This window comes from Streptomyces sp. NPDC086766 (assembly GCF_044746005.1).
Lineage (GTDB): Bacteria > Actinomycetota > Actinomycetes > Streptomycetales > Streptomycetaceae > Streptomyces.
On sequence record NZ_JBIVBI010000008.1, the window covers coordinates 114,046 to 169,380 of the forward strand.

General features: G+C 74.1%; 50 protein-coding genes and 1 pseudogene (1 of these 51 only partly in view). 29 read left to right on the forward strand and 22 right to left on the reverse strand.

Annotated elements, in window-relative coordinates:
• Positions 1-119: 119 nt before the first annotated feature.
• The 3 genes from ACIPM1_RS17355 to ACIPM1_RS17365 all read right to left on the reverse strand — a co-directional run bounded on the left by ACIPM1_RS17355 (position 120) and on the right by ACIPM1_RS17365 (position 5,021).
• The gene (locus ACIPM1_RS17355; RefSeq protein ID WP_402435093.1) at positions 120-614 is read right to left on the reverse strand and encodes an ATP-binding protein; all 495 of its coding nucleotides are present in this window, start codon (positions 612-614) and stop codon (positions 120-122) included.
• 449 nt (positions 615-1,063) lie between these two features.
• Positions 1,064-2,806 carry a pyruvate dehydrogenase gene (locus ACIPM1_RS17360; protein ID WP_402435096.1) on the reverse strand — a complete coding sequence of 581 codons (1,743 nt, stop codon included), beginning with the start codon at positions 2,804-2,806 and terminating at the stop codon, positions 1,064-1,066.
• 64 nt (positions 2,807-2,870) lie between these two features.
• Positions 2,871-5,021 (reverse strand): protein phosphatase 2C domain-containing protein, encoded by a 2,151-nt coding sequence (locus ACIPM1_RS17365; protein ID WP_402435098.1) that lies wholly within the window; start codon positions 5,019-5,021, stop codon positions 2,871-2,873.
• 569 nt (positions 5,022-5,590) lie between these two features.
• On the opposite strand from ACIPM1_RS17365, the gene ACIPM1_RS17370 reads away from it, so the two are divergent.
• From ACIPM1_RS17370 to ACIPM1_RS17380, 3 genes are all read left to right on the forward strand, one after another.
• Entirely contained in the window at positions 5,591-6,580 is a 990-nt protein-coding gene (locus ACIPM1_RS17370; protein WP_402435101.1) for a helix-turn-helix domain-containing protein, read from the forward strand.
• 105 nt (positions 6,581-6,685) lie between these two features.
• Complete coding sequence (locus ACIPM1_RS17375; RefSeq protein WP_402435104.1) at positions 6,686-7,168, forward strand: DUF456 domain-containing protein; 483 nt, start codon at positions 6,686-6,688, stop codon at positions 7,166-7,168.
• A 107-nt stretch (positions 7,169-7,275) separates the two neighbouring features.
• Entirely contained in the window at positions 7,276-7,644 is a 369-nt protein-coding gene (locus tag ACIPM1_RS17380) for a PPOX class F420-dependent oxidoreductase (protein ID WP_356194382.1), read from the forward strand.
• Positions 7,645-7,722: 78 nt separating this feature from the next.
• Here the strand turns inward: ACIPM1_RS17380 and ACIPM1_RS17385 are convergent, their stop codons facing one another.
• The 3 genes from ACIPM1_RS17385 to rsgA form a co-directional block, all read right to left on the reverse strand.
• Positions 7,723-8,253 (reverse strand): methylated-DNA--[protein]-cysteine S-methyltransferase, encoded by a 531-nt coding sequence (locus tag ACIPM1_RS17385; RefSeq protein ID WP_402435489.1) that lies wholly within the window; start codon positions 8,251-8,253, stop codon positions 7,723-7,725.
• Positions 8,254-8,309: 56 nt separating this feature from the next.
• Positions 8,310-9,710: a bifunctional transcriptional activator/DNA repair enzyme AdaA gene (locus ACIPM1_RS17390; protein ID WP_402435107.1), complete on the reverse strand. Its 1,401-nt coding sequence runs from the start codon at positions 9,708-9,710 to the stop codon at positions 8,310-8,312.
• Positions 9,711-9,806: 96 nt separating this feature from the next.
• Positions 9,807-10,922, reverse strand: a complete 1,116-nt coding sequence (rsgA, locus tag ACIPM1_RS17395; RefSeq protein ID WP_402435110.1) for a ribosome small subunit-dependent GTPase A — start codon at positions 10,920-10,922, stop codon at positions 9,807-9,809.
• A gap of 453 nt (positions 10,923-11,375) precedes the next feature.
• Here rsgA and ACIPM1_RS17400 point away from each other — a divergent pair, with 453 nt between their 5' ends.
• Both ACIPM1_RS17400 and ACIPM1_RS17405 read left to right on the forward strand, forming a co-directional pair.
• Positions 11,376-11,579, forward strand: a complete 204-nt coding sequence (locus ACIPM1_RS17400; RefSeq protein ID WP_023544341.1) for a cold-shock protein — start codon at positions 11,376-11,378, stop codon at positions 11,577-11,579.
• Between the two features lie 87 nt (positions 11,580-11,666).
• Positions 11,667-13,445, forward strand: a complete 1,779-nt coding sequence (locus ACIPM1_RS17405; RefSeq protein WP_402435113.1) for a DEAD/DEAH box helicase — start codon at positions 11,667-11,669, stop codon at positions 13,443-13,445.
• A gap of 154 nt (positions 13,446-13,599) precedes the next feature.
• On the opposite strand, the gene ACIPM1_RS17410 is transcribed toward ACIPM1_RS17405, so the two are convergent.
• Together ACIPM1_RS17410 and ACIPM1_RS17415 are read right to left on the reverse strand one after the other, a co-directional pair.
• On the reverse strand, positions 13,600-15,063 hold the full coding sequence (locus ACIPM1_RS17410) for a cellulose binding domain-containing protein (RefSeq protein WP_402435116.1): 1,464 nt from the start codon (positions 15,061-15,063) through the stop codon (positions 13,600-13,602).
• A gap of 201 nt (positions 15,064-15,264) precedes the next feature.
• Complete coding sequence (locus ACIPM1_RS17415) at positions 15,265-16,584, reverse strand: radical SAM protein (protein WP_402435119.1); 1,320 nt, start codon at positions 16,582-16,584, stop codon at positions 15,265-15,267.
• A gap of 223 nt (positions 16,585-16,807) precedes the next feature.
• Between ACIPM1_RS17415 and ACIPM1_RS17420 the strand changes: the two are divergent.
• A pseudogene (locus ACIPM1_RS17420) lies at positions 16,808-18,050 on the forward strand (D-arabinono-1,4-lactone oxidase).
• 70 nt (positions 18,051-18,120) lie between these two features.
• On the opposite strand, the gene ACIPM1_RS17425 reads toward ACIPM1_RS17420, so the two are convergent.
• From ACIPM1_RS17425 to ACIPM1_RS17455, 7 genes are all read right to left on the reverse strand, one after another.
• The gene (locus ACIPM1_RS17425; protein ID WP_402435122.1) at positions 18,121-18,921 is read right to left on the reverse strand and encodes an enoyl-CoA hydratase/isomerase family protein; all 801 of its coding nucleotides are present in this window, start codon (positions 18,919-18,921) and stop codon (positions 18,121-18,123) included.
• The gene (locus ACIPM1_RS17430; RefSeq protein ID WP_402435125.1) at positions 18,918-20,183 is read right to left on the reverse strand and encodes a cytochrome P450; all 1,266 of its coding nucleotides are present in this window, start codon (positions 20,181-20,183) and stop codon (positions 18,918-18,920) included. Before ACIPM1_RS17430 ends, ACIPM1_RS17425 begins: the two co-directional genes overlap by 4 nt.
• A gap of 102 nt (positions 20,184-20,285) precedes the next feature.
• Positions 20,286-21,587, reverse strand: coding sequence for a cytochrome P450 (locus tag ACIPM1_RS17435; RefSeq protein ID WP_402435492.1), 1,302 nt, complete (start codon positions 21,585-21,587; stop codon positions 20,286-20,288).
• A gap of 98 nt (positions 21,588-21,685) precedes the next feature.
• The gene (locus tag ACIPM1_RS17440) at positions 21,686-22,288 is read right to left on the reverse strand and encodes an ATP/GTP-binding protein (RefSeq protein ID WP_356184525.1); all 603 of its coding nucleotides are present in this window, start codon (positions 22,286-22,288) and stop codon (positions 21,686-21,688) included.
• Positions 22,263-22,637, reverse strand: a complete 375-nt coding sequence (locus ACIPM1_RS17445) for a DUF742 domain-containing protein (protein WP_402435128.1) — start codon at positions 22,635-22,637, stop codon at positions 22,263-22,265. The genes ACIPM1_RS17440 and ACIPM1_RS17445 overlap by 26 nt, the downstream gene beginning before the upstream one ends.
• The gene (locus ACIPM1_RS17450) at positions 22,634-23,035 is read right to left on the reverse strand and encodes a roadblock/LC7 domain-containing protein (RefSeq protein WP_356184518.1); all 402 of its coding nucleotides are present in this window, start codon (positions 23,033-23,035) and stop codon (positions 22,634-22,636) included. The genes ACIPM1_RS17445 and ACIPM1_RS17450 overlap by 4 nt, the downstream gene beginning before the upstream one ends.
• Positions 23,032-24,237 (reverse strand): ATP-binding protein, encoded by a 1,206-nt coding sequence (locus ACIPM1_RS17455; protein WP_402435131.1) that lies wholly within the window; start codon positions 24,235-24,237, stop codon positions 23,032-23,034. Before ACIPM1_RS17455 ends, ACIPM1_RS17450 begins: the two co-directional genes overlap by 4 nt.
• A gap of 464 nt (positions 24,238-24,701) precedes the next feature.
• Here ACIPM1_RS17455 and ACIPM1_RS17460 point away from each other — a divergent pair, with 464 nt between their 5' ends.
• The 3 genes from ACIPM1_RS17460 (at position 24,702) to mmuM (ending at position 27,150) form a co-directional block, all read left to right on the forward strand.
• The gene (locus ACIPM1_RS17460; RefSeq protein ID WP_402435134.1) at positions 24,702-25,283 is read left to right on the forward strand and encodes a TetR-like C-terminal domain-containing protein; all 582 of its coding nucleotides are present in this window, start codon (positions 24,702-24,704) and stop codon (positions 25,281-25,283) included.
• Positions 25,280-26,062 (forward strand): alpha/beta fold hydrolase, encoded by a 783-nt coding sequence (locus tag ACIPM1_RS17465; protein WP_402435137.1) that lies wholly within the window; start codon positions 25,280-25,282, stop codon positions 26,060-26,062. Before ACIPM1_RS17460 ends, ACIPM1_RS17465 begins: the two co-directional genes overlap by 4 nt.
• A 161-nt stretch (positions 26,063-26,223) precedes the next feature.
• Positions 26,224-27,150: a homocysteine S-methyltransferase gene (gene mmuM, locus ACIPM1_RS17470; RefSeq protein WP_402435140.1), complete on the forward strand. Its 927-nt coding sequence runs from the start codon at positions 26,224-26,226 to the stop codon at positions 27,148-27,150.
• Positions 27,151-27,663: 513 nt separating this feature from the next.
• On the opposite strand, the gene ACIPM1_RS17475 is transcribed toward mmuM, so the two are convergent.
• Positions 27,664-29,244, reverse strand: a complete 1,581-nt coding sequence (locus ACIPM1_RS17475; protein WP_402435142.1) for a carboxylesterase/lipase family protein — start codon at positions 29,242-29,244, stop codon at positions 27,664-27,666.
• A 407-nt stretch (positions 29,245-29,651) separates the two neighbouring features.
• On the opposite strand from ACIPM1_RS17475, the gene ACIPM1_RS17480 reads away from it, so the two are divergent.
• The 3 genes from ACIPM1_RS17480 to ACIPM1_RS17490 all read left to right on the forward strand — a co-directional run bounded on the left by ACIPM1_RS17480 (position 29,652) and on the right by ACIPM1_RS17490 (position 31,852).
• Entirely contained in the window at positions 29,652-30,629 is a 978-nt protein-coding gene (locus tag ACIPM1_RS17480; protein ID WP_402435494.1) for a hydroxyacid dehydrogenase, read from the forward strand.
• A gap of 131 nt (positions 30,630-30,760) precedes the next feature.
• Positions 30,761-31,390, forward strand: coding sequence for a VOC family protein (locus tag ACIPM1_RS17485; protein WP_402435145.1), 630 nt, complete (start codon positions 30,761-30,763; stop codon positions 31,388-31,390).
• 57 nt (positions 31,391-31,447) lie between these two features.
• Complete coding sequence (locus ACIPM1_RS17490; RefSeq protein WP_402435148.1) at positions 31,448-31,852, forward strand: VOC family protein; 405 nt, start codon at positions 31,448-31,450, stop codon at positions 31,850-31,852.
• Here the strand turns inward: ACIPM1_RS17490 and ACIPM1_RS17495 are convergent.
• Both ACIPM1_RS17495 and ACIPM1_RS17500 read right to left on the reverse strand, forming a co-directional pair.
• Positions 31,832-32,548: a helix-turn-helix domain-containing protein gene (locus ACIPM1_RS17495; RefSeq protein ID WP_402435151.1), complete on the reverse strand. Its 717-nt coding sequence runs from the start codon at positions 32,546-32,548 to the stop codon at positions 31,832-31,834. The genes ACIPM1_RS17490 and ACIPM1_RS17495 overlap by 21 nt on opposite strands.
• A gap of 212 nt (positions 32,549-32,760) precedes the next feature.
• A complete protein-coding gene (locus ACIPM1_RS17500; protein WP_402435154.1) occupies positions 32,761-33,921 on the reverse strand; it encodes a YihY/virulence factor BrkB family protein in 1,161 nt (386 codons plus the stop codon).
• Between the two features lie 136 nt (positions 33,922-34,057).
• Here ACIPM1_RS17500 and ACIPM1_RS17505 point away from each other — a divergent pair, with 136 nt between their 5' ends.
• The 15 genes from ACIPM1_RS17505 to ACIPM1_RS17575 all read left to right on the forward strand — a co-directional run bounded on the left by ACIPM1_RS17505 (position 34,058) and on the right by ACIPM1_RS17575 (position 49,048).
• On the forward strand, positions 34,058-35,692 hold the full coding sequence (locus tag ACIPM1_RS17505; protein ID WP_402435157.1) for an acyl-CoA dehydrogenase family protein: 1,635 nt from the start codon (positions 34,058-34,060) through the stop codon (positions 35,690-35,692).
• Positions 35,693-36,033: 341 nt separating this feature from the next.
• The gene (locus ACIPM1_RS17510; protein WP_402435160.1) at positions 36,034-37,302 is read left to right on the forward strand and encodes a GAF domain-containing protein; all 1,269 of its coding nucleotides are present in this window, start codon (positions 36,034-36,036) and stop codon (positions 37,300-37,302) included.
• Positions 37,303-37,476: 174 nt separating this feature from the next.
• Positions 37,477-38,811, forward strand: a complete 1,335-nt coding sequence (locus ACIPM1_RS17515) for a hypothetical protein (protein WP_402435163.1) — start codon at positions 37,477-37,479, stop codon at positions 38,809-38,811.
• Between the two features lie 78 nt (positions 38,812-38,889).
• The gene (locus ACIPM1_RS17520; protein ID WP_402435166.1) at positions 38,890-39,462 is read left to right on the forward strand and encodes a GNAT family N-acetyltransferase; all 573 of its coding nucleotides are present in this window, start codon (positions 38,890-38,892) and stop codon (positions 39,460-39,462) included.
• A gap of 127 nt (positions 39,463-39,589) precedes the next feature.
• A complete protein-coding gene (locus tag ACIPM1_RS17525) occupies positions 39,590-39,673 on the forward strand; it encodes a putative leader peptide (RefSeq protein WP_365624005.1) in 84 nt (27 codons plus the stop codon).
• 156 nt (positions 39,674-39,829) lie between these two features.
• A complete protein-coding gene (locus ACIPM1_RS17530) occupies positions 39,830-41,527 on the forward strand; it encodes a nitrite/sulfite reductase (protein ID WP_402435169.1) in 1,698 nt (565 codons plus the stop codon).
• Positions 41,524-41,706 (forward strand): hypothetical protein, encoded by a 183-nt coding sequence (locus ACIPM1_RS17535; protein ID WP_356184477.1) that lies wholly within the window; start codon positions 41,524-41,526, stop codon positions 41,704-41,706. Before ACIPM1_RS17530 ends, ACIPM1_RS17535 begins: the two co-directional genes overlap by 4 nt.
• Positions 41,703-42,413 carry a phosphoadenylyl-sulfate reductase gene (locus tag ACIPM1_RS17540; protein ID WP_402435173.1) on the forward strand — a complete coding sequence of 237 codons (711 nt, stop codon included), beginning with the start codon at positions 41,703-41,705 and terminating at the stop codon, positions 42,411-42,413. The genes ACIPM1_RS17535 and ACIPM1_RS17540 overlap by 4 nt, the downstream gene beginning before the upstream one ends.
• Before the next feature lie 2 nt (positions 42,414-42,415).
• The gene (cysC, locus tag ACIPM1_RS17545) at positions 42,416-42,985 is read left to right on the forward strand and encodes an adenylyl-sulfate kinase (RefSeq protein WP_402435176.1); all 570 of its coding nucleotides are present in this window, start codon (positions 42,416-42,418) and stop codon (positions 42,983-42,985) included.
• Positions 42,982-43,917, forward strand: coding sequence for a sulfate adenylyltransferase subunit CysD (gene cysD / locus ACIPM1_RS17550; protein WP_402435179.1), 936 nt, complete (start codon positions 42,982-42,984; stop codon positions 43,915-43,917). Before cysC ends, cysD begins: the two co-directional genes overlap by 4 nt.
• A 2-nt stretch (positions 43,918-43,919) precedes the next feature.
• A complete protein-coding gene (locus tag ACIPM1_RS17555) occupies positions 43,920-45,275 on the forward strand; it encodes a sulfate adenylyltransferase subunit 1 (RefSeq protein WP_402435182.1) in 1,356 nt (451 codons plus the stop codon).
• 225 nt (positions 45,276-45,500) lie between these two features.
• Positions 45,501-46,607 (forward strand): aliphatic sulfonate ABC transporter substrate-binding protein, encoded by a 1,107-nt coding sequence (locus ACIPM1_RS17560; RefSeq protein WP_402435185.1) that lies wholly within the window; start codon positions 45,501-45,503, stop codon positions 46,605-46,607.
• Between the two features lie 34 nt (positions 46,608-46,641).
• The gene (locus ACIPM1_RS17565; protein ID WP_402435188.1) at positions 46,642-47,421 is read left to right on the forward strand and encodes an ABC transporter ATP-binding protein; all 780 of its coding nucleotides are present in this window, start codon (positions 46,642-46,644) and stop codon (positions 47,419-47,421) included.
• A complete protein-coding gene (locus tag ACIPM1_RS17570; protein WP_402435191.1) occupies positions 47,408-48,292 on the forward strand; it encodes an ABC transporter permease in 885 nt (294 codons plus the stop codon). Before ACIPM1_RS17565 ends, ACIPM1_RS17570 begins: the two co-directional genes overlap by 14 nt.
• A 6-nt stretch (positions 48,293-48,298) precedes the next feature.
• Complete coding sequence (locus ACIPM1_RS17575; RefSeq protein ID WP_356184453.1) at positions 48,299-49,048, forward strand: sirohydrochlorin chelatase; 750 nt, start codon at positions 48,299-48,301, stop codon at positions 49,046-49,048.
• Between the two features lie 224 nt (positions 49,049-49,272).
• Here ACIPM1_RS17575 and ACIPM1_RS17580 read toward each other — a convergent pair whose 3' ends face one another.
• Both ACIPM1_RS17580 and ACIPM1_RS17585 read right to left on the reverse strand, forming a co-directional pair.
• On the reverse strand, positions 49,273-49,890 hold the full coding sequence (locus ACIPM1_RS17580) for a DsbA family protein (RefSeq protein WP_402435194.1): 618 nt from the start codon (positions 49,888-49,890) through the stop codon (positions 49,273-49,275).
• A gap of 137 nt (positions 49,891-50,027) precedes the next feature.
• On the reverse strand, positions 50,028-50,576 hold the full coding sequence (locus ACIPM1_RS17585) for a DUF1697 domain-containing protein (RefSeq protein WP_402435197.1): 549 nt from the start codon (positions 50,574-50,576) through the stop codon (positions 50,028-50,030).
• Positions 50,577-50,960: 384 nt separating this feature from the next.
• Between ACIPM1_RS17585 and ACIPM1_RS17590 the strand changes: the two genes are divergently transcribed.
• Together ACIPM1_RS17590 and ACIPM1_RS17595 are read left to right on the forward strand one after the other, a co-directional pair.
• A complete protein-coding gene (locus ACIPM1_RS17590; protein ID WP_402435200.1) occupies positions 50,961-53,207 on the forward strand; it encodes an MMPL family transporter in 2,247 nt (748 codons plus the stop codon).
• A 331-nt stretch (positions 53,208-53,538) separates the two neighbouring features.
• Positions 53,539-54,402, forward strand: a complete 864-nt coding sequence (locus ACIPM1_RS17595) for a phosphotransferase enzyme family protein (RefSeq protein ID WP_402435203.1) — start codon at positions 53,539-53,541, stop codon at positions 54,400-54,402.
• A gap of 95 nt (positions 54,403-54,497) precedes the next feature.
• Here ACIPM1_RS17595 and ACIPM1_RS17600 read toward each other — a convergent pair whose 3' ends face one another.
• Both ACIPM1_RS17600 and ACIPM1_RS17605 read right to left on the reverse strand, forming a co-directional pair.
• Entirely contained in the window at positions 54,498-55,220 is a 723-nt protein-coding gene (locus ACIPM1_RS17600; RefSeq protein ID WP_402435206.1) for a 3'-5' exonuclease, read from the reverse strand.
• Between the two features lie 104 nt (positions 55,221-55,324).
• Positions 55,325-55,335, reverse strand: partial view of an SAV2148 family HEPN domain-containing protein gene (locus ACIPM1_RS17605; protein ID WP_402435209.1) — the end only. Its footprint extends 1,228 nt past the window's final position; the window shows 11 of its 1,239 coding nt (coding positions 1,229-1,239); its start codon lies off the right edge, out of view — the gene reads right to left on this strand; its stop codon occupies positions 55,325-55,327.

Genomic DNA, 55,335 nt, shown 5'->3' on the forward strand with positions numbered 1-55,335 from the left:
CGCGCGGGACGCGCCCCTTCGCTGTCCCCGCACACCGATCGCGGCCGTCCCCCGAGCACCTCACCGGTCGCCCGCCGGGAACCGGCCGAGGACCGGTCAAGGACCGGCCGAGGCTCGCATCAGGCCGCTTCCGCGCCCAGTTCGAACCATACGGACTTGCCGACCCGGTGCGTACAGACTCCCCAGGCGTCGGCGAGGGACTGCACCAGCACCAGGCCCCGGCCGTGCGTGTCCTCGTCGGCGCCCGGCAGACGGAGCCGCGGCCTGCGGGACACGAAGTCCCTGACCTCCACGCGCAGTCCGCGCGGTGACACGGTGGCCGTCAGGATCGCGTCGTCGTCGGTGTGGACGAGCGCGTTGGTGACGAGCTCGCTGGTGAGCAGTTCCGCGACCGCCGTGGTGCCCGGCTTCCCCCAGTGCCGCAGCAGTGCGCGCAGTTCCCGGCGCGCCTCGGGGACCGCCCCCAGGTCGGCCCGCCCCAGTCTCCGCCTCAGCTGGGGTGCCGCGGCCCGATCCGTGGCGCCGTCGTCCTGGTCCTCCGCCACTTCCTCCACCGTCTGAGCCGAGGAGGCCCCGATCGTCCCGGGACCGCCCCCTCGTGCCTGCCTCTTCATGACCCCCGCCCGCGCGCCGATGTCGGTTCCCCCAGCTCGAACACGTTCACGCCGGATGCATGCCCCGGGGCACACACGCCGAGTCATCCCGCCGCGTCGACGCCCAGGTGTTCGGCCACCACCGCGACACGCCGCGGGCCGCCGGGGCAAAGACGCCGACCGGCCGGCCGAGGCCCTGGATTCCCCGCCCCGGTCCCCACGGCTACAGCTCCCGGGGGTGGACGACCGGACGACATGGGCCCAACTACCGACCGGCGTCTGCCGATTCCGCCGTAGCCGACGGGGGCCGACCGCCCGGCGCGGACGCCCCGGCCGGCCGGTGACGCGAGTCCGGGCACGGCGCGGCCGCTCGCGCAACCCGGCTCGCCGACGGGGAAGTTGGCCGAAGTACGACGGTCGTGAGCCGGTGCGGAGGCGCCGGACCCGTCGGTCCGGCGGACGCGCGGGGATCACGGACGCGGCACATTGCGCAGGTTGGACCGGGCCATCTGCACCATCCGGCCGACGCCGCCCTCCAGCACGACCTTGGAGGCCGACAGCGCGAAGCCGGTCACCATCTCGCGGCGGATCTTCGGCGGGATGGACAGGGCGTTGGGGTCGGTGACGACGTCGACGAGTGCCGGGCCCTTGTGTCCGAAGGCGTCCTTCAGGGCTCCGGCGAGCTGCTTGGGCTTCTCCACCCGGATCCCGTGGGCGCCGCAGGCGCGGGCGACGGCGGCGAAGTCCGGGTTGCGGTTCGTCGTGCCGTAGGCGGGCAGGCCCGCGACCATCATCTCCAGTTCGACCATGCCGAGGGAGGAGTTGTCGAACACCACCACCTTCACCGGCAGTCCGTACTGCACCAGGGTCAGGAAGTCGCCCATCAGCATGGAGAAACCGCCGTCGCCGGACAGGGAGATCACCTGGCGGTCCCGGTCGGTGAACTGGGCACCGATCGCCATCGGCAGGGCGTTCGCCATCGAGCCGTGGGAGAACGAACCGATGATGCGGCGGCGGCCGTTGGGCGAGAGGTAGCGGGCCGCCCAGACGTTGCACATACCGGTGTCGACGGTGAACACCGCGTCGTCGTCGGCGACTTCGTCCAGCACGGAGGCCACGTACTCGGGGTGGACGGGGAGGTGCTTCTCCACCTTCCGTGTGTAGGCCTTCACCACGCCCTCGAGCGCGTCCGCGTGCTTCCTGAGCATCTTGTCGAGGAAGCGCCGGTTCTCCTTGGTCCGCACCCGCGGGATGAGACAGCGCAGGGTCTCCTTCGCGTCGCCCCACACGGCGAGGTCGAGCTTGGAGCGGCGGCCGAGGTTCTCCGGCCGGACGTCGATCTGGGCGATCTGCACGTCGTCCGGCAGGAAGGCGTTGTACGGGAAGTCGGTGCCGATCAGGATCAGCAGGTCGCACTCGTGGGTCGCCTCGTAGGCGGCGCCGTAGCCGAGCAGGCCGCTCATGCCGACGTCGTAGGGGTTGTCGTACTGGATCCACTCCTTGCCGCGCAGCGCGTGCCCGACCGGGGACTTGATCTTCCCGGCGAGCTCCATCACCTCGGCGTGCGCGCCCGCCGTGCCGCTGCCGCAGAACAGGGTGACCCGGTCGGCCTCGTCGATCATCTCGACCAGCTTGTCGATCTCCGCGTCACCGGGGCGGACGCTCGGCCGGGAGGTGACGATCGCGGTCTGGGCGGCCTTCTCCGGCGCGGGCTGGTCGGCGATGTCGCCGGGCAGGGACACCACGCTGACCCCGCGGCGCCCGACCGCGTGCTGGATGGCGGTCTGCAGCAGCCGCGGCATCTGCCGCGGGTTGGAGATCAGCTCGCTGTAGTTGCTGCACTCGCTGAACAGGCGGTCCGGGTGGGTCTCCTGGAAGTAGCCGAGGCCGATCTCGCTGGAGGGGATGTGCGAGGCGAGGGCGATCACCGGCGCCATCGAACGGTGGGCGTCGTAGAGCCCGTTGATGAGGTGCAGGTTGCCGGGGCCGCAGGAGCCGGCGCAGGCCGTCAGCTTCCCGGTGATCTGTGCCTCCGCGCCCGCCGCGAACGCGGCCGTCTCCTCGTGGCGGACATGGATCCAGTCGATGGCGGCGTTGCGGCGGACCGCGTCGACCACGGGGTTGAGGCTGTCGCCGACGACTCCGTAGAGGCGCTTCACGCCGGCGCGGACGAGGATGTCCACGAACTGCTCCGCGACGTTCTGCTTGGCCATGGTTCCCGGTTCCCCTTCGGTTTCTGCGGATCCCTCTGGGTCCATGAATCCACAGCCGCCGCGCTCACGCCTCCCACACGGCGGCGGCCGTACGGTCGTCCGCGTAGCCCTTGACCCGGACCTGGGCGTCCGCCAGGAAGGAGGCGAGGCCGGGCGGATGAGGGCCGGACCACCGGCGCTTCAGGTACGCGGACAGTTCCGGCTCGCCGCGCAGCGGCTCGGCCAGACCGCCGGTGCACATCAGGAACGTGTCACCCGGCCGGGCTACGGAGGCGCGGAAGCGGAAGGGGTCGCGGGGCGGCTGCGGGTCCGGTTCGTACGGGCTCGGCGGGGTGCTGACGCCGAAGTCCATGGTGAGCCGGTCGCCGTCCGGCGTCTCGGCCGGCCGCGCCCCGAAGCCGGCCACGGCGTCGCCGGCCGTCTCGGACACCCGCGGCTCGATGTCCTGCCACTCCCCGTCCCGCAGCCGGAACAGCCCGCCCGCGCCGACGCCGAAGAAGACGCGCGTACGGCAGTGCGGGTCGGCGGGCAGGAGCAGGCAGCGCAGCGTGGCCGTGTACTCCTCCGGATCGATGCCCTGTTCGACGGCGCCGGCCCGGAGTCTGCCGAGGCTGCGGTCGGTGAGGCGGTGCAGCCCGGACTTCAGGTCGCCGCGGCGGGCGGCCCGGATGTCCTCGGCGAGCCGGCCGTGGCTGCGGCCCACGGCCTGCGCGATCCACTGGCACGCCTCGGTGGCGGCGCGGTGCGCTCCCGGGGTCGCGCGGGCGCCCGTCGCCATCGCCACCAGCACCAGCGCCTGCTCGCCAGCGCCGAACCGCGCGGTGAGCAGGGCGTCCCGGCGCGGTTCGCCCCGGTAGCGCGCGGAGTCCCCCCGGACGGAGACCGCCCGCACGGTGCAGGCCCCGTAGCGCGCCCCGTCCAGCACGGTGTCCGGCACCAGATCGTCGAGCGCGTCGGGGTCGGCGAGCGGGAGCGCGGTCGGCTCGGCGTCGTAGGTGGGCGGGCGGGTGCCGACGTAGTCGACGGGGGTGGCGTAGTCGGCGGGGAGGACGAAGTCGGCGGGGTGCGCCTGCTCGACGGGGGCGGAGGGGGCGTCCGGTGAGGCGGGGTGGGAGATCGACGGGGCTTCGGGGCGGCTGGGCACGGCGGCGGGTGAGGCGTCCTCGCGGCTCCGTCCGGGGGCGGGCACGGCCTCGTCGGCCGCAGTGGCGGGCGGTACGTCGGGACGGGGCGGCGGCGGGCTCGGCGGGGCGGAGGCGCCGCGGTCGTCGGCGGACGCGCCGGGCCCGGCGCCGGGGCGCGGCGGCACGGGAGGCGGCGGGGGCGCGGAGGGTAGCGGGGGTGCCGGGGGCTGCGCGGGTGCGGGCGGCTGCGGGGGCGTGGAGGGCTGCGCGGGGGCGGCCTGGGACGAGGGAGCGGGCGCGGAGGGCGTTCGGGGGTCCGAGGGAGGAGAAGCGGCGCCCGCGGGGGACGGAGGAACCCCTGGGGGCGGAGGCGGTGCGGCAGGGGGTTGCGGGACCCCGGAGGAGCGCGTGGACGGTGGGGGCGGAGCGGCAGCGGGGGGCGTCGGCGCGGCGGGGTCCGAGGGCGTGTGCGCGCCTGTCCCGGACACCGTGGGGCTGCCGGGAGCTCGGTCGGTGGGGCCGGAGGGCGTATGCGCGCCTGTCCCGGACACCGTGGGGCTGCCGGGAGCTCGGTCGGTGGGGCCGGAGGAACCGGCGGGCGGACGCGTCTCGCCCGGTCGGCGGGAGGCGCGGTCGGCGGGGCGGGGCGGCTCGGCGGGCGGGCGTCCCACGTCGGGTCGCCCGGAGTCGCGGCCGACGGCCTCCGGCTGCTGTGGCGCGTCCGGGAAGGCGGCCGGTACGGGCGGCGCGGCCCGACGCACCTCCCCGGGGGCGCGCTGCCACCAGTCCGGGCCGGGGCCCGACGGTGCGTCCCCAGGGGCGTCCGGGCCGGAGGGACCGCGGTCCGTCGAGCTGTACGTCCCGGGGGCGCCGGCGGGCCGGGAGGCGGGCGGGGCCGCGTCCTCCGGGGCCGCTTCCCCGGTGTGCGCGGCGCGCGGCGGCACGTCCAGCGTGCCCGCCGCCGAGGCGTACCGGTCGTCCAGGGAGTCCCCCGCGGCCGTGGGCCCGGTGTCCTCCGCGCAGTCGTCCTCGTACAGCTGCTCCCACCAGTCGTCCCCCGGACCGGTGGGCCTTCCCCCCTGCTGGCTCATGCCCCAATTTTCCACCGCACGGGCCGCATGAAAACGGCGCATCCGGAAAATCCGGTGGGCGCCCGCCTTTCGAACGGCGTGTCGGGCCATGCGTCGAACTGCCGTACGAAACAGGGCCGCCGGGCGGTCCCACCCCCCACGGGAGGACCGCCCGGCGACGCCGGAGTGACCCGGTCCGGCTTTTTCGGGTGCCGTCGCACCCCCGGGCCCGGATCACGCTCTGGGTACCGTCCGCGCCGCTGGGCGGGCGGACGGCCGAAACACCGTCGTCCGGGTCACCCGCCGAGTGGGGCCCGCCCCACCGGGAACCCGCTCTGCGGGCCGGGTTCGCGGTCGGTCCGGATTCCGCGTGTGGCCGACATCCGCGCAGGCCACACGCTTTCGGCTGGACAGGTCGGGTGCCGTCGACGCTTCGGTGGCGCCACCTTGTCAGAGGGACGGGTGCTACGGCGATGATGGGCCGAGGCGGGTTTGCGCCGTGGCTGTTTTCCGCCACCACGGCCACCAGGCCCGCCACGCCGCCCCGGGGGGCCGAACCCCGGTGGCCGGAAGGGGAGGAACGAGAGCTGATGCTGGCTGCGATAGGCCTGGACGAGACGCACGAGTCGGCGTACCGGGCCCTGGTGTCCATGGGCGCCGCCGAGGTGCCCGATCTCGCGCGGCGCCTGATGCTCGGCGAGCACGACACCGAACGCGCGCTGCGCCGCCTGGAACGGCACGGACTCGCCGCCCAGTCCTCGGCCCGCCCCGGACGCTGGGTCGCGGCACCGCCCGGCGTGGCGCTGGGCGCGCTGCTCACCCAGCAGCGGCACGAGCTGGAGAAGGCCGAACTGGCGGCCGCGCTGCTGGCCGAGGAGTACCGGGCGGGCGCCGCGGAACCCGCCGTGCACGACCTGGTCGAGGTGGTCACCGGCGCCTCCGCCGTCGCGCAGCGCTTCCTCCAGCTCCAGCTGGGCGCCACCGAGGAGGTGTGCGCCCTGGTCACCGGCAATCCGGTCGTCGTCTCCGGATCGGAGAACGAGGCCGAGAAGCAGGCCGCGGCGCGCGGGGTCCGCTACCGGGTCGTGGTGGAACGGGCCGTACTGGACCGTCCGGGCGGCATCGCCGAGCTGACCGCGGCGCTCAGCCGCGACGAGCGGGTGCGGGTGAGGGACGAGGTGCCGACGAAGCTGGTGGTCGCCGACCGCACGCTGGCGATGGTGCCGCTCACCTCGCACGCCGCCGAGCCCGCGGCGCTCGTCGTGCACGCGAGTGGGCTGCTGGAGCTCCTGTACGGGCTGTTCGAGTCGGTGTGGCGCGGGGCGCTGCCGCTGAGCCTCGGGGCGTCCGGCGTCACCGAGCAGGGCCCGGACGGACCCGACGGCACCGATCTGGAGGTGCTCTCCCTGCTCCTGGCCGGCCTCACCGACGCGAGTGTCGCGAAGCAGCTCGACCTGGGCCTGCGGACCGTGCAGCGCCGGGTGAAGCGGCTGATGGAGCTGACGGGGGTGACCACCCGTCTGCAACTGGGCTGGCACGCGTACGAGCGCGGCTGGGTGGCCCGGGAACGCCAGGGCTGATCGCCACGGGCCCCCGCCGGCCCAGGATCGGCCGGGGGGCGGCGCAAACTCGGGCCGGGGCCGGGTTGGCCTGCGAGGATTCGGGTGCTCCGGCACTCTGGGCAGATGGGAGTGTGGGAGCTCCTGCTGGTCGGCCTGGTTCTCCTGGCCGGCCTGTGCGGAGTGCTGGTGCCCGGGGCGCCGGGGTCGTGGCTGGTGTGGGCCGCGGTCCTGTGGTGGGCGCTGACGGACCCTCAACCGGTGGCCTGGGGAGTCCTGGTGGGCGCCACCGGAGCGCTCCTCCTCTCCCAGGTGGTGCGCTGGGCCCTGCCGCCCCGCCGGCTGCGGGAGAGCGGCGCCACCCCGCGCATGGCCGTGTACGCCGGTGCCGGGGCCCTCGCCGGCTTCGTCCTCGTCCCCGTGCTCGGCGCGATCCCCGGATTCCTGGGCGGCGTCTACCTGCACGAGCGGCTGCGGCTGGGCCGGCACCGGGAGGCGATGGCGTCCCTGGGGACGGTGATGCGCTCGGGCGGGACCGGCGTACTGGTGGAGCTGTTCACCTGCCTGCTGATCGCGGCGGCCTGGCTGGGCGCCGTCGTCTGGGGCTGACCCCGGCTCGGGAACCACCCGCCCGGCCCAGCCCTCCCCCGCCGGCTCCGCGGCCCCGGGCCGACGTTCCGATGCGCCGAGGGACGTGGAAGTGCTTCGCTGGTGTCATGACCGACTTCACCGAGGCAGAGCGGGCGTACCTGAGGACGCAGCGGCTGGGGCGTCTGGCCACCGTGGACCCGCAGGGGCAGCCGCAGGCGAACCCCGTCGGCTTCTTCCCGCAGGACGACGGGACCATCCTGATCGGCGGCCACGCGATGGGCCGTACCAAGAAGTGGCGCAACCTGCGGCACAACCCGAAGGCCGCCCTGGTGGTGGACGACATCGCCGGCCTCGACCCGTGGCGGGTCCGCGGCGTCGACATCCGCGGCGATGCCGAACTCCTGGTCGGACCCCACGAGTTGGGCCCGCACTTCAGCGAGGAGGTGATCCGCCTGCATCCACGCCGGATCCACAGCTGGGGGCTGGAGGACTAATCCGGGAACGGGGGCGCCGAGGGTCCGGCGCGTCCAGGGCCGAGGCCGCACCGTCGTCGACGAGTCGGCCTCGGCCGGTCAGAGCGGTCGTGAGGGGCCGGCGGGCAGCGCCTCCTCCAGGGCGAGCAGCCGCACCTTCCGCTCCAGGCCGCCCGCGTAGCCGGTCAGGGTGCCGTCCGCGCCGATCACCCGGTGGCAGGGGCGCAGCACGAGGAGGGGGTTGGCGCCGATGGCTCCGCCCACGGCCCGCACGGCCGCGCGGGAGGCCCCGATGCGGGCGGCGATCTCGCCGTACGTCGTGGTGGCGCCGTAGGGGACGGTGTCGAGGGCGGCCCAGACCCGCTCCCGGAACGCGGTGCCGTGGGTGCGCAACGGCAGCCGGAACTCCTTGAGTTCACCGGCGAAGTAGGCCGCGAGCTGTTCCACGGCCGCGCGGAAGGGGCCGGGGTCGTGCCGCCAGGTGTCCGCGACCTCGCGGCCGCCCTTCTGGCCGGGCACGGACAGCGAGGTCAGGGCCCCGCTCGGGTCGGCGGTGAGGAGCAGCGGCCCGAGGGGGCTGTCGGTCCGCGTCCAGTAGGTGATGTCACTGCTCGTCAGGTTCGGGTTCATGTGGCTGCTCGTCGGGTTCGGGGTCATGTGGCTGCCCGTCGGGTTCGGGGGCGTGCTCATCGGATCTCCAACTCCCCTGCCTCACACAGGTGTCGTACGGCGTAGGAGCGCCAGGGGCGCCAGCTTTCGGGGGCGGTCACGCCGGGCGGGGCCACGTCGGGGTCGCCGAGGGCGCGGGTGCGGACGGCCGCGGCCGCGGCGGCGTCCAGGCCCGGCACGGCGAGCAGGGCCCGGTGCGCCTCGTCCCGATCGGCGCCCGCGTCCAGGCGTACGGTCCCGTCGGCGAGGGCGGCCGCCAGGGCACCCAGGGTGCCCTCCGGCTCGGCCTCGGCGAGGGCGCCCGGCTCGGGGAAGAGGTGGGTGAGGGTGCCGCTGGGAGCGTCCAGGGCTTTGCCGCAGCGCCGGACCAGCTCCGCGGCCTCGGCCGGACCCACCAGCGCCCGTACCGCGCTCTCCTCCGGATCGACGGCGCCGGGCGACCGCAGGCCCGGCCGGGCGGCGACCAGCGGGGCCAGCCGCGGGTCGGCGGCGAGCCGCTCGTCGACGGCGTACGGGTCGGCGTCGAGGTCGAACAGCCGGCGCAGCCGCTGTACGGCGGTCGTCAGGTCGCGCGGGTCGGTCAGGTGCAGCCTGGCCTCCAGCCAGCCGCCCGGACGGGCGCCGCCGGCGGCCCGCGGGGTGCCGGGCCGCTCGTCGACGGCGGCGATCCCGGTGCCGTACGGCAGGCGGAGGGTGCGCCGGTACGTCCGTGCGCCCGTGACGCCGCTCACCTCCTCGACCCCGGCCACGGCCTCCCGCTCCAGGAGGTCGAAGACGGGGCCGGACCGGTAGGGCCCGCGGTGGGCGAGGCGCAGCGGGATCCCGGTGGTGGGGGCGGCGGTGCGCCGGTCCCTGGTGCGGGGCGCGGCGGCGCGCAGCTCGCTGGGGGTGGCCGCGTAGACGGCCCGGACGGTGTCGTTGAACTGGCGCACGCTGGCGAACCCGGCGGCGAAGGCGATCCGGGTGACCGGCAGGTCGGTGGTCTGCAGCAGGACGCGCGCGGTGTGCGCCCGCTGGGCGCGGGCGAGCGCGACGGGACCGGCGCCGAGCTCGGCGGTGAGCTGTCGCTGGACCTGCCGGGCGCTGTAGCCCAGCCGTGCGGCGAGCCCGGCGACGCCCTCCCGGTCGATCACGCCGTCGCCGATCAGCCGCATCGCCCGGCCCACGGCGTCGGCCCGCACGTTCCACGCGGCGGAGCCGGGGACCGCGTCCGGGCGGCACCGCCGGCAGGCGCGGAAGCCCGCGGCCTGCGCGGCGGCCGCCGTGGCGAAGAAGCGCACGTTGGGCCGCCGCGGCGTGACGGCCGGGCAGCTGGGACGGCAGTAGATCCCGGTCGTCGCGACGGCGAAGAAGAACTCGCCGTCGAACCTGCCGTCCCGGCTGCGCACCGCCTCGTACCTGGTGTCCTCGTCTCTCACAGGGTCCAGTGTCCGCCCCCGGAGCGGGGTCGCGCTGGCGGATATCGGACATGGCGCTGACGAAGACGTACCAGGGTGGACGCGTACCAGGGCGGGTCAGGCGCGCCACCTCCCCCGCTTCGCGTCCATCGCCGCGCGGCCCTCGGCGCCCCGGCGCTTGAAGTCGCGCCGGATCTCGGCGCGCAGCCGGGCGTCGGTCTTGGCGACGATCCGCTGGTTCTCCCGCATGAGCTTGCGGTAGCTCGCCAGCCGCCGTTCCGGCAGGTCCCCGGCGTCGATGGCGGCCAGCACGGCGCAGCCGGGCTCCCCGGCGTGCGCGCAGTCGTGGAAGCGGCACCGCTCGGCCAGCTCCTCGATCTCGGAGAAGACCTGGCCCACTCCGCTCTCGGCGTCCCACAGGCCCACGCCCCGCAGTCCGGGGGTGTCGATCAGCACGCCGCCGCCCGGCAGGGCGAGCAGGTTGCGGGTGGTGGTCGTGTGCCGGCCCTTGCCGTCGACGTCCCGCGCGGCGTGGACGCGCATGACGTCCTCGCCGAGCAGCACGTTGGCGAGGGTCGACTTGCCCGTGCCGGACTGCCCGAGCAGCACCGACGTGCCACCGGAGACGACGGCGGCCACGGCGTCGAGCCCGGTCCCGGTCGTGGCGCTGACCGGCAGCACCGGCACGCCCGGCGCCGCGGTCTCCACGTCCTGGACGAGGTACGCCAGCCCCACCGCGTCGGGCACGAGATCGGCCTTGGTCAGCACGACCAGCGGCTGCGCCCCGGACTCCCAGGCCAGGGCGAGGAAGCGTTCGACGCGGCCGAGGTCGAGGTCGACGGCCAGCGACACGGCGACGAGCGCGTGGTCGACGTTGGCGGCGAGGATCTGCCCCTCGGACCGCTTGGAGGAGGTGGAGCGCACGAAGGCGGTACGGCGCGGCAGCACCGTCCGTACGTACCGCGGGTCGCCGCCCTCGGGGTCGAGGGCGACCCAGTCCCCCGTGCACACGACCTTCATCGGGTCGCGGGGGACGACGAACTCGGTGTCGGCGCGGACTTCACCGGCCGGGGTGACGACGTCGCAGAGGCCACGGTCGACCCGTACGACACGGCCGGGCAGCAGGCCCTGCTCGGCATGGGCGGCGAACTCCGCTTCCCAGCCCGCGTCCCAGCCGTAGACGGCGAGAGGGTGCGACGGAACAGAGGAAGCCGAAGGAGAGGAGAGATGCAACGGGAACCCTTCACAAGGGCGGCCCCGGCGCCGCGCGAGTCCGCGCGATGGGAAAGGTCAGCCGGAGGCCACGGAGGTGGAGTGAGTGAACTGCTGGTCGCGGGCAGCGCCCGTCACGGAGACAGTCATCGGTCACACCCCCTCTTCCTCGCACGGCCGGCAGCGGCAGCCGACGGCCGCCGCGAGAAGCGGTCCACAGCCTAGAGGGGCGCTCCCCCCGGGTGCCACCGCTTTTTTCGCGGGTTCCGGCTCTTTCGCGGGTCCCGCACGGTGAGGCCACCCGGCGGCGCCCCCAGGATCCGCCACGGGACGCCGAGCTGTGCTACGGTTTTCGAGTTGCAGTTGTGGTACCCATGAACTCATGTGCGCCTGACGGGAATGTTTCTCCTTCAGGCGCATTAGTTTTTCCCGGCATCTCCGGATGGGGCCTCTGCCTACAGAACGGAGAAGGTCATGGCACAGGGAACCGTGAAGTGGTTCAACGCCGAAAAGGGTTTCGGCTTCATCCAGCAGGACGGCGGCGGCCCCGACGTGTTCGCCCACTACTCGAACATCGCCACCCAGGGCTTCCGTGAGCTCCAGGAGGGCCAGCGGGTCTCCTTCGACGTCACGCAGGGCCAGAAGGGCCCGCAGGCGGAGAACATCGTCCCCGCCTGATCGCCGGACGCGTATCCGCTAGCCGGGGTCCGCACCGCCATGGTGCGGACCCCGGTTTGCGCTGTTTTCAGGAAGGCAGACAACCGCATGTCCCGCAGGCCCCAGAAGCCGAACCGGCGCGCCTCGTCACCCCCACCGTCCGTGTCGCCGCCCCGGGAGTTCCGGCTGCCGGAAAGCACGACACCCGCGCTTCCCGCCGTCGAGGACTTCGCCGGTCTGGACATGCCCGCGGGGCTGCTGAAGACCCTCACCGCGCAGGGCGTCACGGCCCCCTTCCCCATCCAGGCCGCCACGCTCCCCAACTCGCTCGCCGGCCGTGACCTGCTGGGACGGGGACGCACCGGCTCCGGCAAGACGCTGGCGTTCGGGCTCGCGCTCCTGGCCCGCACGGCCGGACTGCGCGCGGAGCCCAAGGCGCCCCTCGCCCTCGTGCTGGTGCCCACCCGTGAACTCGCCCAGCAGGTGACGGACGCGCTGACCCCGTACGCGACGGCGGTGAACCTGCGGCTGGCCACCGTGGTCGGCGGGCTGTCCATCACCAAGCAGGCCGGTGCGCTCCGGCGCGGCGCCGAGGTGCTGGTGGCGACGCCCGGCCGGCTCAACGACCTCGTGGAACGCGGGGACTGCGTGCTCGGCAGCGTACGCATCACGGTGCTGGACGAAGCCGACCAGATGACCGACATGGGCTTCCTGCCGCAGATCACCAAGCTGATCCAGCAGGTGCGTCCCGACGGGCAGCGGATGCTCTTCTCGGCCACCCTGGACCGCAACATCGACCGCTTGGTGCAGCGGTTCCTGACCGACCCCGTGGTGCACTCGGTGGACCCCGCGGCGGGGGCGGTGACCACCATGGAGCACCACGTGCTCCACATCCAGGACGAGACCGACAAGAAGGCCGTCACCACGCGCATCGCGGCCCGTGACGGCCGGGTCATCCTCTTCCTCGACACCAAGAGGTCCGCCGACCGGCTCACCAAGCGGCTCCTGGCCGTCGGCGTCCGCGCGGCGGCGCTGCACGGGGGCCGCTCCCAGCCGCAGCGCAACCGTACGCTGGACCAGTTCAAGAACGGCCAGGTCACCGCGCTGGTGGCGACGAACGTGGCCGCCCGGGGCATACACGTCGACGACCTCGACCTCGTCGTGAACGTCGATCCGCCCACCGACCACAAGGACTACCTCCACCGGGGCGGACGCACGGCCCGCGCCGGCGGCTCCGGCAGCGTGGTCACGCTGGTCCTGCCCGAGCAGAAGCGGGACGTCACCCGGCTCATGTCGGACGCGGGCATCCGCCCCCGGACGGCCCGCGTCAAGTCGAGCGACGCGGAACTGGCCACCATCACGGGCGCCCGCGAACCGTCCGGTGTGCCCGTCACCATCGAGGTCCCCCAGCCGGCGGCACCGACGGCGTCCCGCCCGGACCGGAAGGCCGGCTCCGAGCGCGGCGGGCGGTCCGGCCGAGGGCGCCGCACCGGCGGCGGAGCCGGAGCGGCGGCAGCCGCTGCCACCGGGACGGGTGGCCGGGGTGCGGACCGCCGGGCCACGGGCGGGGCGGCAGCGGCAGGCGGCACGTCCACGGCCGGCGGGCGCGGTTCCGCCCGGCGGGCGGGAGCCGCCGGGGCCACGGGCGCCGCCGGCGCGGACGGCCGCGGTTCCGGCCGCCGGGCCGCGGCCGGTGCGGCGAACGGCGCCGCGAACGGCGCCGCCTCCGGCAAGAACGGCCGCGGATCCCGCCGAGGAGCGGCGTCCGGCGGAGCCGTGGGCGGCGCCGCCGCCGCCGACCGCCGGGGCGGACGCCGCCCCTCGGGCGGTGGATCGGCTCACGGCCGGACCCCGGGCGCCAAGAACGGAAAGCGGGGCGCGGCGTAGCGTCGGCGCCGGGGTTCCGCCCCGGCCGGGCCCACCGCCGGAGCCCCGCTGCCCGGCCGGGCGGTCCGGGCCGGGGCGAACGCGTCCGCCCATGCCTCGCCCCCGCCTCAGGGGGCGAGGCGGAGCAGGGCGAGGCGGCCGGGGCTTCCGGGGCTCAGGCGACCGCGCAGGCGTGCCCGTTGAGCGTGAAGTCGTCCGGTGGGGAGTTCTCGTCCTGCCAGGAGGCGATGAAGCCGAAGGAGAGCCGGCCGTGCGCGGGGACGGACCGGTTGTAGTCGGCGGCGGTGGCGGTGACGCGGGAGCCGTCCTGGGCGGCGGTCGCGTCCCACATCTGGCTGACGCGCTGGCCGTCGCGGTAGGTCCAGGCCACGCGCCAGGCGTCGAGGGCGCGGGCGGTGGTGACGGTGACGGCGGCCTCGAAGCCGTCGGGCCACTGGTTGACGACGTCGTAGTGGACGCGGCAGCCGGCCGGCTCGCCCGGCGCCGGGCCGGAGGGGCCGCCGCCCGCGGTGGAGGCGGTCGTGCCCTGGGGCTCCGGGTCGGGGTTCCCCGGGCCGGACCTGGTCCCCGTGCGGCTCGCCGACGGACCGTGGGAGGGGGAGGCGGAGGCGGGCGGCGTGGGACTCGGGGAGGGCAGCGAGAGGCCGGGGTCGGCGACCGGCCGGCGGTCGTCGTCGCCGCGCGCGGTGTCGGGCGCGGAGCCGCCGAACGGCATCATCGACACGGCCAGCGCCAGCGCCGAGAGCAGCACCGCCGCGGCGAGCAGGCCGCCCCGCACCACCTTGGCCCGGGCCGCGGCCTCCTGCGGCTCCCCGGTCCCGGTGTCCCGGGGCGCGGGGGTCCGGGCGCCCGGCGTCTCGGCGGCCCGGCGGCGTTCGAGGTAGGCGAGGCCGCCCCAGCCGATCACCCCGCCGGCGAGGGCCGCGGGCAGCCCGCCGCCGTGCACCCGGAGGCAGGCGGCGGCCTCGGCGCACTCGACGCAGGTGGCGAGGTGCCGTGAGAGGTCGCCGGGCGCCTCGGCGGCGGGCGAGCGCGTGACCGCGTCCAGCAGCCGGGCGTAGCTGCGGCACTGCGCGTCCATCGGGGTGTCGAGATGGGCACGGTGGCAGCGGTCCCGGAACAGGGACCGGACCTGGTCGAGTTCGTCGGCCGCGGTCCGCGGGTCGAGGCCGAGCCGGCGGGCCACGACGGGCAGCGGCAGGGCCTCCACCTCGGCGAGCCACAGCAGCGCCGCGTCCGGCTCCTGCAGGTCGCGCAGGCCGCGCAGCGCGAGCGGGCGGTGCAGCGGCGGGCCGGTGTGGCGGGCGGCCTTGCCGGAGTTGAGCCACAGCCGCAGGTCGGGGTCGAGCTTGTGGCCGAGGCCGCCGGACTCCCACGACGCGGCCGTGACGCGCACCGCGGTCAGCAGCAGCGGCGTCGCGGGCAGCCTGGGCACCCGGGAGGGTCCGGCGTCGGCGGCGCGGAACTCGCGCAGGCCCAGCGCGAAGGCCTCGGCGGCCAGTTGCCGCGCCGCGGCGGGGGCGGCCGTGCACAGGTCCGCGTAGGAGAGCACCGCGTCCCAGCATTCGGCGAACAGGGCGGCCTCGGTGGCGTCCTTGGTGCTCGGCAGGTCGGGCATGGGTCTCCTGCATCCACGGTCGAAGCCAACTCGCACTGTGCACAACGGAGTTGGGGAGCCTTGCGGAAGGGCCCGAGCCTTTCACGCCGGCGGCGCGACTGACAAGCGGCGTATTCAGATGTGCATGACGCGGACGGTGCCCCCTCAACTCCGCTCCGTAGTACGGACGAACGGCGCGCCCGTCTCACGGTGGCGGGAAACCTACACCTCCGTCGGCTCCCGCGCCGGGAGACTGTCCATGAAGGAGCTGACGGAGAACACCGCGCGGCCGGGTCCGGGCGGGCCGTAGCCGGGGGGCGAGGACAGGCCGAAGTCGTCCATCGTGGCGCGGTAGGCCTCCAGCAGCCGGATGTGGTACTCCAGCGGCGCGCCGTGCGGGTTGGCCTTGCCCAGCGGGGTCGTCGGCTCCGGGCACCAGGTGGTGAACCGGGGCGTGATGCCGTGCGACATGAAGAACCGCAGGCCCTCGGTGGTGGAGGCGATGGCCTCGTCGACGCTCGTGAAGCCGAAGGGCTCGGCCATCTCCACGCCCGCGACGAAGTTGGGGATGACATTGCGCGCGCCGAACACCTCGGCGGAGTCCAGGATGCGGCGGTGCCACTCGTCCCGGCCGACGTAGCGCTCCTTGCCGGGGCAGTACAGCTCGAACAGGCGGCGGTCCCACACCTCGTAGTTGGGGTGGTAGATCTGCACGCCGTAGTCCTTGAACCGCTGCACGTCGTCCTTGGGCAGCGCCTGGGCGACGACCTTGCCGATCCAGCGGCCGGGGAAGCGCTCCTCGATGGCCTTGGCGTACCGGCCGTAGAAGTCGGCCTCGTCGCGGCCGCCGACCGTCTTGGTGATCGCACCGCCGGTCAGGGTGTAGGCGGTGGACGCCTTCTGGGTGTCGTACCGGTCGATGATCTCCAGCGCCTCCAGGACCTCGTCCACGTCCTTGACGCCGGTGTAGGGGCGTCCGGCGGCCTTGTGCTGGCGCCAGTTGTGGTTGATGTCGCAGTACTGGCACTCCTCCTTGGCGCCGAAGTACTGGCAGACCCGGAAGACGGTGAGGTAGATCAGGTACCCCCACTGGATGGTCGGGGCGACCTCCATCACGGACTTCCCGTTGGACAGGGTGTGCCGGTAGTACTCGGGCATGGGCGGGACGCCGACATCGGCGATCCGCTTGCCGTCGAGGTAGAGCCCGAGCAGGCCCTCGCCGTCGGCGGCCACCCGGTACGGGGAGGCCGGATTCACCCGCACGGAGACGACGGTGCGCCGCAGGTCGTAGGGGCCGCCGGTGAGGATGATCTCCTCCGGCGGGCGGCGCAGCGCGGCCTCGCCCAGCTCGGGCAGGGTGCCGTGGTCGAAGGAGAAGATGAAGTACGACTTCGGCTTGACGTCCCCGTCGTCGTTGTCGCTCAGGGCGGACGGGTCGAAGGCCACACCGCCCCTGAGCAGGTCCTCCTTGAACACGGCCTCCCGCGGTACGTGCGGGAAGCGCTCCATCAGATCCTCGACCAGCGCGGTGCGGCTGCCCATCCCGTCTCTCCTCCTGGCTCGGACGTACGACTCCTCACGGTATGCCCCCGCCGGAGCGTCGGGCCTGCCGGGTCCCCCCCGGACCGCCGGCCCCGCACCGGCCCGACCGGCCCCGGACCGCCCCGCCGGCCCCGCACCGCCTGGCGGACCCCGGGGTGGGGCGCCGGCCGTCGGGTAGGTTTCCGGGGACGCGGGCCTCGACGCCACGGGGAGGGACGACACGATGACCGGGACCGTGACCAACTGGGCGGGGAACGTCACGTACACCGCCCAGGAGGTGCACCGGCCGCGCACGCTCGACGCGCTGCGGGCGCTGGTCGCGGCGAGCGGGAGGGTGCGCGTCCTCGGCAGCGGGCACTCCTTCAACGGGATCGCCGACCCCGGGGCCGGGGGCGTGCTGGTCTCGGCGGCCGCGCTGCCGGCCGAGGTGGAGGTGGACACAGCGGCACGCACGGTCCGGGTCGCCGGCGGGGTGCGGTACGCGGAGCTGGCCCGCCTGGTGCACGGGCGGGGGCTCGCCCTGCCCAACATGGCCTCGCTGCCGCACATCTCGGTCGCCGGGTCGGTGGCGACCGGCACCCACGGCTCCGGCGTCGGCAACGGGCCGCTCGCCTCGGCCGTGCGCGAGGTCGAGCTGGTCACGGCGGACGGCGCGACGGTCAGCGTCGGGCGCGGCGACGCCCGGTTCGGCGGTGCGGTCACCTCCCTCGGGGCGCTCGGCGTGGTCACCGCTCTCACCCTGGACCTGGAGCCGTCGTACGAGGTGGAGCAGCACCTCTTCACCGAGCTTCCCTTGAAGGGGATCGACTTCGAGGCGGTGGCGGGTTCGGCTTACAGCGTGAGCCTGTTCACCGACTGGCGCGGTCCGGGCTTCCGGCAGGTCTGGCTGAAGCGGCGCACCGACGAGCCGCTGTCCCCCTTCCCGTGGGCCGTGCCCGCCGGGGCCGCCTCATCCGGTGCCCGGGATGCCCGCTGAGCACTGCACCCGGCAGTTCGGCGTGCCGGGTCCGTGGCACGAGCGGCTGCCGCACTTCCGGGCGGAGTTCACCCCGAGCAGCGGCGCCGAGCTCCAGTCGGAGTACCTGCTGCCGCGCGGGCACGCGGTCGAGGCGCTGCACGCGCTCGATGGGATCCGGGAGACGGTCGCCGGTGTGCTGCAGACCTGCGAGGTGCGGACCGTCGCCGCCGACGAACAGTGGCTGAGCCCCTCCTACGGGCGGGACACGGTGGCGCTGCACTTCACCTGGGTGGCGGACACCGAGGCGGTGCTGCCGGTGGTGCCGCGGGTCGAGGAGGCGCTGGACGGCTTCGGCGCGCGGCCGCACTGGGGCAAGGTGTTCACCGTCGCCCCGGAGGTGCTCCGGACCCGCTATCCGCGGCTGGACGACTTCCGGCGGCTGGTCCGGGACCTCGACCCGTCCGGCACCTTCTCCAACGCCTTCGTACGGGACCTGCTCGGCGACTGAGGCCGTCCGCCGCCCCGCCCTCCCCCGAGGGGCCGGGCGGCGGGCGGCCCCGGCCCCGGGAGGGCGGCGGTCAGCCGCCCGCGCGGGCGTGGTGCAGCTCCGACACCACCGCCGCCATCAGCTCCGCGTCCAGGGCGGAGACGTCGGCCATGCGGGTCGCCGCGGACAGCGAGTGGAACAGCGTCTTGGTGACGCGCAGGGCCGCGGCCGGGCGCCGGGCGACGGGTCCGGCCCAGGCCGCGACCGCCGCGTCCAGCTCATGGGCCGGGACGGCCTTCTGCAGCACCGACAGGTGCACGGCCTCCTGAGCGGTGAACGAACGCCCGGTGAGGACCAGTTCACGCGCGCGGGCGGCACCGGCCTCGCTGACCAGGCGGGGCAGCACACCGCCCCACGCGGAGGGCAGCCCCAGGGCGAGCTCGGGCAGCCGGAAGGTCGCGTCGTCGGCCGCGACCCGCAGGTCGCAGGCGAGCGCCAGGGCGAGCCCCGCTCCCACGACCTTGCCGTGCAGACGGGCGATGGTGACGGCGGGGTTCTCGCCGAGCGCGTCGCACACGCGGCGGGCCTTGGCGCCGGACACCCGGACACCGCCGGCGCCGGAGTCGTGGGTGAGGTGCCGGGCGAACTCGCCTCGGTCCCCGCCGAGGCTGAAGTCGTCGCCGGCGCCGGCGAGGACGACCACCCGCACCGCCGGGTCCTGCTCGTGGAGGACCTCCAGGAGGTCGTCCAGCATGGCGTCGGTGACGACGTTACCCTGCTCGGGGACGTGGAGTTCGACGGTGAGGACGGGACCCTGCCGGTAGGTGCGCAGGGTCTTGAGTACGCGCTCTTCCGGGAGTGCCGGGAGCGTGCCGAGGGGCCGGGGGGTCATGTCGTCACTTTCAGGGAGGTGATCCGTCGGAAGACCATACGGCCGGCCGCGTAGGTGGGCGGCGCGGTGGGCCGGAGGGTGGGGAAGCGTTCCAGCAGCAGGGTGAGCAGCACCTTGACCTCCAGGCGGGCGAGAGCCGCTCCGAGGCAGTAGTGCGCGCCGCCGCCGAAGGTCAGGTGACTGCCGTTGCGCAGGACGTCGAAGACGTGCGGGTCCTCGTTGCGGCGCGGGTCGTGGTTCGCGGCGCCGTACAGGACGTGGACCATGGTGTCCCGGGCGACGGGGACCCCGGCGAGGACCGTGTCGTCGGCGGCGACACGGGTGTTGAGGTGCACGGGCGGGTCGTAGCGCATCACCTCCTCGACGGCGTCGTCGATGTGCTCGGGGTGGCGGCGCAGCCGGTCCAGCGTGGCCGGGTCCTGGGTGATGAGCCACACGGCGCTCGTCAGCAGGGTCGCGGTGGTCTCCAGGGAGGCCATGGCGACGAACATGGTCAGGTCGTAGAGCTCCCGGTCCGCTGTCGCGCGGTCGCCGGGGTAGAGGGCGTCGAAGTAGTGGATCCAGCCGGTGAGGGCGTCCTCGCCGGGGTGCGCGCGACGCTGCCGGACGAGTGCGGTGAAGAAGGACCGCATCTCCAGGGTGGCCTCGGCCGAGATCGCCAGCTCGCTCTTGGTGGGCAGCAACTCCTGCGCGTACACCTGACGGTGGGTGAAGTCGAGCATGTACGCGTGGTGCTCGGCCGGGATGTCCAGCCACTGACCGGTGGTGCGCACCGGCAGCCACTCGCTGACCGTGCGGACGAAGTCGGCCTCGCCGTGGGTACGCAGCCGGTCCTCCAGGTCGTCCAGGAGCGGCCAGGCCTGGGCGGCGATCAGGGGCCCGAGGGCTTCGAGGGTCCGGCGGTCGAAGGGGTTGCCCAGCGCTCGCCGTTGACACGTGTGAGCGGTCCCGTTGAGGCGGGGCAGCGTCCGTGTCATCTCGCGCGTGGCCACCGCCTGCCAGCGCTGGTTGCCCGGGTGGCGTTCCTGCCAGGCGAAGTCCGGCACCAGCCAGTTCCGGCCGCGCAGGACCTGGCTGCACGCCTCGAATCCGGTCACCAGATAACCGCCCCAGGGGGCGGGCACGACGTCACCCAGGGCACGCAATTCGGCCCAGAGCGGGAGGGGGTTGGCCTGCCCCTCGTCGGAACGCAGCCGACGGAGGAGGGAAATGACGGATCGGCGGTCGATGGTGGTACCGCGTATCTCGCCAACGGCGGTCACGCATGGCTCCTTCGGCTGGACGCTACCGTTACCGCCGGAACCTACCCTTCCCCTCTCCCCCGTCATGCGCCACTGTGTGTTGCTCCCGTCACATGCCGTGCATCAAACCCGGAAAATATCCAGGAAGTTGCTCCAGAAGCCCTTGCGCCGTGCGGGCTCCTGACGGGCCGTCGGGGTGGGGGCGGTGGGCAGCGGCTGCTCCGCCGCGGACGCCGTGCGGTTGCGCAGCGCGGACGCCATCCGGGTGGCCGGCGCCGGGCTGAAGGCGACCGGCAGCGCGACCAGGGCCCGGTGGAACGGGCCCGGACGCCACTGGAGTTGCTCCTCGGGCACGGCCAGCATCATGTCGGGCAGGGCGTTGAGGAGTCTTTCGACCGCGGTGGTCGCGATGACGCGCGCGGGGTCCTTGGCCGGGCAGGCGTGCGGGCCGGCGCCCCAGGCCAGGTGGGCGCCCTTGCTGTGGGTGCGGCGGGCCTCGGCCAGCGCCGGGTCGCTGTTGGCGGCGGCGAAGCTGATGACGACCGGGGTGTTGGCCTCCGCGACGTGGCCGCCCAGGTCGACGTCCTGCACCGGGTAGTGGGTGGCGTAGTTGGCGATCGGCGTCTGGTTCCACAGCACGTGGTCGAGCGCCTCCTCGATCAGCATGCCGCTGTCGCGGCCCGCCGTGCGCGGCGCCAGGAGCAGGAGCAGGGCGTTGCCGATCAGGTTGCGCTCGGGTTCGACGCCGGCGCCCATCAGCATGACGAGCTGGTCCTTGAGTTCCTCGTCGGTGAGCCCGGCCGGGTGCTGGATGAGCCAGGAGGTGACGTCGTCGCCCGGCTGGCGGCGCTTGAGCGCGATCAGCTCCATGAGGCAGGCGGTGAGCTCCTCGTTGGCGCGCATGACGTCCTTGAGGTCGAACAGCGCCGATATGGAGCTGGTCAGGGTGTCGCCGATGTCCGCCGGACAGCCGAAGATCTTGTTGAAGAGCAGCAGCGGCAGCAGCTTGGCGTAGTCGTTGAGGAGGTCCGCGCGGCCCCGCTCGCTGAACTGGTCGATGAGGTAGTCGGCGATCGGCTCGACGTCCCGGCGGATGCGGGTGATGTTGAGCCTGGCGAGGCTGTCGGTGACGGCCTTGCGCAGCCTGAGGTGCACCGCCCCGTCCGTGAACAGGCAGTTGGGCCGGTAGGCCATCATCGGCAGTACCGGGCTCTCCAGGCTGACGCGCCCCTCGTTGAGGGCCTTCCAGCGGCGGGCGTCCCGGGCGAAGAGCGTGGAGTTCTGCAGGACGCGCAGCGCCGTCTCGTGGCCGACGACCAGGGTGGCGTCCACGCCCGGGGCGAGTTCGACCGGGCCGGCCGGGGCCTGGGCGCGCAGTCGGTCGTAGACCGCCTGCGGGTCGGCAGCGAACGCGGCGTCGTGCATGGGGCATCCGCCGCCCGCGGGGGCGGACACTGTCTGACGGTCCATGGGATTCCTTTGCTGGCACCGGGACCCGAGGGCCCCGGCGGGGAGTGAGCGTGTCAGGCTGCGCGAGCGAGCAGGTGGCGGACCAGCGCGATCAGCGCCCCTCCGGAGGACTTCCGGTCGCGGGCGTCGCAGTAGACGACGGGGGTGTCGGGGAGCAGGTCGAGCGCCTCGCGCACCTCCGCCTCCTCGTACACCTTGTCCGGGTCGAAGGTGTTGACGGCGATGGCGTACTCGAGCCCGTAGCCCTCGACGAGGTCGATGACGGGGAAGGTCTCCTCCAGCCGGGCGGGGTCCACCAGGAGCAGCGCTCCCAGCGCCCCGCGGGCCATGTCCTCCCACAGCTGCATGAAGCGCTGCTGTCCCGGCGTGCCGAACAGGTACAGGACCAGTTCGTCGCTGAGCGTCAGCCGGCCGAAGTCCAGGGCGACGGTGGTGGTCTTCTTGTCCGTGACGCCGCGCAGGTCGTCCACGTGGACGGACGCCTGCGTCATCTTCTCCTCGGTGCGCAGCGGGGTGATCTCCGACAGCGAGCCGATGAAGGTCGTCTTGCCCACGGCGAAATGCCCTACGACCAGGATCTTGGCGGCGTTGGTCACCGCACTGGAGACGTAGATGGATCCAGCGGCCGTCTCAGCCGATGAAGGAGTGGAGTCCATGGAGAACCTTCTCGAGGATCGCTCTGTCAACGTTCTGGGCCCGGGGCGGCTCGGCTCGGCGCAGGAGGTGCCCCTGCTCGAATAAATCGGTCAGCAGCAGCCGTGCCACCCCTACCGGAAGGCCGAGGTGCCCGGCCACTTCGGCGACCGACAGGTAGCCGCCCGCGCACAGGTCCCAGATCGCCCGCACCTCGGGGCCGGCCCCCAGCGGAAGGGTCCGCTCGGGAGCCAGGGTGACCAGGGTGTGCAGGGCAAGGTCATCGGAGGCCGGCAGGCTCCGGCCGCCGGTGATGACGTAGGAGCGAACGAAGTCGCTGGTGACGGGCGCTTCCTCGCCGGGTGTCGTCATGCGCCGGCACCGTTGTCCGAGCGGGGCGCCACACTCATCGCCTTGCTGAGGGCGGCCACCGTCTTCTGCATCCGGAAGGACACCGCCTCCATGTCGACGTCAAGAGCGGTCGAGACGGCCAGGTAGGCGCCCTGGCCCGCGGCGATCAGGAAGATCCAGCCGCCGTCGTACTCCAGCAGCGTCTGCTTCCACACGCCGTGCCCGGCACCGACGAACCCGGCGACGGCGCGGCTGAGCGACTGCATGGAGCTCATCGCCGCGGCGTTCGTCTCCGCGTCGTCGCGCGTGATGTCGTCCGAGCGCTGCAGCAGCAGGCCGTCGCCCGAGACGAGGACCGCGTGGCGGGCTCCGCGTACCTCGAGCACGTCGTTCAGCACCCACGACAGGTCGGTGTTCACTGGTGGTCAGGTCCTTCCGTGGTGTTCGAGGTCCGCCCGAGCTGTGTCCCGCGCGCGAAGGCGCCGAGCCGCGAGGCCGTCACCTCGCTGTCCGGCTCGTCCGCCGGGTCGTCGGCGGAGGCCGCGGCGACGGGCGTGGGCACCACCGAGATGGGTCCCTGGCGGCGCCGGCGCTTGGGCAGACCGCCGGAGGTGGTGCCCACCACGTGGGAGGGGCCCACCGGGACCGGCGCCAGCCGCTGCGGCGCGGGCTCCTGGCCGGCGGGTTCCTGGGCTTCGGCCACGGGCGCGGGACCTCCGGCGGCGAGGAGAGTTTCGGGCACGCGGATCACGGCACGCACGCCCCCGTACGGGGACACCGAGCCGACGGAGACGGCGAAGCCGTACCGGGCGGCGAGCATCCCGCACACGGCGAAGCCGAAGCGGGGCGGGTCGCCGAGACCGGTGATGTCGACCGGTCCGTCGGCGGACAGCAGGACCTGCGCCCGGTCCTTGGTCTCCTGGTCCATGCCGAGGCCGGCGTCGTCCACGATGAAGCACACGCCCGTGGGGACGGCCTGGATGTTGACCTCGACCGGGGTTCCGGGGGCGCTGTAGTTCGTGGCGTTGTCCAGCAGTTCGGCGAGGACGACCGCGACCGGTTCCACGGCCTTGCTGGTGATGGAGACGTTGACCTGCGAGTGGACGCCGACCCGGTCGAAGTCCTTGATCCGGCCCTGGGCGCTGCGGGCGACGTCGTAGACGGTGGCGGCGCCGTCGCGCCGGCCCAGCCAGCCGCCGCACAGCACGGAGATGCCCTTGGCCCGGCGGCCGAACTGGCTGCCGGTGTGGTCGACCGACATCAGGTCGGCCAGGACCTCGGTGTCGTCGCCGTACTTCTTGAGCAGGTTGTCCAGAAGGACCTGCTGTTCCTCGGCGAGGGACTGCAGGGTGCCCATGGCGGACTTCAGCACCGCCTTGGTCGACGACTCCGCGTCGGCCCGGACGTCCGCGAGGTCGAGCTCGTGCTGGGTGCCGAGCGCGGCCATGTGCGTCCGCGCCTGGCCGAGTTCGGCGTGGGCGCGGCCCAGTCCGGTCTCCAGGTCGTTCTTCGTTCTTCGGAGCGCCATGTTGGTTCTCCGGGCGCGCAGCACTGCGACGACCGCAGCGGCAAGCACCACAAGCAAGATCCACAGCAGTGGATCCTGGATCAATGACGTCATGAGACTCTCTTCAAGTCGCATCGCGCCGGGAGCGGGCAGCCCAACGGTGCGGACGGCGGAGCCAGGCCCCGAACGGCCGCGGACCTACAGGCGGACCAGAAACCACTCCTTAGCGATGGGGCCTTCGAGACTGTCCCCCGTACGCGTTCATGACACGCCGTCAGCCTACCGAAAAGTGGAACGATCTTATCAGTCGCATATGCCCAACGGGCGTGCGTCGCATGGGAATTGTGGACCATCACAAAAACCACACATCGACACCCCCCGCGCGCCGCGCGAACAGAGCCGTACGGCCATCCGGCGGGCACGGCCCCGCGGCCCCGCTAATTGAACGGTTCCCTTCAACAACCGTTCAATTAGCGACAGTTGACGCGTAAAGGACCGAGGTCACCTCGAGCTAGGGCTGCTAGGCTCCTCCCTAGGGGCTCTAGGTGAGTGCTGGACGGCTGAACAGGGGGCGAGCCGTGGTCCGTGCCGGACTCACCGTCGGACGTCTCGTCGCGGCGGCGGCCGATCTCGCCGACGAGGCGGGCTTCGAGAACGTCACCGTCTCGGCGCTGGCGCGACGGTTCGGTGTCAAGGACGCCAGTCTGTACTCGCACGTCAGGAGCCTGCGGGAGCTGCGGACCCGGGTCGCGCTGCTGGCCGGCGGCGAGCTGATCGACCGGATCGCCGCCGCCGTGGCCGGGCGGGCCGGCCGGGACGCGCTGGGCGCCTTCGCCGACGCCTACCGGGCGTACGCGCGCGAACATCCCGGGCGGTACGCGGCCACGCAGATCCGCGTCGACCAGTCCCTGGTCGCCACGTCGCCCGAGTTCGAGCGCACCGCCGAGATCACCTACGGCATGCTGCGCGGCTACGGCCTGCACGAGCCCGATCTCACCGACGCGGTACGGCTGTTGCGCAGCACCTTCCACGGCTACTGCCTGCTGGAGGCGGCCGGCGGCTTCGGCGCCCCCCGGGACGTGGCGGCGTCCTGGGCGAAGGCGGTCGACGCGCTGCACACGGCCCTGACGCACTGGCCCCGCGAGGAGAAGACCCGGTGACCGGCCTCTTCTACGACGTCCGGGGCACCGGCCCCGTGCTGCTCGTCCTGCCGGGCGGGGCCGGCCACCCGATGGGGCTGGACGGCCTGACGGAGCGCCTGGCCCGGCGGTTCACCGTGGTCACGTACGACCCGCTCGGCCTCGCCCACGGGCGCCTCGGGCATCCCGTCGCGGACCAGCGGGTCGAGCGGTGGAGCGAGGGGGCGCGGCGGGTGCTGGACGCGGTGCTGCCGCGGGGCGAGCGCGCCTTCGTGCTCGGCACCAGCTCGGGCGGCATCGCGGCCCTCGACCTGCTGGCACGGCATCCCGGCCGGCTGCGGCACGTCGTCGCCCACGAGGCGCCGTGCGTGGCCGTCCTGCCGGACGGGGCCCGGCAGGGCGAACGGTTCCGGCAGGTGTACGCCGCCTACCGCGCGGCGGGGCCGCGGGCCGCCGGGGCGCGGCTCACCGACGTGCTCGGGGGACGGGAGCCCGGGGCGGTGGAGGCCGGGGCGGGGCAGCCGCTGTCCCGGGCCGAGGAGCTGTCCTCGCCGATGGCGGTCTTCCTGGCCCATGTGCTCGTCCCGTTCACGTCGTACGTTCCGTCCGCGGACCCGGTGGGCGCACGGCTGACGTCGGCCGCCGGGGCCGGCTCGCGTGGGCTGCTGCTGCACCGCACCGCCGCGCGTCTCGCCGAGCGGACCGGGGGGACCTTCGCCGAGTTCCCCGGAGGGCACCTGGGAGCGGCCGAGCATCCGGAGGCGTTCGCACTGCGGCTCGAACAGGTGCTGGGCGTCTGAGCGCCGAGCGGGCCGGGGCACCGGACGTACCCGGGCCGTGAAGGGACCGGGTGGCCTACGGCGGACGCGACGTGCCGCGTGGCCGCCCCCGGGGCACGGGGCTCCGGGGGCCCGGCTCCGCGCGCCCGGTCCCGCGCCGGCCCGTCGGTTAGCGTCGTGACATGACCAGCGACACCTCCCCCACCCTCGCCGAGGCGCTCGCGGCCGGGACCGTCGTACTCGACGGCGGCCTGTCGAACCAGCTGGAGGCGGCCGGGCACGACCTGGGCGACGAGCTGTGGTCGGCACGGCTGCTCGACGAGCGGCCGGAGGCCGTCACCGAGGCGCACCTCGCCTACTTCGAGGCGGGCGCGGACGTGGCGATCACGGCCGGCTACCAGGCCACGTTCGAAGGGTTCGCCAGGCGCGGGATCGGCCGTGAGCGGGCCGCCGAACTCATGGCACTGAGCGTGGAGTCGGCGCGGGAGGCCGCGCGACGGGCCCGGGCGCGGGGCGTGCGCCGGCCGCTGTGGACGGCGGCGTCGGCCGGACCGTACGGGGCGATGCTCGCGGACGGCTCGGAGTACCGGGGCCGCTACGGGCTCACGGTCGCGGAGCTGGAGCTCTTCCACCGGCCCCGGCTGGAGGTGCTGGCCGCCACCCGGCCCGACGTGCTCGCCCTGGAGACGGTCCCGGACACCGACGAGGCCGAGGCGCTGCTGCGGGCGGTGCGCGGGCTGGGGGTGCCGGTCTGGCTGTCGTACACCGTCGCGGGCGACCGCACCCGCGCCGGGCAGCCGCTGCGCGAGGCGTTCGCCCTGGCCGCCGAGCGGGACGAGGTGATCGCGGTCGGCGTGAACTGCTGCGCCCCGCACGACGCGGACGCCGCGGTGGCGACGGCCGCCCGCGTCACCGGCAAGCCGGTCGTCGTCTACCCCAACAGCGGCGAGACCTGGAACGCCGAGGCCCGAGCCTGGCAGGGGCGCGCCACCTTCACCCCCGAACGGGTACGGGCCTGGCGCGCGTCCGGCGCCCGCCTGATCGGCGGCTGCTGCCGAGTGGGTCCCGAGGCGATCCGCGAGGTGGCCCGGACCTTGGCGGAGGGGTGACCGCGGGGCCGGTGGTGTGGGCTCGCGCCTGGCAGGGGCACGGGACTCCGGCCCCGACGCGGGGAGCGGGACTCCGGCCCCGGCGGGGGGAGCCCGCTCGCCCGGGCCGTCGGCCCGGCCCACAGGACCCGCCCGGGGCCCGCCTCCGCCCGGAGACCAGAAGCGGCCGCAGTCCTCGGCACGGGTCTGGCCCGGGACCCGGCGAAGGAACCCCGGACCTGGCAGAGGGGCGGGGCACGCGCCGGGGGGAGCGGGCACCGGTCCGGCCGGCGCGGGATCAGGCCTGACAGTCCCGACTCGAGCCGGGACACGGGCCCGGCGCAGGACCAGGCCGGCGAGTCCCGGCCGCAGTCGGAACACTGGCCCGGCGCAGGACCAGGCCCACGGGTCCCGGCCGCAGCCGGGAGAGCGGCCTGACGCGGGGCCGAGGCCGCGAGGCCGGCAAGGCACAGCGCGGGGCCGCGCGCCCGGCCGAGGCGCCGGCTCGGCGGAGAGCCGGGCCGCGAGGGCGGCTCAGGGTTTGCCGACGCCGCCCGAGCGTCTGAGGCGTCGTACGACCGCGCGGAGTTCCGCCGTTCGGGCCGGGGCGGTGGCCGGTGGGGGCGGGGCGGGTGGGGTGTCACCGGCCGGGGCGCGCGCCGTCCACAGGGCGAGTTCCGCGTCGCGGGGGCCCAGGGCCGTGTACGGCGGGCCGTCGCCGAAGATCCGTACCGGGTGGGCCGCATCCCACGCCTCCCAGCCCGGGTCCCCCTCGGCGGCGAACCGCACCCAGGCGGCGTGCATCGCGTCGGCCAGTTCCTGCGGGGCGCCCTCGCCGGCGAGCTTGCGGGACTCCGGGACGTGGCCGGTGTCGAAGACGAAGCCGAGCTCCAGGGCGTGGCAGGCTCCCAGACCGGGCCGCAGCGAGGGCCAGGCGAACTCGTACACGTGGCAGGAGCCGGGGCGGGCGTCGGCCAGGCGGTGCAGCGGGCGGCGCAGCAGGTGGTCGGTGACCATCTGGCCGACGATCTCGGCGGTGCCCGCCCCCGGTCGCAGGGCGCGGTAGCCGCGGACCACCTCGTGCCCGCAGTGGCAGCGGGCCATGGCCCCGGCCAGGGCGACCGCGCCGAGCCGGTCGACGCGCTCCAGCAGGCCGCCCGGCACCAGCCACAGCCGGTACTCGTCCCGGGTCCACCCCAGGACCAGCTCGACGCCGCTCGCCGCCCCGCCCTCCGTCAGCGCGGTCAGCGGGTCGCCGGGGACGAGGTCGCCGTCGGTGACCACGCCGAACGCGGGCCCGCCGAGCACGGGGCTGCTCAGCCGGCCGACCTCGCCCTGGGTGCGCAGCAGCAGGTCGCGGTCGACGGCGGCGAAGGCCTCGGCCGTGGCGGGGACCTTCAGCCGGGCCGCCATGCGGCGCACCATCCGCCGCACCTTGTCGCGGTCGGAGGCCTCCGGCGGCCCGCTCTGCAGGACGGCCCGCCGGACGAGGCCCCGCGCCTGCGGGGCGGCGATCAGCGCGCCGATGCTGATCGCCCCGGCGGACTGGCCGAAGAGGGTGACCCGGCCGGGGTCGCCGCCGAAGGCCTCGATCGACTCGTGCACCCAGACGAGCGCGGCGAGCTGGTCGCGCAGGCCCGGGTTGGCGGGCGCGTCCGGGAAGAGACCGAAACCCTCCACGCCCAAGCGGTAGTTGACCGAGACCAGGACCACGCCGTCCCGGGCGAAGGCGTGCCCGTCGTACACGGGTACGGCCGAGGAGCCGCGGGTCAGCGCTCCGCCGTGCAGCCACACCATGACGGGCAGCCGCGCGCCCGGATCCGGCCGGGGCGTCCAGACGTTGAGGTTGAGGCAGTCGTCACCGGGGATGTCCGGGTCGGACAGGTACGGGGCGAAGGCGGCCGAGTACGGCGGTTTCGGTGCGGTCGGGCCGAAGGAGCCGGCGTCGCGCACACCGTCCCAGGGCTCGGGCGGCACGGGCGGCCGGAACCGGCGGGGCCCGACCGGCGGCGCGGCGTACGGGATGCCCCGGAACACCGCCACGTCGCGCTCGTACCTGCCGCGCACCGCCCCGTACGGCGTCCTGACCACGGGATCCGTCCGGCCTGCCGTCATACGCCCCACCAGCCCTTCGCCGCGCCGCGCTCGCCGCGCCCCGTACCGTCGGAGCACTCCATCGTCCCCCGCTGTTCCCGTCCGCGACGTCAGCGGCACCGCCGTTCGGAGTACGGGGGCCACGGAAGGGCCACCGGACCGTTGCCCCTCCCCGACGGCGGCCCCTACGGTCGACTGGCGCCGCCGGAAAGCGCTTCCCGACGGCTCCGCCCAGCCCCCGCGGCCTCAGGAGAGTCATGCCCCGAGACCAAGCGCCCGGAGACCGGGCACCCAGCGACCGGACGGCCGGCGACCTGACGGACGAAGACCGGACGGCCGGCGACCAGACGGCCGCCACCTGGGCGGCCGGACGCCGGCCGGTCGGCGATCGGCCGCCGAAGGACCGTCCGCTCAACGCCGTCCTCGCCATGGATCCGGTGCACCTCCCCAGGCTCTTCCCGCCCCCTCTCATGGCCCGGTTGCGGCGTTCGGCGCGGCTCGATCCCGCGCTCGTCGTGCGGGACTTCGCCGATCCCGCCGCCGCGCCGGCGCTCGCGTGCGCCGAGGTGCTGATCACCGGCTGGGGCTGCCCGCGTATCGGCCCGGACGCGCTGGCCGCGGCGCCCCGGCTGCGGGCGGTCCTCCATGCCGCGGGCTCCGTCCGTCCGCTGATCGGCGAGGCCGTGTGGGAGCGCGGGATCGCCGTCTCCAGTGCCGCGGGGGCCAACGCGGTGCCGGTCGCGGAGTACACGCTCGCGATGATCCTGCTCGCCGGGAAGGACGCCTTCGCCCTGCGCGAGCGCTACCGCGCGACCCACGCGCACCCCTCGGCCGCCGAGACGGCCGGCCTCGGCAACGCCGGCCGCCGGATCGGGATCGTCGGCGCCTCGCGGGTGGGCCGCCGCCTGCTGGAGCTGCTGCGGCCGCACGACTTCGAGGTGCTGCTCCACGACCCCTGGGTGGACGCCGCGGAGTCCGCCGCGCTGGGCGCCGAGCCGCTGCCGCTGGAGGACCTGCTGCGCCGCAGCGACATCGTCAGCCTGCACGCGCCCGACCTGCCCGGGACCCGCCGGCTGCTCGACCGGGCGCGGCTCGCGCTGATCCCGGACGGCGGCGTCCTGGTCAACACGGGCCGGGGCGCGCTCGTCGACCACGACGCCCTCACCGACGAGCTGGTCTCCGGCCGCCTGCGGGCGATCCTGGACGTCACCGAGCCCGAGCCGCTGCCCGCGGACTCCCCGCTGCACACCCTGCCGAACGTCTTCCTCACCCCGCACATCGCCGGGTCGCTCGGCAACGAGCTGGAGCGTCTCGGGCGGGCCGTCACCGAGGAGCTGGAACGCCTGGCCGCGGGCCTGCCTCCGGCCCGCGAGGTGCGGCGCGCGGATCTGGCCCGGATCGCCTGAGCCCGGCCCGGGCGGAAACGCGGTACGTCGCGACGGCCGGACACTTCCCGGCCGTCGCGGCCCCGGTCGCCCTGCGCCGGTGCCGCCGTTCCCCGCGCCGGACGGGCCGGGGCCGCGTAGCCTGAGCCGGGATGAACGCCGTTCCCGCGACGCTGGACCACCTGGTCCTCGCGACCCCCGATCTGGCGGCCACCGTCGCCGAGTTCACCCGGCGCACCGGTGTGACCCCCGCGGCCGGCGGCGTCCACGTCGGGCTCGGCACCCGCAACCACCTGGTGGGCCTGGGCGGTTCCCGCTATCTGGAGATCCTGGGCCCGGACCCCGGGCAGCCCGTGCCGCCGGGGCCGCGCCCCTTCGGGGTGGACGGGGTCGACTCGGCGCGGACGATCACCTGGGCGATCAGCCCGCCCGACCTGGACGCCGCGGTCGCGCGCGCCCGGAGCCGCGGCTACGACCCGGGCGAGGTCCGGGAGATGAGCCGGCGCCGCCCCGACGGCGTTCTGCTGCGATGGCGGCTGACCGACGGCACCGGGCATCCCTCCGGCCTGGTGCCCTTCCTCATCGACTGGGGGTCCTCCACCCATCCGACCGCCTCGGGACTGCCCGCCACTCCGCTGCTCGAGCTGTCCGCCACCGCCCCCGACCCGGACGAGCTGCGCCCGCTGCTGTCCGCCGTGGACGCCGAGCTGCGGCTCGCGAAGGGCCCGGCGGGGTTCTCCTTCACGGTGGACACGCCGCGGGGGCCGGTGACCTTCGGCTGAGGGTCCGTGTCCGATTCCTTCAAGACCGGCGGCGGCGCGGGTGCCTACGGTGGCGCCATGACTCCACGATTCGCCGTGATCGGCCTGGTCGCCTCCGACCTGGCGGCCTCCCTGGCCTTCTACCGCAGGCTCGGACTCGTCTTCCCCGAGGGCGCCGAGGAAGAGCCGCACGTCGAGGCCGCGCTGCCCGGCGGCGCGACGCTCGCGCTGGACACCGAGGACACCGTCCGCTCCTTCTACCCGGCCTGGCGGCCGCCGGCCGGGGGCGGGCGGATCTCCCTGGCGTTCCGGTGCGACACGCCCGCCGGCGTGGACGCCGTGTACGAGGACCTGGTCGGCGCCGGGTACCACGGGGAGCTGAAGCCGTGGGACGCCTTCTGGGGGATGCGCTACGCGGTGGTGCACGACCCGGACGGCAACGGCGTCGACCTGTTCGCCCCGCTACCCGCGGCCGCCCAGTAGCCGCCCGAGCGGCATCCCCGCCAGCTCCCTGACGTCGCGGGCCAGATGGGCCTGGTCCGCGAAGCCGGCCCGGAGCGCCGTCTCCGCGAGGGGCACGCCGGCCCGGGCCCACGCCAGGGCCCGCTGCAGCCGCAGCACGCGGGCCAGCGTCTTGGGGCCGTAGCCGAAGGCGTCGCGCGAGCGGCGGTGCAACTGGCGTACGCCGAGGCCGAGTTCGTCGGCGGTCGCGGCGACCGGGCGGCCCGCGTCCAGGGCGGCGACGATCCGTGCCGTCAGCGGGTCGGGCGGGTCCGCCTCGGCGGCGCGCCACAGGGCCACCTCTTCGAGGGCGGCCGCGGGGTCGGGCGCCGCGTCGATCCGTCCGCGCAGCCGCCGTACGACCGCGGCGGGCCAGAGGTCGGCCAGCTCGACGCGCCGGTCGCGCAGTTCGTGGGCGGGCACGCCGAGGAGGGCGGGCGCCGTGCCGGGGAGGAACCGCACGCCGGCCCAGCGCGCGGCGGTGCCCCCGGGGACGTGGGCGCGCGTGTCCGGCCCGGCGACGAGCAGCCGCCCCTCGGTCCACAGCAGGTCCATGCACCCGTCGGGCAGCACCGGCCGCGCCCCGGCGGCGGGAACGTTCGTCCACACCACGGCACCGGGCAGCCGGGACGGCCGTTCCGCGTATCCGGACGCCTGCCCGAGGATCTCCGCCGCCACGCACGCCAGGCTACGCCCGGGGGCGGACGTCCGTCGGCGCCCGCAGCGCCGCGGGGCGGCCGTGCGGCATCCGGCCTGCCCGAGCCGGGCGGGGCCGCGGCGGTTTGATCGGCGCCGGGCGCCGCCGCCGGGGGACCCGGTCCCTCGGCGAACCCCCGCCGTCGGCGAACCCCCGCCGTCGGCGAACCCCGTCCCTCGGGCGCCCCCGCCCGTCACTTCCCGTGCGCGGACCCGTCCGGGTCGTCCTTGTGCGCACTCTTCACATGGGTGCTCTTCACATGGGTGCGCAGCCGCGCCGACAGGTCCTCCGGGGGCAGGAAGCGGGACCAGCGCTCCGGGAACTCGGACGGCATGTCGGGGTCGTCGGGGTCGGCCTCGCGGGCCGCGGCGGCACGGGCGACGTACTCGGTGATCTGCGCCTCGCGGACCCGCTCGTTGGCGGCGCGGGCGGCGGCCGTGGCGGCGGCCGGCCAGACCCGGTCGATGGCGGCGTTCACCGCCGCCCCGACGAGCACGGCGAACGCGGACACCCCGATCCACAGCAGCACGGCGACCGGCGCGGCCAGCGAGCCGTAGATGGTGGGGCCCTCGACGGTGCTGGTGAGGTAGATGCGCAGCAGGAAGCTGCACACCACCCACATGGCCAGGGCGACCAGGGCGCCGGGCACGTCCTCGATCCACGGGGAGCGCACCGGGACGGAGACGTGGTAGAGCGTGGTCAGGAAGGCGATGGACAGGACGATCACGACGGGCCAGTACAGGATCTGCACGAGGGTCGTCGACCACGGCACGATCCGCACCACCGCGTCCGGGCCCGCCACCATCAGCGGCAGCGCGATCGAGCCGACCAGCAGGGCCACGACGAACAGCCCGAAGGACAGCATCCGGGTCTTCACGATGCCCCGGACGCCGTCGAGGCCGTACATCACGGTGATGGTGTCGATGAAGACGTTCACCGCGCGGGAGCCCGACCACAGGGCGAGCAGGAAGCCGATCGAGATCACGTCGGGCCGGCCGCCCTTCATGACGTCGCGCAGGATCGGCTGGGTGATCTCCTTGACGCCCTGGTCGGACAGGACCGTGCGGGAGGCGTCGAGGATGTTGCGCTCCAGGCTGCCGATGGTGTTCGCGCCGGTCCAGGCGTCGACGTAGAAGAGCAGGGCGATCAGGCTGAGCAGCAGCGGCGGCACGGAGAGCAGGGAGAAGAAGGCCGCCTCGGCGGCGAGGCCGAGGATCCGGTACTCCATGCACGAGTTGACGGTGTCCTTCAGCAGCAGCCAGGCGGTCCTGCGTTTGGACACGTTCCGGTAGAGGGCCCGTGCCCGGTGGAGTCGGCCGGAGGGACCGTCGGGGGTTTCGCTTGCTGGCTGCACGACCCAAAGGTATCTCCGTCCCGTCCGGCTGCACCCACCCCCCGGGGGGGGCGTCGACCAGGCAGGACACCGGGGGCGGGCCGCCCGCGGCGGCCGTCTGGTGACCGGCGCCGTACCTCGGGGTAGGTTCCGTTCCATGGCAGCCAGCACTCATACCGTGACCAACCAGGCGCCGCCCCTTTCGGGCCACGACGTATTCGCCACCGACCGTGCCCTGGCCGAGGCCGTCGGGCGGCATGTCGGGGCGGACCTGCTGGACGAGGTGCGCGGCGAGCTGTCGGCGCTCGGCCGGGCGGCGGGCTCGGCCCAGCTGCAGGAGTGGGGGACGCAGGCCAACGAGAACCCGCCGCGCCTGCGCACCCACGACCGCCACGGCCGCCGGGTCGACGAGGTCGAGTTCCACCCGGCCTGGCACCGGCTGCTCGGCAAGGGCGTCTCGGCGGGCCTCACGGCGGCCTGGGCGCAGCCGGCCGGGCATGTTCGGCGGGCGGCGGCCTTCGTGGTCTGGACGCAGGTCGAGGCGGGCAACGGCTGTCCGCTGTCGATGACGCACGCGGCGGTGCCCGCGCTGCGCACCGACCCGGAGCTGGCCGCCGAGTGGGAGCCGCGGCTGACGTCGGTGGTCTACGACCGGGAGCTGCGGCCCGCCCGGCACAAGGCCGGCGTCCTGTTCGGGATGGGCATGACCGAGAAGCAGGGCGGCAGCGACGTGCGGGCCAACGCCACCGCCGCGCGGCCGCTCGCCGAGGACGGCGCGTACGAGCTGACGGGGCACAAGTGGTTCTGCTCGGCGCCGATGTCGGACGCCTTCCTGGTGCTGGCGCAGGCCCCGGGCGGGCTGACGTGCTTCCTGGTCCCGCGGGTGCTGGAGGACGGCACGCGGAACGTGTTCCTGATCCAGCGGCTCAAGGACAAGCTGGGCAACCGCTCCAACGCGTCCGCCGAGGTCGAGTTCGACGGCACCTGGGCGCGCCGGGTCGGCGAGGAGGGGCGCGGGGTGCGCACCATCATCGAGATGGTGGCGGCGACCCGCCTCGACTGCGCGCTCGGCTCGGCGGGGCTGATGCGGCAGGCCGTCGCGCAGGCGGTCCACCACTGCACCCACCGCAGTGCCTTCGGCGGCCCGCTGGTGGACAAGCCGCTGATGCGCAACGTGCTGGCCGACCTGGCGCTGGAGTCGGAGGCCGCGACGACGCTGGCGCTGCGGCTGGCCGCCGCCTACGACGACGGGGGCGAGCAGGCGCGGGCCTTCCTGCGGCTGGCGGTCCCGGCGGCCAAGTACTGGGTGACCAAGCGGTGCGCGCCGGTCGCGGTGGAGGCCTCCGAGTGCCTGGGCGGCAACGGGTACGTCGAGGAGTGGGGCATGGCCCGGCTGGTGCGGGAGTCGCCGCTCAACTCCGTCTGGGAGGGGGCCGGCAACATCCAGGCGCTGGACGTGCTGCGGGCGTTGCGGCGCGAGCCGGCGGCGCTCGACGCCTATCTGCGGGAGGTCGGCCTGGCGCGCGGCGCCGACCACCGCCTGGACGGGGCGATCAAGAACCTGCTCACCGAACTGGCCGACCTGGACGGCGTCGAGGGGCGGGCCCGGCGCCTGGTGGAGCGGCTGGCGCTGGTGCTCCAGGGTGCCCTGCTCGTGCGGTACGCGCCGTCGGCGGTGGCGGACGCCTTCTGCGCCTCGCGTCTGGGCGGCGACTGGGGGTCGGCCTTCGGGACCCTGCCGCACACCCTGGACCTGGCCTCGGTGGTGGAGCGGGCGCGGCCGGTGTCCTGAAAGGGACCGGCCGACCGGTCTTCCCGCGGTGCCCGGAGGGGACGCGGGGGTGGTGCTGCGCCGACACGGCACCACCCCCGCTGACCCGGCCCGTTCGAGGCCATGGACGCCGCACGGGGCGACATCGCACAAGTTTCAAACAGCACGGGTCCGTCCACCAGGGTTGCAAGGGGTTGCAACTTCCTGACGCCGTGACCGGACTGTGCCCTTCCGTCACCGCAGGGCGGCACTATGAACCGGACAGCCGGGAGGGCGCCGGTTCCTGGCCGAAACGGGCCGCCGTCACCGGCTGCCCGTGGCCCCGTCTCCGGGAGGACCCAGTGGGGAAAGCGCCGAGGGACGTGACGCAGCTCGCCGCCACCGATACGGCGCTGGCGGCACGGGTGCTCAGCGAGGTGCGCTCCGCGGCGCTCGCCGGGCGGCGCACGCGGATGCCTCCGCGGCCGGTGATCGGGCAGTCCTGGGAGCGCATGCTGCGCGGCGGGGTCGATCCCGACCGCGACGTCCGCGCCGGGCTGCTGCCCCGCGAGGAGGTGGAGCGGCGCCGGGAGACCTCGCCGCTCAGGCCGGTGCTGCCGGTGCTGCGTCAGGGTCTGCTGTCGGTGGCGGACGTCGCCCACCACATCATGGTGGTCGCCGACGCGGACGGCCGGGTGCTGTGGCGGGAGGGCAGCCCGTCGGTGCTGCGCCGGGCCGACGGGCTGGGTTTCGAACTGGGCGCGGACTGGCGGGAGGACGTCGTCGGCACCAACGGCGTGGGCACCCCGGCGGTGGTGCGCGGACCCGTGCAGGTCTTCGCCTCCGAGCACTTCGTCCGCTCGCACGCGGCCTGGACCTGCGCCGGCGCCCCGATCACGGACCCCCGGGACGGGCGCCTGCTCGGTGTGGTGGACGTCAGCGGCCCGCTGGAGACCATGCACCCGGCGACGCTGGCCTGGGTCGACTCGGTGGCCAAGCTGGCCGAGGCGAGGCTGCGGGAGCGGCATCTGGCCTCGCTGGAGCGGCTGCGCGCGGTGGCGGCGCCGGTGCTGGCCCGGCTGGGCGGCCGGGCGGCGGTGGTGGACCGGGACGGCTGGACGGCGGCGGTGGCGGGGATGCCGTACACCCCGCGGATCGTGCTGCCCAAGTCGCCGTCGGCGGGCCGCCGGTGGCTGCCCGCGATCGGCCTGTGCCGTCTGGAGCCGCTGGCGGGCGGCTGGCTGGTGCGGGCCGGCGAGGAGCCGGCCGGGCAGGGCGCGGCCCGGATCGTGCTGGATCTGGCGGGGCCGCGCCGCTGGTCGGTGGCGGTCTGCGGCGGTGCGGGCTCCTGGAGCCACGAATTGAGTCCCCGCCACGCGGAGTTGCTGTATCTGCTCGCCGTGCACCGGGCCGGCCGCAGCGCGGCGGAGCTGGCCGAGGACGTCTTCGGGGATCCGGCCCGCCGGGTGACCGTGCGCGCCGAGATGTCCCGGGTACGGCGCTATCTCGGGGCGTTCCTGGAGCACCGGCCGTACCGGTTCGGCCAGGACGCGGAGGTCGAGATGGCGCTGCCAAAGGACCCGCGCGACCTGCTGCCGCACTCGACGGCACGGACGGTGCGGAACGGGCGTGAGGGGGGCCGGGTGCCGTGAGAGGTTCGCGTGAGGGAGTACGGATGGCCTTTAGGTGACATCTTCCGCATATTTGCAGGGTCTTAGACCTGCGGCGCCCCGGACTGCCGTAGCATCGCCTCTGGGTCGCCCCACCTGCTCCTTGGTCAACGCACGGACCTTGCGGCGCAGTTGGCCCGCCTCGGGAGGTTGTCCATGAAACATCGCGGCCGACACCGCCGGCGCCGGCGGGGCAGGGCACTGCGTGCCGTCCTGTCCGGGACGGCCCTCGCCCTCACCGCCGCCGCCACGCTGATCAGCGCCTCGCAGGCCACGGTCGAGGACAGCCCCGGGGCCCTGAAGGCGCTCACCTCCCCCGCCGACCTCGGCCGGCTGCGGCTGACCGAGCAGCGCGTGCCGCAGCGGTCCCTGGACCGGCTGGCCGCGGCGATGGGACGGCCGGTCGGCGTCGGCGCGGTGCTGGGCGCCGCCGACCGCACGCTGCGCGGCGCGGCAGACTGCACCCGCGAGGAGCGCAAGGCGCTGCCGGTCGCGCCCGAGCCCACCCGCTCGTACTGCTGGGACCCCGCCGACGCGGCCACGAGTCTGTGGCAGCCGGAGTCGGTGACCACCTCGGGCGACGCCGACGACGACGGCGTGTGGGGGACGAACCGGGTGATCCTCTCCGGCTGGACCCACCGTGGCGGCCCGGACGCGGACCGCGGGCTGGCCCGGGTGGCCTTCGTCGACGCGAACGACCCGGCCCGCCTCAGCTACACCTGGGCCCTGCTCGCCGTCCCGGTCGACGGCGGGCGCGACTACCGCGGGCTCGTCTCGCGGGTGTCCGGCATGGTCTGGTACCAGGACAAGCTCCTGGTCACCGCCTCAGGCGCCGAGCGGAACGCGCTCTACGTCTTCGACCTCCACCGCATCCAGCGCGCCACCGTCGCCGGGGACGCGGTCGGCAAGGTGCCCGGCGGCTGGTCGGCGCACGGCTACCGCTGGGTGCTGCCCGCCGTCGCCTCGTACCGCCCGGTCGGCGCGGGATGCGACCGGGCGGCGCCGGGCGCCCCCTGTCCCGACAGCCTGTCGCTGGACCGCGGCTCCGCTCCGGACAGCCTGGTCGCGAGCGAGGCGGGGCCCCGGGGCAGCGACCGGCCCACGCGCCTGTGGCGGTACTCCTTCAGCCGGGACCCGGCCCGCTCCGGCCTGCTGGCCGCGGGCTCCACCGGGACGGTGACCGCGGACGAGGCGTTCGAGTCGAAGGCGGACGGGGTGCGGGGCGTGCTGTCGTACCGGACGGGCCCGTCCGCGCGTCCCGGCTGGTACCTGGGCCGGGTCCCCGGCTCCGGGGGCGGGCACGGCACGCTGTGGCGGCAGGACGCGCGGGGCGCGCAGGCGGCCACGTGCGGCTCCGAGGACACCCACCGCTGCTGGGGCGACGGCACCGGGTCGCTGTCCTACTGGCCGGGCACCGGCGAGGTCTGGTCGCTGTCGGGGCGGACGCTGTTCGCCGTGCCGCTGTCCTCCCTGGAGCGCGCGCTCCGATAGCCGTCCCCCGTGGAGCGCGCTGCGACCGTGGTCACCTTCGATCGACAGCCGACGGGGGCGGGTGATTCCCTGACCGGCATGACGAACATCGCCGTGACCACCTGGTCCCTGGAGCAGACCGCCCCGACCGACCTCCTTCCCGCCGCCGCGCCCGAGGGAGACGTACGGATCGTCCGCTCCGAGGTGCCCTCACCCGAGTTCAGCCGGTTCCTGTACGCGTCCGTGGGCGGGGACATCCGCTGGACCGACCGGCTCGGCTGGTCGTACGCGCGGTGGCGGGAGCACCTGGAGCGGCCGGGTGTCGAGACCTGGGTGGCGTACGACCGGGGGACGCCGGCCGGCTACATCGAGCTGGAGGCGCAGGACGACGGGGTGGTGGAGATCGTCTACTTCGGGCTGATCCCCGCCTTCCGGGGCCGCCGGATCGGTGGGCACCTGCTGTCGTACGGCGCCGCCCGCGCCTGGGACCTCGCCGACCGGTGGCCGGGGCTCGCGCCGACCAAGCGGGTCTGGGTGCACACGTGCAGCAAGGACGGCGAGCACGCGATGGACAACTACGAGCGGCGCGGGTTCAAGCTGTTCGACACCCAGGTCGAGGAGGAACCGGAGGTGGCCACTCCGGGCCCCTGGCCCGGGGCGTACCCGGCCTGACCTGCAGGGACCGGGCCGTGGCCGCGGCCTGTGACCGGCGACACCCTTGTCCCGCATTCCGGGACAAGGGTGTCCGCATGATGGATAAAGCTGGACTGATTCCAGATCTCCGTGCCACGCTGCCGTCATGTCTGGAGCTGGAATCGCCTTGGTGAGTCGACGGCACGTCGACCTCGGCCGCATGTCCAGCGCCATCTGTCCGGCGAGCTGATCCGACCCCTGAGGCCTGTCGCCCCGGGTCCAGCAACGCCGCTTCCCCGCTTTCGCCACCTGCCGCGCACTGACGCACGCGGGTGCCCCCTGCGTACATCCGTGCAGGTCAGGGCCGTTTCCTGCCTGTTCCGAAGTCCCGAAGGACGTATCAGCCATGGCCGCCACCCCGCAGAAGCCCGCCGCCGCGACTCCCCGCCGCAAGGTGAGCCGTCACCGTGGCGAAGGTCAGTGGGCCGCGGGCCACTTCACCCCGCTCAACGGCAACGAGCAGGTCAAGAAGGACGACGACGGTCTCAATGTGCGGACACGTATTGAGACGATCTACTCCAAGCGTGGCTTCGACTCGATCGACCCCAGCGACCTGCGCGGCCGGATGCGCTGGTGGGGCCTCTACACCCAGCGCAAGCCCGGGATCGACGGCGGCAAGACCGCGGTCCTGGAGCCGGAGGAGCTGGACGACCGCTACTTCATGCTGCGGGTCCGTGTCGACGGCGGCGCGCTGACGACGCGGCAGCTGCGCGTGATCGGCGAGATCTCGCAGGAGTTCGCGCGCGGCACCGCCGACATCACCGACCGGCAGAACGTGCAGTACCACTGGATCCGCATCGAGGACGTGCCCGAGATCTGGAACCGGCTGGAGGCCGTGGGGCTGTCCACGGTGACCGCCTGCGGCGACACGCCCCGCGTGATGATCGGCTCCCCGGTCGCCGGCATCGCCGAGGACGAGATCATCGACGGCACCCCCGCGCTGGAGGAGATGAAGCGCCGGGTGCTCGGCAACCCGGCGTACTCGAACCTCCCGCGGAAGTTCAAGACGGCCATCTCGGGTTCGCCCGTGCTGGACGTGGTCCACGAGATCAACGACGTCGCGTTCGTCGGCGTCCGCCACCCCGAGCACGGGCCGGGCTTCGACCTGTGGGTCGGCGGCGGCCTGTCCACCAACCCCAAGCTGGGCGTGCGGCTGGGCGCCTGGGTGCCGCTGGACGAGGTCCCGGACGTCTACGAGGGCGTGCTGTCGATCTTCCGCGACCACGGCTACCGCCGGCTGCGCAACCGGGCCCGGCTGAAGTTCCTCGTCGCCGACTGGGGCGCAGAGAAGTTCCGCCAGGTGCTGGAGGACGAGTACCTGGGGCGGAAGCTGACCGACGGTCCCGCCCCCGAGCAGCCCGTGCAGCGGTGGCGCGACCACATCGGCGTGCACCGCCAGCGCGACGGCCGGTTCTACGTCGGTTTCGCCCCGCGGGTCGGCCGCGTCGACGGCGCGACCCTGACGAAGATCGCCGACCTGGCCGAGTCGCACGGCTCGGGACGGATCCGCACCACCGTCGAGCAGAAGATGATCGTCCTCGACGTCGCGGAGGAGCAGGTCGACTCCCTGGTCGACGGCCTGGAGGCGCTGGACCTGACCGCCCGGCCGTCCTCGTTCCGGCGCGGCACCATGGCCTGCACCGGTATCGAGTTCTGCAAGCTTGCGATCGTCGAGACCAAGGCCCGCGGCTCCCACCTGATCGACGAACTGGAGCGCCGCCTGCCGGACTTCGACGAGCCGATCACCATCAACCTCAACGGCTGCCCGAACGCCTGCGCCCGTATCCAGGTCGCGGACATCGGTCTCAAGGGCCAGCTCGTCGTCGACGACAAGGGCGAGCAGGTCGAGGGCTTCCAGGTGCACCTGGGCGGCGCGCTGGGCCTGGAGGCCGGGTTCGGCCGCAAGGTCCGCGGCCTGAAGGTCACTTCGGAGGAGCTGCCCGACTACGTCGAGCGCGTCCTCAGGCGCTACCAGGCGGAGCGCGAGGACGGCGAGCGCTTCGCCGCCTGGGCCGCCCGCGCCTCCGAGGAGGCGCTGTCGTGAGCGAGCGTGCGGTGCCCTTCCACTGCCCCTACTGCGGCGAGGAGGACCTGCGGCCGAGCGAGGAGGGCCACGGCGCGTGGGAATGCGGGGCGTGCAACCGGGCCTTCCGGCTGAAGTTCCTGGGGCTGCTGGCGCGGGGGCTGAGGCGGGCCGACGACCGAGGGGACGAGCGGATATGACGACCACGCAGGAAGAACCCACCGACCAGGACCTGAAGGCGCTGGCCGAGCAGGCGGGCCGGGACCTGGAGGACGCCTCCGCGCCGGAGATCCTCCAGTGGGCGGCGCGGACCTTCGGCAGGCGGTTCTGCGTCACCTCGTCCATGGAGGACGCGGTGGTCGCCCATCTCGCCTCCCGTGCCCTGCCGGGCGTGGACGTGGTGTTCCTGGACACCGGCTACCACTTCCCGGAGACCATCGGCACCCGTGACGCGGTGAAGGCCGTGATGGACGTCAACGTCATCACGCTCACCCCGCGGCAGACGGTCGCCGAGCAGGACGCCGAGTACGGCCCGAAGCTGCACGACCGCGACCCCGACCTGTGCTGCCGGCTGCGCAAGGTGCGGCCGCTGGAGGAGGGGCTCGCGGGCTACCGGGCCTGGGCGACCGGGCTGCGCCGCGACGAGTCCCCGACCCGGGCGGGCACCCCGGTCGTGGGCTGGGACGACCGGCGGCGCAAGGTCAAGATCTCGCCCATCGCCCGCTGGAGCCAGGCCGACGTGGACGCCTACGTCGCCGAACACGGCGTGCTCACCAACCCGTTGCTGATGGACGGGTACGCCTCCGTCGGCTGCGCCCCCTGCACCCGGCGGGTGCTGGAGGGCGAGGACGCGCGCGCCGGCCGCTGGGCGGGACGCGCCAAGACCGAGTGCGGGCTGCACGGCTGACCATGACCGAGCTCTCTACGAATCAGGAGTCCCACGTGACCACCGGAGCCACCGTCTGGCTCACGGGTCTGCCGAGTGCCGGCAAGACCACCATCGCGCACGAGCTGGCCGGCCGGCTGCGTGCGGAGGGCCACCGCGTCGAGGTGCTCGACGGCGACGAGATCCGCGAGTTCCTCTCCGCGGGCCTCGGCTTCGGCCGTGAGGACCGGCACACCAACGTGCAGCGCATCGGCTTCGTCGCCGAACTCCTCGCCCGCAACGGCGTGACCGCGCTGGTCCCGGTGATCGCGCCGTACGCGGACAGCCGCGACGCGGTGCGCAAGCGGCACGAGACCAACGGGACGGCCTACCTGGAGGTGCACGTGGCGACCCCGGTGGAGGTGTGCTCCGTGCGCGATGTGAAGGGCCTGTACGCCCGGCAGGCGGCGGGCGACCTGACCGGCCTGACCGGGGTCGACGACCCGTACCAGGAGCCCGAGTCGCCCGATCTGCGGATCGATTCGCAGCACCAGAGCGTGCAGGAGTCCGCGGCGTCGGTGTACGCCCTGCTCAGTGAAAGGGGACTGGCATGACGACCGCCACCGAGCTCCAGGACGGCACCCGGAGCCCGTACGCGCTCTCCCACCTGGACGCCCTGGAGTCCGAGGCGGTGCACATCTTCCGCGAGGTCGCGGGGGAGTTCGAGAACCCGGTGATCCTCTTCTCCGGCGGCAAGGACTCCATCCTCATGCTGCACCTGGCGCTGAAGGCCTTCACGCCCGCGCCGGTGCCGTTCGCGCTGCTGCACGTCGACACCGGGCACAACTTCCCCGAGGTCATCGACTACCGCGACCGCGCGGTGGCCCGGCACGGCCTGCGGCTGCACGTGGCCTCCGTGCAGGACTACATCGACCGCGGTGTGCTCAAGGAGCGCCCCGACGGCACCCGCAACCCGCTGCAGACGCTGCCGCTGACGGAGAAGATCCAGAGCGAGCGGTTCGACGCGGTCTTCGGCGGCGGCCGCCGCGACGAGGAGAAGGCGCGCGCCAAGGAGCGGGTGTTCTCGCTGCGCGACGAGTTCTCCCAGTGGGATCCCCGGCGCCAGCGCCCCGAGCTGTGGAACCTCTACAACGGGCGGCACGCGCCCGGAGAGCACGTGCGGGTGTTCCCGCTGTCCAACTGGACCGAGCTGGACGTCTGGCAGTACATCGCCCGGGAGGGCATCGAGCTGCCGGAGATCTACTTCGCGCACGAGCGGGAGGTGTTCCGGCGGTCCGGGATGTGGCTGACGGCGGGCGAGTGGGGCGGCCCGAAGGACGGCGAGACCGTGGAGAAGCGCCGGGTGCGCTACCGGACCGTCGGCGACATGTCGTGCACGGGCGCGGTCGACTCCGACGCGGTGACGCTGGAGGCGGTCATCGCCGAGATCGCCGCGTCCCGGCTGACCGAGCGCGGGGCGACCCGCGCCGACGACAAGCTCTCCGAGGCCGCGATGGAAGACCGCAAGCGCGAGGGGTACTTCTAGCCATGACCAGCACCACCGAACCCACCGAGCCGCTGTCGGTCGAGCAGCTGTCGGAGACCACCCTGCTGCGGTTCGCCACCGCGGGGTCCGTCGACGACGGCAAGTCGACCCTGGTCGGCCGTCTGCTGCACGACTCCAAGTCGGTCCTGGCCGACCAGCTGGAGGCCGTGGAGCGCGCCTCGGCCGGCCGCGGGCAGCAGGGGCCGGACCTCGCGCTCCTCACGGACGGCCTGCGCGCCGAGCGGGAGCAGGGCATCACCATCGACGTGGCGTACCGCTACTTCGCCACCGCGCGCCGCCGGTTCATCCTCGCCGACACCCCGGGCCATGTGCAGTACACCCGGAACATGGTCACCGGCGCGTCGACGGCCGAGCTGACGGTGATCCTGGTCGACGCCCGCAACGGCGTGGTCGAGCAGACCCGCCGGCACGCCGCGATCGCCGCCCTGCTGCGCGTCCCGCACGTCGTCCTCGCCGTGAACAAGATGGACCTGGTCGGCTACCGGGAGTCCGTGTTCGCCCAGATCGCCGAGGAGTTCACGGCGTACGCGACCGAACTGGGCGTCCCGGAGGTCACCGCGATCCCGATCTCCGCGCTCGCCGGGGACAACGTGGTGGAGGCGTCCGCGACCATGGACTGGTACGGCGGCCCCACCGTCCTGGAACACCTGGAGACCGTGCCGGTCAGCCACGACCTGGCGCACTGCCACGCGCGTCTGCCCGTGCAGTACGTGATCCGCCCGCAGACCGCCGAACTGCCGGACTACCGGGGCTACGCGGGCCAGATCGCCGCCGGCAGCTTCCGGGTCGGCGAGCGGGTCACGGTCCTGCCCTCGGGGCGCACCTCGCGGATCAGCGGCATCGACCTGCTCGGCGAGCCGGTCGACGTGGCCTGGACGACGCAGTCGGTGACCGTCCGGCTGGAGGACGACGTCGACGTCTCGCGCGGCGACCTGATCGTGCCGAGCAAGGACGCGCCCGCGACCACGCAGGACGTGGAGGCGACCGTCTGCCACGTCGCCGACCAGCCGCTGACCGTCGGCCACCGGGTGCTGCTCAAGCACGGCACCCGCACGGTCAAGGCGATCGTCAAGGACATCCCCTCCCGCCTCACCCTCGACGACCTGTCCCTGCACCCGCACCCGGGACACCTCGCGGCCAACGACATCGGCCGGGTGAAGATCCGCACCGCCGAGCCGCTGCCGGTCGACTCCTACGCCGACTCGCGCCGCACCGGCTCGTTCATCCTGATCGACCCGAGCGACGGCACCACGCTGACCGCGGGCATGGTGGGCGAGTCGTTCGCCGCGCCGGAGCCGGTCCGGGACGAGGCCGAGGACGACGGGTGGGACTTCTGAGATGAACTCCACCGGTTTCTACACGACGTTCGCGAAGGAGGGCGGCCGGGTCGGCAGCGGCGCCCTGGGAAGCGGGCAGGGCGGAGTGGCGCGATGTGCGCGATGACGTACGCGCACCGCCTGCGCGCCCCGTCCCCCCACAGGAAGCGACGAAAACCCTGTGCCGACCTCCCGGCCACGACCTGAGAGACCGTGACCGCCGGGCCTCCGAGAGGACACCCTCCCGTGCCTGCCACACCCTCGCTCCGCCGTACCCTCGCGGTGATCGCCGCGCTGCCGCTGCTCACCCTGGCCGCCTGCGGCTACGGTTCCGAGGCCAAGGACGACTCCTCCCGCCAGCAGGTGGCGGCCGGGGCGAAGAAGGTCGACGGCCTCGACTCCGTGAAGATCGGCTACTTCGGCAACCTGACCCACGCGACCGCACTCGTCGGACGCGAGCAGGGCATCTTCCAGAAGGAACTCGGCGCCACCAAGGCCCGGTACGCCACCTTCAACGCGGGCCCCTCCGAGATCGAGGCCCTCAACGCCGGCTCCATCGACATCGGCTGGATCGGCCCCTCCCCCGCGATCAACGGCTACACCAAGTCGGGCGGCAAGAACCTGAAGATCATCGGGGGTTCGGCGTCCGGCGGTGTGAAGCTGGTCGTGAACCCGAAGAAGATCACGTCCCTGAAGGACGTCGAGGGCAAGCGGATCGCCACGCCCCAGCTCGGCAACACGCAGGACGTCGCGTTCCTCAACTGGGCGGCCGGCCGGGGCTGGAAGGTGGACCCCCAGAGCGGCAGGGGCGACGTCACCGTCGTCCGCAGCGACAACAAGGTGACCCCGGACGCCTTCAGGACCGGCTCGATCGACGGCGCCTGGGTGCCCGAACCCACCGCGTCCAAGCTGGTCGCCGAGGGCGGCAGGGTGCTGCTCGACGAGTCCTCGCTGTGGCCCGGCAAGAAGTTCGTGATCACGAACATCATCGTGTCGCAGAAGTTCCTCGCGCGGCATCCGAAGGCCGTCGAGGCGGTGCTGAGGGCCTCCGTCGCGACCAACAAGTGGATCGCCGCCGACCCGGACCGGGCGAAGGCCGCCGCGAACAGGCAGCTGGAGGCGGACTCCGGCAAGGCGCTGCCCGCGAACGTCCTGGACCCCGCGTGGAAGTCGATCCAGATCACCGACGACCCGCTGGCCTCGACCCTCGGCACCGAGGCGGAGCACGCGGCCAGGGCCGGTCTGCTGGCCGAGCCCGACCTGAAGGGGATCTACGACCTCACGATCCTCAACAAGGTCCTCGAGGACGCGGGCCGGAGCACCGTGTCCGACGCCGGTCTCGGCACGAGCTGACCCACGACCCCGACCCTTCCAGGAGGTGACGACCATGGCCACGATCCTCGCCAAGGCCGACGAGTCCGTCGCGCACGCGGCTCGCCTTGAGCATGTCTCGAAGTCCTTCGCGGGACCGGGTGGGCAGCAGCTCGTCCTGGACGACATCAGCCTCGATGTCGCGCCCGGCGAGTTCGTCACCCTCCTGGGGGCCTCGGGCTGCGGCAAGTCCACGCTGCTGAACCTGGTGGCGGGCCTGGACCGGCCCACCACCGGCTCCATCACGACGGACGGGCGCCCGGCGCTGATGTTCCAGGAGCACGCCCTGTTCCCGTGGCTGACCGCGGGCAAGAACATCGAACTCGCCTTGAAACTCAGGGGCGTTCCCCGGTCCGACCGGGGCGGCAAGGCCGAGGAGCTGCTCGAACTCGTCCGGCTGAAGGGCGCGTACGGCAAGCGGGTGCACGAGCTGTCGGGCGGGATGCGCCAGCGCGTGGCGATGGCGCGCGCCCTCGCGCAGGAGAGCGGCCTGCTGCTGATGGACGAGCCGTTCGCCGCGCTGGACGCCATCACCCGGGACGTGCTGCACGACGAGCTGACCCGGATCTGGCAGGAGACGGGACTGTCCGTCCTGTTCGTGACGCACAACGTGCGCGAGGCGGTACGGCTCGCGCAGCGCGTCGTGCTGCTGTCCTCCCGGCCGGGCCGGGTGGCCCGCGAGTGGACGGTCGACATCCCGCAGCCGCGCCGCATCGAGGACGCCCCGGTGGCCGAACTGTCCATCGAGATCACCGAAGTACTGCGGGGGGAGATCCGGCGCCATGGCCAGCACTGAGACGAAGACGGCCCAGGACGCGGCGAGCGTCGAGGCGGGCCTGGACGCGCTGGAGGCGAGGACGACGGGCCGCCCGCCGTTCCGGCAGACCTTCGTGAACAAGATCCTGCCACCGGTGATCGCCGTCGTGGTGGTCCTCGCGGTGTGGCAGGGCCTGATCAGCCTCAGGATCGTCACGGACCCGACCAAGCTGCCCTCGCCGGCGGCGGTGTGGCACACCGTCCGGGAGGCGTGGCTGCAGGGCACCCTGCTCGGCTTCATCTGGACCAGCGTCTCGCGAGGCCTGCTGGGCTTCTTCTTCGCCCTGCTCATCGGCACCCCGCTGGGCCTGCTGGTGGCCCGGGTGAGGTTCGTGCGCGCGGCCCTCGGACCGGTCCTGTCCGGTCTGCAGTCGCTGCCGTCGGTGGCGTGGGTGCCCCCGGCCGTGATCTGGCTCGGCCTGGACAACTCGATGATGTACGCGGTGATCCTGCTCGGCGCGGTCCCCTCGATCGCCAACGGCCTGGTCTCCGGCGTCGACCAGGTGCCGCCGCTGTTCCTGCGGGCGGGCCGCACCATGGGCGCGTCCGGCCTGCGGGGCACCTGGCACATCACGCTGCCCGCCGCCCTGCCCGGCTACGTCGCCGGTCTGAAGCAGGGCTGGGCGTTCGCCTGGCGCTCCCTGATGGCGGCGGAGATCATCGCCTCCTTCCCGGACCTCGGCGTGGGCCTCGGCCAGTTGCTGGAGAACGGCCGCAACGCCAGCGACATGGCCATGGTCTTCGAGGCCATCCTGCTCATCCTGGTCGTCGGCATCGCCATCGACCTGCTGATCTTCAGTCCGCTGGAGCGGTGGGTGCTGCGCAGCCGCGGACTCCTCGTCAAGGGCTGAACCCCCATGCGCCACCCGTCCCCCGTCCTCGTGGTCGTCGCCCACGGCAGCCGCGACGCGCGCCATGCCGCGACCGTGCACGCCCTCGTCGAGAGGGTGCGCCGGATGCGGCCCGGGCTGCGCGTGGAGACCGGGTTCCTGGACTTCAACGTCCCGTCCGTGCCGGCGGTGCTGGAGTCGCTGGCGGCGGAGGGGGTGCGGGACGTCGTGGCCCTGCCGCTGCTGCTGACCCGCGCCTTCCACGCGAAGGCGGACATCCCGGCGGTGCTGCGGGAGGCGCCCCCGCGGCTGCGGATCCGGCAGGCGGAGGTCCTCGGCCCGTCGCCGCTGCTGATCGGCGCCCTGGAGCGGCGCCTGTACGAGGCGGGGCTGGACCCCGCCGAGAAGTCCTCGACCGGGGTCGTGCTGGCCTCGGCGGGGTCCACCGACCCGGAGGCGAGCGCGGTGATCGCAGACATCGCGCGGGAGTGGCGGCACACCGGTTGGTGCGCCGTGCGGCCCGCGTTCGCCTCCGCGGCCCTGCCCCGCACCGAGGACGTGGTGCGGGAACTGCGGGCACTCGGCTGCGCGCGGGTCGCGGTCGCGCCGTACGTCCTCGCGCCGGGCTTCCTGCCGGATCGCATCGCGCGGGGCGCGGCCGAGGCGCGGGCCGACGTCCTGGCCGAGGTGCTGGGCCCCGCCCCGGAGGTGGCGCGGGTACTGCTGGAGCGCTACGACGCGGCGCGCAGGCCGGCCCTGACGGCGCTGGGCGCCTGAGGACGGCCCGGTTCCGGGAGGGCCGGCTCGGACGGGACCGGGCGACTGTCGCGGCCCCGACACACCGAGGTGTCCGCGGCCCGGCACTCCCCCGTGGTGCCGGTCCGCGGACGGCCCGGCCACCGCCCGCCGGAAGGCCGGCGTGCCGTGGTCGGCTTCTGCTTCAGCGTCACGACGGGCGCATGTGTCACCGCGGAGCGTTCGTCGGGGTCGATTTTCGGCCGTCAGTCGAACCGCAGGGCGCCGGTGCGGGTGCGCTTGAGTTCGAAGAGGTCGGGGCAGCCCGCCAGCACCCGGAAGCTGTCGAAGAGTTCGGCCGCGCGGGCACCCCGCGGGACGGCGCCCAGCACAGGCCCGAACCACACCGTCCCGTCGACATGGAGGGTGGGCGTGCCCACGTAGCCGCCCGAGTCGCGCTCGGCACCGGCCTCGTGACTGCGGCGTACGGCTTCGTCGTACGACGGGTCGTGGGCGGCGCGGGCGAGTTCGGCCGGGAGTCCGAGTTCGGCGAGGGACTCGGCGACCACCGCGTCGAAGTCCTCCACCCCGCCCTCGTGGATGCGGGTGCCGAACGCCGTGTAGAGGTCGCGCAGCACCTTCTCGCCGTGCTGTGCGGCGGCGGCCACGGCGACCCGCACCGGTCCGAGGGACTTGTCGACCAATGTCCGGTACCAGTCGGGTAGTTCGTTGCCGACGTTGTGCAGGTAGAGGCTCATCGCGTGGAAGCGGAGGTCGAGCGGGCGCTCGCGCTCGACCTCGAGCAGCCAGCGGGAGGTGATCCAGGCGAAGGGGCAGGCGGGGTCGAAGTAGAAGTCGACACGGGTGGGTGAGGCGCTCGTCATGTCCGCGAGGCTAACGGCGCACTCGCATACCCTCCCGGCCCAATCAGCGGGCTTTTCCCTGGTCCAATCAGCGGGCTTCTCCTGACCCCCGGTCGGCCGCGGTCTGGGCGGGGCCGCTCCTCGAAGGGCGCCCGCGGTCATTCCCCGGCGGTCAGCTCGATCAGCTTGAGCACGGTGTTCCAGTTCCGCGTGGTGGCGATCAGCCCCTTGGTGAGCCGGGGCCGCGACAGCTGCTCGGCGAGCTTGGAACGGCCGAGGCCGTCGGGGGCGTAGAGGTACAGGGCCCGGTCGCCGAGGCGGAACTCCTCGGGGAGGTGGCTGCCGGGGTCGATCTCCGCGAAGCGGGCCGCCTCGACGGCCTGGGAGAAGTACGTGACGTGCAGCTGCTTCCCCTCCAGCCCGGCGGCCGGGAACGGGCACGCCTCGGCGACGGCCCGCAGATAGGCGTGATCGCGCACGATCACGTCCACCGGGAAACCGAACCGCTTCTCGACCTCCGACGCCAGCTCCGCGGCGAGCGACTCCTCGTCGCCGTGCCCGGTGGCGAAGACGGCCTGGCCGCTCTGGAGATAGGTGCCGACCCCGCCGTAGCCGAGCCCGTCCATGAGGGCGCGCAGCTCGGCCATCGGGAGCTTCCTGCTGCCGCCGACGTTGACCCCGCGCAGCAGCGCCGCATACCTCGTCATGCCCCCACCATAGAGCGGCCGTCGTGCCCCGTGGGGGCGGGCACGACGGCCACCGGCCGTGGGGCCGGACGAAAGAAACCCTTGCGGATCCCGGCGTGTGGATCAACTCCTACACGCGGCTGTGATGTGTTCAACAAGGTTTCCGCTTCCCCACGCCGAGCCCTCCCCGCGGAACGGACACCCTGAGCATCACCCCCTAGAACACACGGTAGTTGTAAGGGGCCGCCGTCCTCCCCCGTGCGGAGGAGCCGGGGTCCGGGAGGAGTAGCCGCGGTCGCGGCACTTCACCGGGCAGCACGACGAGACGTACCCCCTGCCGCCCCTACCGTCGAGGCGGAAGGTGGCGGCAGGGGGCCGTCACCGCGCACGAGGGGGCAGGCCGTCATGGGGAACCAGGAAGCGCGGGTGCGTGGCCTCGCCGCGCGGGCCGGCGGCTGGAGCGCACGGCACCGATGGGCGGCGGTCGGCATCTGGGTGGTGTTCGTCGTCCTGGCGATGGGACTCGGTTCGGCGGCGGGCCGGGTGGACGTCAAGGACAGCGACCAGCTCAAGGGCGAGACGCACACCGCGGCGAAGATCATCGAGGACGCGGGGATCGAGCAGCCGGCGAGCGAGAGCGTCCTGGTCCAGGCCCGGAACGGCACGACGAAGGCCACCGACCCGGAGTTCCGGGCCGCCGTCACCGACGTCGTCGCGGCGGTCGGCGCCACCGGGCGGGTCACGGACGTGACGTCGCCGTACGACACCAGGACGATCTCGAAGGACGGCCGCAGCGCGCTGGTGCAGTTCGACATGCGGGGCGCGGCGGACACCGCCGGCGAGCGTGTCGAGCCGGTGCTGAAGGCCGTCGCGGGTGTCCAGAAGGACCACCGCTCGCTGCGGATCGAGGAGATCGGCGGCGCCAGCATGAGGAAGCAGTACTCCGACGCCTTCGGGGACGACTTCCAGCAGGCCGAGTACTCCGCGGTGCCGGTCGCCCTCGGCATTCTGCTGATCGCCTTCGGCGCGCTGGTGGCCGCGCTGCTGCCGGTGGCCCTCGCCGTCACGGCGATCATGGCGACGATGGGCCTGATGGGCATCGTGAGCCATCTCCAGCCGATGAGCGACACCGCGAACTCCGTGATGCTGCTGGTCGGCATGGCCGTCGGCGTCGACTACTGCCTGTTCTACCTGCGCCGGGAGCGGGAGGAGCGGGACGCCGGTCGGGACGCGGGGACGGCGCTGCGGATCGCCGCCGCGACCAGCGGCCGGGCGATCGTCGTCTCCGGTGTCACGGTGTGCGTGGCGATGGCGGGGATGCTGTTCACCGGGCTCGCCGAGTTCGAGGCGATGGGTCTGGCCTCGCTGATGGTGGTGGCGGTCGCGATGGTCGGCTCGGTCACCGTGCTGCCCGCGCTGCTGTCGCTGCTGGGCGAGCGGGTCGAGAAGGGCCGTGTCCCGTTCCTGCGGCGGCGGCGCCGGGGCGGCGGCGAGAGCCGGTTCTGGACCACCGTGCTGCGCGGTGTGCTGGCCCGGCCCGTGGTCTCCGTCGTCGTGGCCGTCGGTGCGCTGCTCGCCGTCGCGGCGCCGGCGCTGGGCATGAAGACCTCGCAGCTCACGCTGGACCAGGAGTTCGGCGACTCGCTGCCCATCGTGCAGACGTACAACCGGGTCAACGACGCCTTCCCCGGCGGCTCCGAGCCGGCCCAGGTGGTCGTGAAGGCCGGGGACATCGAGGCGCCGGAGGTCCAGCAGGCGCTGGCGCGCTTCAAGGAGCGGGCGGTCTCCTCGGGCGCCTCGCGCGGCCCGGTGGACATCAGGACGTATGCGGCGCGGAACGTCGCCTTCGTGTACGTCCCGCTGGTCGGCGGGTCCGACTTCGACAAGGCGGGCGCGAGCCTGGAGAAGCTGCGGGACGAGGTGCGGCCCGCGACGCTCGGCACGGTCGACGGGGTGAGTGCGCCGATCACCGGGCAGGTCGCCGGTTCGCACGACTTCAACGAGCAGCTCGTCGGCTCGGTCGTCCCGGTCTTCGCCTTCGTGGTGGTCTTCGCCTTCCTGCTGATGCTGGTGTCGTTCCGCTCGCTGACCGTGGCGATCACGTCGATCGTGCTGAACCTGCTGTCGGTGGGCGCGGCGTACGGCATCCTGGTCGCCGTCTTCCAGCACGGCTGGGGCGCGTCCCTGGTGGGCGCGGAGGGCGTCGGCGCCATCGTCACCTGGCTGCCGCTGTTCCTCTTCGTGATCCTCTTCGGCCTGTCGATGGACTACCACGTGTTCGTGGTCTCCCGGATCCGCGAGGCGCGGCTGCGCGGCCGGTCCACGAAGGACGCCATCCAGCACGGCGTGGTCACCACGGCGGGGGTCGTCACGAGCGCCGCGGTCATCATGGTCGCCGTGTTCGCGATCTTCGGGACGCTGTCCATGCAGTCCATGAAGCAGATGGGCGTGGGCCTGGCGGCCGCGGTGCTCATCGACGCGACGGTCATCCGCGGCGTGCTGCTGCCCGCCGTGATGGCGCTGCTCGGGGAGCGCAACTGGTACCTGCCGAAGTGGCTGCACCGGCTGCCCGACCTCACGCACGACGAGGCGCCGGAGGCGGTCGCCGCCGCCTCCCCCGCGCGCACCGAGGGCGAGCGGCTGGGGGTCTGACCCCGGCCTCCCCACCGGGACGACCAGGGCCGGCCCCGCGACACGGGGCCCGGCTCCGCGGACGGAGGGCCCGTCGGCTTCGGGGAGCCGGCGGGCCCTCGCCCGCACTCCCCGCGGTCGGCGCGGCGCCGCACTCGCCCCACGGACCCGTCCTCGCCCGGCCCGGAGGGCGTCCCCGCCCTCGGGGCACCGCGCGCGGGCCGCGACCTCGCCGGATGGGACACTGGCCGTTCGAACGAACGGATCCCGGCGACCCGCGCAGCGCGACGCGCACAGGGCGACGCACGCGACAGCGAACGGCCGCCGGCCGGCGCGGACACGGAGGCGGACGATGGACGAGGCACGGGCGCGGGACGTACTGGCCGCGGCGGGGGTGCTGCCCGGCCCGGTGCGGGACGCGCGCCTCCTCGCGCTCGGCGAGAACGCGGTGTTCGCCGGCGGTGACCTGGTGGTCAAGGTGGGCCGCGACGCCGAACTGCTGGACCGGGCGCGGCGCGAGCTGAGGACCGCCGTGTGGCTGGCGGAGGCGGGGGTCCCGGCGGTGCGGGCGGCCGTCGACGAGGCGCTGCTCGTCGACGGGCACCCGGTGACCGTCTGGCACCGGCTGGCCGATCCGGTGCGTCCCGCCGAACCCCATGACCTGGCCGGCCTGTTGCGCGTCGTCCACGCCCTGCCCCTGCCTCCCTTCGACCTGCCGCCCCGGGACCTGCTGGGCGGTGTGGAACGCTGGCTTCGGCTGGCGGGCGACGCGATCGACCCGGCGGACGCGGCGTACCTGCGCGAGCGCCGCGACGGCTTCGCGGCCGCCGCGGCCGCGCTCACCCCGCACCTGCGGCCGGGCCCGATCCACGGCGACGCGCTGCCCCGCAACGTCCACGTCGGTCCGGACGGCCCGGTCCTGGTCGACCTGGAGACCTTCTCCGCCGACCTGCGCGAGCACGACCTGGTGGTCATGGCCCTCTCCCGCGACCGCTACGGCCTGCCCGCCGAGGCGTACGACGCCTTCACCGCGGCCTACGGCTGGGACGTGCGCGCCTGGGAGGGCTGCTCGGTGCTGCGCGGCGCCCGCGAGACGGCGAGCTGCGCCTGGGTCGCCCAGCACGCCCCGGCCGGCCCCGCGGCACTGGCCGAGTTCGAACGCCGGGTGGCCTCCCTGCGGGACGGGGACGAGACGGTGCGCTGGTACCCGTTCTGAGCGACCGTCCGCGGCGCGCGGCCCCCCGGCGGCTCGCCGGCGGCTCGCCGGAGGGTGGCCGGGCGCGGGGGCCGGGCGCGGGGGCCGGGCGCGGTTCAGACCGTCTCGCCCGCCGGTTCCCGCAGCGGCCAGGTGCCGTCGACCACCGCGCCCGGGTCGCCCTTGCGGCGGAGGAAGTCCTGGAGGTCGGCCGCCCACCGCGCGTACCACTCGATCTGGCGGCGGTGCAGCTCCGCCGGGCCGAGGGCGGCGACCTTGGGGTGGCGCAGGGCTATCGCGCGGGCCAGGCGGGCCGCGGCGAGGGCGTCGGCCGAGGCGTCGTGGGCCGCGTCGAGGACGACGCCGTACTCCGTGCAGACCGCTTCGAGGGTGCGTTTGCCGCGGCGGTAGCGGTCGGCCCAGCGGTCGATGGTGTACGGGTCGACGACGGGTCCCGGCTCGGCGCCGCCGAGCCGGTCGCGCAGCGACGGCAGCCCGTGGCGCCGCAGTTCGGCGGAGAGCAGGGTCAGGTCGAAGGCCGCGTTGTACGCCACGACCGGCACGCCCGTCTTCCAGTATCCCGCCAGGACGTCCGCGATGGCGTCCGCCACCTGGTCGGCCGGGCGGCCCTCGGCGGCCGCCCGCTCGTTGCTGATGCCGTGCACCGCGACCGCGTCGGCCGGGATGTCGACCCCCGGATCCGCGAGCCACTCGCGGTGCCCGAGCGGCTCCCCTGCCCTGACCTCGATCACGGCGCCCGTGACGATGCGCGCCTCGCGCGGATCCGTCCCGGTGGTCTCCAGGTCGAAGCCGATCAGCAGCTCCCGGTGCCAGCCCATGGCGGCCCCCCTCCTCGGTGGTGCTCTCCCCCAGTGATCTCCACCCTCGCATGCGCCACTGACAATCCGGGGACCGTGTTCCGCTCACCGCGGCCGGGGTGGTGTCAGGACACCG

Excerpts from the sequence above, each read along its gene's own strand:
- cysC (WP_402435176.1), top strand. The coding sequence starts at position 42,416 with ATGACCGAGCTCTCTACGAATCAGGAGTCCCACGTGACCACCGGAGCC.
- ACIPM1_RS17400 (WP_023544341.1), top strand. The coding sequence starts at position 11,376 with ATGGCACAGGGAACCGTGAAGTGGTTCAACGCCGAAAAGGGTTTCGGC.
- ACIPM1_RS17600 (WP_402435206.1), bottom strand. The coding sequence starts at position 55,220 with ATGGGCTGGCACCGGGAGCTGCTGATCGGCTTCGACCTGGAGACCACC.
- ACIPM1_RS17360 (WP_402435096.1), bottom strand. The coding sequence starts at position 2,806 with ATGGCCAAGCAGAACGTCGCGGAGCAGTTCGTGGACATCCTCGTCCGC.
- ACIPM1_RS17480 (WP_402435494.1), top strand. The coding sequence starts at position 29,652 with ATGGATCCGGTGCACCTCCCCAGGCTCTTCCCGCCCCCTCTCATGGCC.
- ACIPM1_RS17515 (WP_402435163.1), top strand. The coding sequence starts at position 37,477 with ATGAAACATCGCGGCCGACACCGCCGGCGCCGGCGGGGCAGGGCACTG.
- ACIPM1_RS17415 (WP_402435119.1), bottom strand. The coding sequence starts at position 16,584 with ATGGGCAGCCGCACCGCGCTGGTCGAGGATCTGATGGAGCGCTTCCCG.
- ACIPM1_RS17530 (WP_402435169.1), top strand. The coding sequence starts at position 39,830 with ATGGCCGCCACCCCGCAGAAGCCCGCCGCCGCGACTCCCCGCCGCAAG.
- ACIPM1_RS17490 (WP_402435148.1), top strand. The coding sequence starts at position 31,448 with ATGACTCCACGATTCGCCGTGATCGGCCTGGTCGCCTCCGACCTGGCG.
- ACIPM1_RS17525 (WP_365624005.1), top strand. The coding sequence starts at position 39,590 with ATGTCTGGAGCTGGAATCGCCTTGGTGAGTCGACGGCACGTCGACCTC.
- ACIPM1_RS17445 (WP_402435128.1), bottom strand. The coding sequence starts at position 22,637 with ATGACGACACCCGGCGAGGAAGCGCCCGTCACCAGCGACTTCGTTCGC.
- ACIPM1_RS17455 (WP_402435131.1), bottom strand. The coding sequence starts at position 24,237 with ATGACGTCATTGATCCAGGATCCACTGCTGTGGATCTTGCTTGTGGTG.
- ACIPM1_RS17410 (WP_402435116.1), bottom strand. The coding sequence starts at position 15,063 with ATGCCCGACCTGCCGAGCACCAAGGACGCCACCGAGGCCGCCCTGTTC.
- ACIPM1_RS17570 (WP_402435191.1), top strand. The coding sequence starts at position 47,408 with ATGGCCAGCACTGAGACGAAGACGGCCCAGGACGCGGCGAGCGTCGAG.
- ACIPM1_RS17590 (WP_402435200.1), top strand. The coding sequence starts at position 50,961 with ATGGGGAACCAGGAAGCGCGGGTGCGTGGCCTCGCCGCGCGGGCCGGC.
- ACIPM1_RS17485 (WP_402435145.1), top strand. The coding sequence starts at position 30,761 with ATGAACGCCGTTCCCGCGACGCTGGACCACCTGGTCCTCGCGACCCCC.
- ACIPM1_RS17540 (WP_402435173.1), top strand. The coding sequence starts at position 41,703 with ATGACGACCACGCAGGAAGAACCCACCGACCAGGACCTGAAGGCGCTG.
- ACIPM1_RS17425 (WP_402435122.1), bottom strand. The coding sequence starts at position 18,921 with ATGACCCCCCGGCCCCTCGGCACGCTCCCGGCACTCCCGGAAGAGCGC.
- ACIPM1_RS17375 (WP_402435104.1), top strand. The coding sequence starts at position 6,686 with ATGGGAGTGTGGGAGCTCCTGCTGGTCGGCCTGGTTCTCCTGGCCGGC.
- ACIPM1_RS17580 (WP_402435194.1), bottom strand. The coding sequence starts at position 49,890 with ATGACGAGCGCCTCACCCACCCGTGTCGACTTCTACTTCGACCCCGCC.
- ACIPM1_RS17520 (WP_402435166.1), top strand. The coding sequence starts at position 38,890 with ATGACGAACATCGCCGTGACCACCTGGTCCCTGGAGCAGACCGCCCCG.
- ACIPM1_RS17475 (WP_402435142.1), bottom strand. The coding sequence starts at position 29,244 with ATGACGGCAGGCCGGACGGATCCCGTGGTCAGGACGCCGTACGGGGCG.
- ACIPM1_RS17365 (WP_402435098.1), bottom strand. The coding sequence starts at position 5,021 with ATGAGCCAGCAGGGGGGAAGGCCCACCGGTCCGGGGGACGACTGGTGG.
- mmuM (WP_402435140.1), top strand. The coding sequence starts at position 26,224 with ATGACCAGCGACACCTCCCCCACCCTCGCCGAGGCGCTCGCGGCCGGG.
- ACIPM1_RS17380 (WP_356194382.1), top strand. The coding sequence starts at position 7,276 with ATGACCGACTTCACCGAGGCAGAGCGGGCGTACCTGAGGACGCAGCGG.
- ACIPM1_RS17555 (WP_402435182.1), top strand. The coding sequence starts at position 43,920 with ATGACCAGCACCACCGAACCCACCGAGCCGCTGTCGGTCGAGCAGCTG.
- ACIPM1_RS17595 (WP_402435203.1), top strand. The coding sequence starts at position 53,539 with ATGGACGAGGCACGGGCGCGGGACGTACTGGCCGCGGCGGGGGTGCTG.
- ACIPM1_RS17565 (WP_402435188.1), top strand. The coding sequence starts at position 46,642 with ATGGCCACGATCCTCGCCAAGGCCGACGAGTCCGTCGCGCACGCGGCT.
- cysD (WP_402435179.1), top strand. The coding sequence starts at position 42,982 with ATGACGACCGCCACCGAGCTCCAGGACGGCACCCGGAGCCCGTACGCG.
- ACIPM1_RS17370 (WP_402435101.1), top strand. The coding sequence starts at position 5,591 with ATGCTGGCTGCGATAGGCCTGGACGAGACGCACGAGTCGGCGTACCGG.
- ACIPM1_RS17385 (WP_402435489.1), bottom strand. The coding sequence starts at position 8,253 with ATGAACCCGAACCTGACGAGCAGTGACATCACCTACTGGACGCGGACC.
- ACIPM1_RS17440 (WP_356184525.1), bottom strand. The coding sequence starts at position 22,288 with ATGGACTCCACTCCTTCATCGGCTGAGACGGCCGCTGGATCCATCTAC.
- ACIPM1_RS17585 (WP_402435197.1), bottom strand. The coding sequence starts at position 50,576 with ATGACGAGGTATGCGGCGCTGCTGCGCGGGGTCAACGTCGGCGGCAGC.
- ACIPM1_RS17435 (WP_402435492.1), bottom strand. The coding sequence starts at position 21,587 with ATGCACGACGCCGCGTTCGCTGCCGACCCGCAGGCGGTCTACGACCGA.
- ACIPM1_RS17355 (WP_402435093.1), bottom strand. The coding sequence starts at position 614 with ATGAAGAGGCAGGCACGAGGGGGCGGTCCCGGGACGATCGGGGCCTCC.
- ACIPM1_RS17405 (WP_402435113.1), top strand. The coding sequence starts at position 11,667 with ATGTCCCGCAGGCCCCAGAAGCCGAACCGGCGCGCCTCGTCACCCCCA.
- ACIPM1_RS17505 (WP_402435157.1), top strand. The coding sequence starts at position 34,058 with ATGGCAGCCAGCACTCATACCGTGACCAACCAGGCGCCGCCCCTTTCG.
- ACIPM1_RS17575 (WP_356184453.1), top strand. The coding sequence starts at position 48,299 with ATGCGCCACCCGTCCCCCGTCCTCGTGGTCGTCGCCCACGGCAGCCGC.